Genomic DNA, 57,671 nt, shown 5'->3' with positions numbered 1-57,671 from the left:
TTTTTCTGGCTTCAATTTAGGATTAGGGATTAGATTCATACTAAATGATGGCAAAGAAGTATATAACTGTTGAGCTGTTGGCATTTTAAAACCTTCAGCATAACGAGCATAAACTGAGTATTGATCGGTAATATTAAATAAAGCACCTAATTGGGGAATAAAACGATGTGATGTAACCTCACGAGGTTCTTTTCCTTCGATGACCGCATAATGGCTATCTGCATTTGGTTTGATTTTATAAGTTGCATAGCGTACACCAGGTTTAATTTTTAAACGTTCACTAATTAAATGAAATTCATCTTGCAAATAAATATCAGCTCGTTGCGTTTTAGAATTAGCAAAATTGAACCCTCCACCAATGGTTTTTTTACCATTTTTTGTACTTGCATTACGATAGTAACTACGGGTAATATCGCCCTGAAAACCATAAACTAAATCATGACTACTGTTTAAAAAGTCAAAGTTTGAGTTTAATTGTAAATCCAATTGCCAGAATTTTTCTTTATAATCATTAGTTGTATAGGTATAAATCGGCTTTTTTCTTTTATCTTTTTGTTGGCGATGTGATTTTAAATAACGTTCTTGAGGAGAATAAGAGATCATGGTTTTAATTTGATCGACAAACCCAACTGACGGCATCCAACTATCATCGATGGCAAACCTTTTACGAGTTTGTATTTGTGTTCTTCGATAATCACCATTGAAAGTTCCATTAGATTGTAAACCGTAATCATATAATTGTTTTACAAACGAGTTAGAACGGAAATTTTCAAATGTTAATTTTGTTTCCCGATTATCATTATGATAAACCAATTTAGTGAGCATATTTTCTGCTTTCGCATCTAAAGGATTTAGTTTATTACATCGAATGGCATCTGCTCCTCGCGGACATCCCCAAATACCCCCATTCGCTTTAGCTTTGCTTAACCTTGCTTCTTGATAATCTCGACGACTAAAACTTAATAAACCTTCTAAATTAGGCATTAGTTCAACAGCTAACATACCGGTTTTGGTGTTTTGTTTATTCAAACTATCATAACCACCATTAACTCTAACTGCATAAGACTTACCTTTAAGTAAATCACTAGGATCTAATGTTTTAAATGCCACAACACCACCAACCGCATCTGCACCCCACAAAACTGATCCAGGTCCACGTATAACTTCCACGGCTTTGATATTTGATAAATCAATAAAATTTCTGTTTCCGTCTTGTATACTTTCAATAACCCTTGAGCCATCTACTTGCAACTGAACACGGTTACCTGACATACCACGTATTCTAATTCCACCAAGGTTACCAAAAGGATCGGTACCAGAAGTTTGTCTATTTACTGATATCCCTGGCATATATCTAACTAAATCTTCCATCGTTGACATTTGATGATCATCTATATTTTTCTTAGTCACCACATCAACCGTTTCAGGGATAGCCAATTTAGCTTTCTTTTGTCTACTCGCCGTAACCGTAATTGTTTCTATATCATCGCCATCAGCAAATACAGGGAAAGGTATTGAAGCCACTATCATCATTAGCAATATTTTATTTATTTTCATTTTTCACCACAAAATTAGATTAATGAACTGCCTTAACCAATGCCCCAATATTTGATAATTATCATTTTTTGATCATTAATCTAGCAAAAATAATAAACATGATCAATAGTAATGATAATTATTAACATTTGCTAATGATTATCATTTAATGTTATTACTGTAATTATAAAAATTGAATAGAATCAGGATAAGAAATCTTTATATGATGAAAATAAAATGTAAGAACAAAAGAATTCACAAAATTGGTTAGGCTAGATTTATTAATATTTATTATAAAAACTAGCCTATATTAATAATGATTTATCTGATTTTTTCTAACAAAACTAACACTTCCATATGAGATGTATGAGGGAACATATCAAATAATTGCACTTTGGTCATTTGGTAATTAGTCAATAATTTTAGATCTTGTGCTAATGATGACAAATTACAACTTGAATATAAAATATAATTAGGTTGTATATTTTCCAAGTATTCGACCAGTACTCTACCTGCCCCTCGTCTTGGTGGATTAAGTAAAACTAAATCAGGCGTCTGCTTTTGATGCGTTGCATATTTAGTGGCATCTAAGGATTCAAAATTAAGTTTGTCATAACCTAGCTGTTTAGCAGATTTTGATGCACATTCAATAGCATCAGGACTAATTTCAATTCCTGTTAATTGAATATTATCGTTATTAGCATGACGAACACAATGCAAACCAAATCCACCTACACCACAAAAGAGATCCCATATAGAGTTTACATCTAAATTCGCCAGCCAATCACTAGCCGTTTTATATAGTTTTTCAGCAATATAGCTATTTGTTTGAAAGAAGCTTTTTGATTTTATATAAAGTGGTATGTGATTTAACCTAAATTCTAGAAAAGGATTATCCGTTAAAATCAACTCTTCGTTACCCTCTAATATGGCGGCATGATTAGGTTGAATATTAATCGATACGACTTGTAGATTATTTATCTTATCGATTAAATTGTGCAAACTATTGCTTATCTTCTCGACAAATTTATGTGATTTTAATACAAACCGTAGCATAAAGTGGCTTTTATCATCGATAACACTTTCGGTAATAATGACAAATTTTAACTCCCCTTTCTGCTTATTAATATTATAAGGAACCAGTCCCTGTTTACGAATATAGGTACGAACCATTTTTAGGATACTTTGCATATTAATGCTATAAAGCGGACAATCACACAGATCAATGATCTGGTTATCATTTTGTATACCTAATATGGGTTTTTCAACCGTGCCTAGCACCGCCATTTTAGCTTTATTGCGAAAACCTTGCTCAGGGCTAGCAAATGGATCTTTAACTTCTTTAGGATTAAACTTTGCTAAAGTTTCAATTAATTGGTTTTGCTTTTCATTTAGTTGAGATTTATATGGTTGATTTATTTTATGACAAGACAAACATTTATTTTCTTGATAATAACTACATTGCATTTTATGAAAACCTTTTTTTATAATGCATTATTATATAATTAAATGGTCTTAAGCTGTATTAGTTTTCTTTTTTTATGTCCAAAAACCCCTTTCCTCAAAATTTTTTAACAAAAATCTAAAATTTAATCATTATACTTGATTTATCAATAGCTATGATTTGACGAAATAGCGGTATATGATAGGATATTGCCATACAAATTATAGGAACCCATTAATGTCTATTAAGTTAAAAACCCCCGCTGAAATCGAAAAAATGCGTATTGCTGGTAAATTAGCAGCAGAAGTTTTAGAAATGATTGAACCTTATGTAAAACCTGGTATTAGCACTGGTGAACTGGATCAGATCTGTTATGAACACATTGTTAATGTGCAAAAAGCTATTCCTGCCAACATTGGTTATCATGGTTTTCAGCATACCAGCTGCATTTCAATTAATGATGTAGTATGTCATGGTATTCCAAGTTTTGATAAAAAGTTAAAAGATGGTGATATTCTTAATATTGATGTGACCGTAATTAAAGATGGTTTTCATGGTGATACCTCAAAAATGTACATTGCAGGAAAACCAACTGTTGCCGGAGAAAAACTATGTCAAGTCACACAAGAGAGTTTATACGAAGCCATTAAAATCATTAAACCGGGGATCAGATTAAAAGAAATCGGTAAAGCAATTCAAAAATATGTTGATAAATTTGGCTTTTCTTCTGTTCGTGAATATTGCGGTCATGGTATAGGTGAAGTATATCATGATGAGCCACAAGTTTTACATTATGATGCTGATGATGGCGGTGTGATCCTGAAACCAGGTATGACCTTTACTATTGAACCGATGGTAAATACTGGGGATTGGCGTACTCGTACCATGAAAGATGGTTGGACAGTTAAAACCAAAGATCATGGATTGTCAGCCCAATATGAACACACGATCTTAGTTACAGATAATGGTGTGGAAGTTCTAACCCTTCGTAGTAATGAAAACTTTCCTCGCGTTATCGAACACTAAATAAAAAAGATTCAACAATGCTCTATTGTTGAATCTCTTCATTTTATATAGCTTAACCTAACTATCTAGAATTCAATTTTCCGCGATTTTTTTATTCATTAACTTTACTGCGAAATATATTTCTAGGTTGTGATATTCGTCCTTAATATCCAGTTGATCATAAAAAAGCGTCCAAAATTCTGCAAGCTTTGGTTTTAGCTATTTTAATATAATAGCGTATAAAGCTTACGGCGATAGCTACTAGCAAGTGCGTTATTGGTTCCTAAAGCTGCTAATAGATCTAGTAAAGTTTTCTTCACCTGCCCTTCACCAGCATTCAGATCTTTTGTTAAAGGTTTAAACAACAGTTCTAATGCTTCTTCGTGCCGACCAACTTGCATTAGTTGCGATGAAAGTTGAATCATTAACTCAACATTATCTGGCTGTTTAGCTAATTCAGCTTGTAATTGCTGTAATTCAGGTGAATTTGCTGCTTGTTCGAGTAACTCAATTTCGGCTTGTAAACCGTGGTAAGCTGAATCCTGATCTTGTAATGGAATAGTTGCCAAAACATCCTTAGCTTCTGCTAGTTGTTTTTGTTCAATTTGGCTTTTCGCTAACATTAACGCAATATCTGATCTTGGTTTACCTAAATGATCTTTAAGTACAGTCCAAGCTTGTTTTAATAAAGGTAATGCTTGCGCATATTGGCCTTCATTAAAAAATTGTTGCGCTTCAATAAGTTTCAATTCATCTTCATTAGGTAAAATTTTATCTAAAAAGGTTTTGATGGTTTCTTCATTTTGTGGGCCTTGAAAACCATCAACAGGTTGACCATTTTGAAACATATAAACGGTTGGAATTGCTCTAAGCCCAAACTGTGCTGCTAACATTTGTTGTTCATCACAATTTACGCTAGCAAGAATAAATTGTCCTTGATGTTGTGTTGCTAATTTGGTTAACGTATCTGTCATTTCTTGATAGTTAGGACTTCTTGGTGACCAAAAATAGAATAACACAGGACTACTAGTTGATTTTTCAATAATTTCTTGAATATTCTTTTCATTAACATCAAAAATAAATTGATTTGACATAATCTATCCTATAAATAAGTTTAACTGATTATTTATTTTGTAAAATTTTATCCATTAATCTATCTGGAAGCAAACGTTTAGCTATTGCCGCCAATTTAGTTACTTTTGTTACCCTGTAACGTATTTTCGGTTTGTTATGCTCTAATGCGTGATACAGATATGGTAACACCGCTTCAGGGGCTAATGTAAAGCGTTTAGCAATAGGTGGATTTTTTACTATTTTTTCTTTTTCGGTCTGATTTACATTATTTGAAAAATAGGTTTTTAATGGACCTGGTTCAATTAAACAAACTTTAATATTGGTGTTAGCTAACTCTAAACGCAGTACATCAGACCATGCTTCTAAAGCATATTTGCTGGCAGAATATGCGCCTCTACCCGGTGTTGCGACTATGCCAACAATTGAGCTAGTTTGAATTATTCTACCTTCATTTTGTTCAATCATTGCCGGTAATAATAATTGGGTTAATTGATGAACACCAAAAAAGTTAGTAGAAAACTGTGATTCTAATTGTGATCGACTGATGGTGTTTAAACGGCCATAGACGCCAAATCCAGCATTGTTAAATAACGCATATAATTTACCCTCACACAAGGTTAATACTTGTTGCGCAGCTTGATTAATTGAATCGGCATCGTCTAAGTCTAATAAAACGGTTTCAAAACCTTGCTCAATTAATTTTTGTTGGTCTGCTATTTTGCGGCATGATGTAATGACACGATAACCTCGTTTTTTCAGAGCGATAGCTGAAATCAATCCTATACCGCTTGAACACCCCGTTATAAAAATCGTACGCAAATTTTATCTCCGTTATATTCATTTATTGTCAAGTTAACTTACAGCAATTATGATAGCACATTTAAAATAAATATACGGCTAATAAGCCAAGAGGACCATATGAAAATTGCTATTATCGCTGCTATGGAAGAAGAAGTAGCCATATTAAAGAGTAAAATTACCGATTATCAATTAGAGCGTCATTTAGGATGCGATTTTCATATTGGTAAAATAGCCAATTGTGAAATTGTATTATTACAATCAGGCATAGGTAAAGTTGCTGCAGCATCAGGAACAACATTATTATTAAATAATTATCAAGTTGATGCAGTCATTAATACCGGTTCAGCGGGTGGGCTGTCAACGGAACTGAATATCGGTGATATTATTGTATCAAAAGATGTATTTTATCATGATGTTGATTTAACCGCCTTTGGATATAAACCTGGTCAAATGTCAGGTTGCCCTGTTTCATTTGCTGCTGATGTTAATTATCAATCATTAGCTAAACAATGTATAAAGAAACATGGGGTCAATGCTGTTGATGGCTCAATTGGCAGTGGTGATGCCTTTATCAATGGTAAAAGCAATTTAGAACGGATCAAGCAAACTTTTCCTGATGCAATCGCCGTTGAAATGGAAGCTGCCGCTATTGGCCATGTTTGTTGGTTATTTAAAGTACCTTTTGTGGTGGTGAGAGCAATTTCTGATAATGGAGATAATGAATCGGCAGTTGATTTTCAATCATTTTTAAAACTTGCTGCAGCCCAATCATCAAAAATTGTTGAATCGATGCTAAGTGAACTAGCTTAATATAGAGATTGGTGTCAGTGTAATTTGACACCATTTAACTAAAATTTTGTCATTCTTCCATTATGATTTAATCAATTAGGCAGGTCATATTGTTCAAATAATGGTTTACGCCATCCTGACAGAATTTCTGGAATTTCACCTTTCCTATCATTTTGCCATTTTACATACTGATTGATTAATCGTCTTGAATGTATTAATTCGCTATTAAGTCCTGTTTGTGATGCTATTTTTTCAGCGATTTGTTTCAATGAATCAGCAATATTTTTATAATTTGGATAACTATTAATACGTTGAATTGCCGGAATAATAGGTATAGGTTGAAGCAATATATCCAAAATTGTTTGACCATATGCACGAATATCTTTACCTTTCATACCCAATTTATCAAGTTCTGCTAAGGAAGTTGGTTGATAACGCGCAATTTTCCATAATATCTCTTCGTGCACCACAAAATTCAACGCTATATCGTGAGTTTTGGCAAATTGATAGCGCCAGCAAGCAAGTTTAGCTAATTGCCCTAAACCATCCCCTTTCAATTGCCAGCTATTTTTAATATTTAAGTAAGCCTTTTGAGGATCAAATGTTTCACTTTTACGTGCAATTGCGTTTTGACATTCTTGATAAGCAGCCGCTAAATAATCAATCGATGTAAGCTGAGATTTTAAATTATCCATTAATGGAAACAGATATAAAACATCATTAATAGCATAATCACACTGTTTTTCAGTCAAAGGACGTTTTAACCAATCAGTCCGTGTTTCACTTTTATCTAACTCAACGCCAAGATATTTATTGACTAAACTTGCATAACCACTACTGATGGGATTATCCAAAAAAGAAGCTAAAATTTGGCTATCGATTACTGGAGAAGGAACACAATTAAATGCATGAAGAAACACTTCAATATCTTCGCTACAGGAGTGAAAATATTTTTCAATATTAGGATTGGTTAAAATTGCTAAGAATTCCTGCCAATCGTTAATATTAAGCGGATCAATTAGCGCAGCATGTTGGCCATCAAAAACCTGTAACAGCCCTAAATGAGGATAAAATGTCCTAGTTCGTACAAATTCAGTATCCAATGCTATAGCACTACTATTCTTGATCTTTTGACAATAATTGGATAATTCATCATTACTAATAATAAATTGATAATTCAAAATACGCTTCCTATTTAAGATAATCTATTGAATGGTAGTTTTGTTGACAAAAGATACATCGATTACAACAATTTCAGAGCGAGTCATTAATCGAATTGGTGGCCCACCAAATCCGTAACCGCTATTGACTATACTGGTGAAATGATGATCAGCATCGTGATAAATACCATTGGCATTTTTGTACATCATCGCCACCAATATATTGATAGGGAAGATTTGACCGCCATGAGTATGTCCAGATAACATTAAATCTACTTGTTGTTCAGCAACATTTTTAATATCTAGTGGTTGGTGATCTAACAAAATTATTGGTCTTTCCGTATCAGAAAACATGATTAAATCGGATAGTGAGGCACGCTTAACATCGTACTTATATGATGAAAAGTCATCACGCCCTATCAACGTGATGCCAACCTCATCAAGATAAACAATATCATCTTTCAATACTTTTAAATTCGCTCGTTTAAATGCATTAATAATATCTTCTTCGCGATTATTATTATCATGGGTACCTAAATATTCATGATTACCAAAAATAATATAATTACCGTATTTAGACTTTAATTGTTGGAACTGTTTAATAAATCCATTTTCGAGGAAAGGTTTTAATCGTTTATCTAATGTATCGCCAGTTATCACGATAAAATCAGCCTTTAAGCTATTTACCTTGTCAATCATGTTTTGAATCATACTTGCAGAGGTATGCTCATTAATATGAATGTCAGAAAGTTGCACAATTCTTAGATGATCAACATTGGCTGATTTATTAATTACAACCTGATAATCAACTATTTTAGGATTTATCGCCATTTCATGACCAAAACAAAACAAAGCCACAACCGCAATAATAAAACTGATTTTATGCCAAAGATTAGGCTTAATTTGCTTTTTGCTAACCCGATAAACAATTTCAAAAATGAGTGTTATAAAAACGCTACAGATCATCAAACCGGCAATCGTTAACAGGAACAAATGTAATCCCGAGGTTAAAATATCATTTAATACTCTAGCAAGGATTAATGATGCACCGGCCAAACCAATAGTTAGCCAATAAATAATTCGACCATAACCGCTTAAGTGAAGGTTAAACCAAAACTGCCAGCGTTTTCCTAATAAAAATGTGACCGAAATACTGATAATAATCGTTGCGAAAATGGCTGTAAAATCAACAAAAGTCATAATTACTCGAACAATCGAACGCAAAAAATGGTATGATAACAGAATTAGATTCTATAGTACCAATAACTTTTATGGATACCAAAAAAGACCAGCTATTTGCAACCCCGATCGATAAATTAGGTGATTGGACTTTTGACGAAAAGGTTGCCGAAGTTTTCCCAGATATGGTACAGCGTTCGGTACCCGGTTATTCGAATATAATATCAATGATTGGTATGCTAGCTGACCGATTTGTACAACCTAATTCCATGATTTATGATTTAGGCTGCTCGTTAGGTGCTGCCACGCTCGCTATTCGTCGTAATATCAAACACGAAAATTGTCACATTATTGCTATTGATAATTCATTACCTATGGTAGAACGATGTAAAAAGCATATTGATGCCTATAAATCAAATACACCTGTCGATGTAATATGTGAAGATATTTGTAATATAAATATGCAAAATGCATCAATGGTAGTTCTTAATTTTACCTTGCAATTTTTAACCCCAGAAAATCGACAACGGGTTTTAAGTAATATTTATCAAGCTTTGCGACCAAATGGCATATTAGTTTTATCGGAAAAGTTTAGTTTTAGTGATGAGACTGTCGACGAATTATTATTTAATATGCATCATGATTTCAAAAGAGCCAATGGCTATAGTGAACTGGAAATAAGCCAAAAACGTAATATGCTAGAAAATGTTATGCTTACAGACACAGTTGCGACCCATAAACAACGTCTGATGACAGCAGGATTTGAGCATGTTGATACTTGGTTTCAATGTTTTAATTTTGGCTCGATTATTGCTATCAAATAACCTCAAGATTTAATTCAATTATAAAGGAAAACAGAATGATTGATTTTGGTGATTTTTACCAAATTATCGCAAAAAGTAAGCTTAAAAATTGGCTTGAAGTATTACCGGCGCAATTGGCTAATTGGCAAAAACAAAATTTAGATAATCGTTTTAGTCAATGGATAAATAGTATTAAACACTTACCAGCAATTAGCCCTTTTCAAGTTGATCTATTACATAGTGTAACCGCAAAAACAGAGCAACCATTATCTTCTGGCGAACAGCAACGTATCACACAATTATTAAAAACTATGATGCCATGGCGTAAAGGCCCTTTTCATCTTTATGGTGTTGATATTGATACTGAATGGCGTTCCGACTGGAAATGGCAAAGATTGATTAATCATATCGATAATTTAGAAGGTAAAACAGTTCTCGATGTTGGCTGCAATAGCGGTTATCATTTATGGCGTATGATTGGTGCAGGAGCTAAACTTGCTGTTGGTATTGACCCTATGGCGCTTTATCTATGCCAATTTGAAGCAATAAGAAAACTATTGGGCAATGACCAGCGAGCTCACTTACTTCCATTAGGCATTGAAGAATTACCAAAATTAAACGCATTTGATACGGTTTTTTCAATGGGAGTGTTATATCATCGTCGCTCACCGCTTGATCATCTTTATCAATTGAAAGATCAATTAGTTGATGGTGGTGAATTAGTACTCGAAACATTGGTTATTGAGGGCACCGAACATCAAGCATTAATGCCTGGTGAACGTTATGCTCAAATGCGAAATGTCTATTTTATTCCATCAGTACCAACCATGATAAATTGGTTACATAAATGTGGTTTTAAAGATATAAAAATGGTTGATATATCCAAAACCAGTTTGGATGAACAACGCAAAACAGAATGGATGGAATCCGATTCATTAGCGGAATTTTTAGATCCTAACGATTTATCCAAAACAGTAGAAGGTTATCCTGCGCCAATGCGAGCAGTATTTGTTGCAAGAAAATAATTTTTTAATCTCGTTTGGATTAAAAGTAACGGTTATTTTTCTCGCCTTTTAAAATAAAAAACACAATAAAAAAAACGGGCTTTTGCCCGTTTAATCTATCAATATCTTTTATATAAATAAGTTCGATTAATATTAATCATTTTTTATGATCATCTGGACAGGATAATGATCGGAATATTTATCCGTAAAATCATCTTTTATAACTTGAACATCAATGACATTATTTTTAAGTGGTGGTGAAACATAGATATAATCATAGCGTAATGGAACTGATGCTTGATCATAAAATACTTTAGTTGGTGCAGTTGCCACAAATTCTTTATATTTAATTTTTAATGCATCAATAAAACCAGCATCCAGAAGATTTTGTTGTACAGTATAACTTAGTTTACCATCAACCAGATTTTCTAAAATTGGTCTTTTCTTTTGCTTTTCTTTAATATCCTCTAAAAGGGTACTTTTATCATAGTCAGATTTATCTGCTGGCGAAAATGAGTTCAAATCCCCGGCAATTATCCATTTCCCTTTAGGATCACGACTATATTTGATTGAATCGATAATTAAATTAATCTCATCAATTCGTTTAGCTGTCCAAAATGGATTCATATGTGTAACGACAAAATGATAATTTCCGATATCTGCATAGAGTGCCCCATGCCACAAATTATCAACTACTTTATTAACATTAACTATTGGATATTTAGAGGTAATAGCTACAGGGAAAAAAGCAGCATCTTCTGGTGATTCTTTTAAAAGTACCGCATATTTATGTCCATAACTGGCTGCAAATTTTTCAAGTTTTTCACGAGTAAAAAAATTCATTTCTTGCCAAGCAATAATATCGGCATCTTGTGCTTTTGCCCAATCAATATATTTCTGTTTACCTTCACTCTCATCTAACTTCATACCATTATAAACATTATAACTAATGATTTTTAGTTGTTTGGCATCATCAAGTGAGGCTAAAGCGCTAGAAGTACTAAGGATAATCCCACTAATCAATGCGACAATTTTCAACTTAGTTTTATTCATAAGATATTCCTTTCATTTATTAACTCATCATAAATATTATATTGATCTTAACTTAATCAAATTGTTTTATATGAATTATGTGATTTATATCAATATTATTACTTACAATTTGTGCTATCCGAATTTATTTAAGAATGCACTGTGATTTGCAATAATGGAAAATTGCATTTTTAAGTTTTAAAAAACCCGCTCCTCAACTTTTAATATGGTTGGTTTATAAAATAAAAGGCATAATTAAAATATTATGCCTTTTATAATTTTATCTATTTTGAATCAGAAAATAACTATATTTTATTTAATAATATCAAAGGTATATATCGCGTATCATTGATAAAGTCAACTAATTGTTTATATGCTGGAAAATAGGTGTTTTCTGGATCGATTTTTTTAGGACAAAGTTCAAGGGATCGTATTAATGCTTCTTTTCCTTCTTCTCCACTTAAATCTTCATACGTGCTAGCAAAATCATTGTCTGTTAAAGTGAAAAATTTTTGCCAATTTTCTAATGTTTTTGTTAAATATTTTTTACCTTCATCACATTTAATTTCTTCCAAATTAATTTTAGGAAAAGCATATTTAGTAATTTCAGCTAGTTTTATTGTTTTGTTAGGGAAACTTATTTCAACTTTTGACTCTTCACCTTCTAAGGAGTTGAAATAATCATTTTGTAATAAATTGATATATTCTTTTTCACGGTAAATTTTAGTTTTACGAGTTTGAAAAGCCTGATTTTCATTAATATTTTCAGTAATTTCTTCAGGTATTTCTTGGTCAATAGAATAGTCCCATCTATTAAGTTCGCCTTCAATGAAAACGTCATTAACAACAATTACAGGCAGCTCCAGTTCTCCTTCCTCACCATTTAAAATGATAGAGATCTTATTTATAGTTTCTTTATATATTTTGTCAAAAGCTTCGTCACTAGTATTGTTAGTAGCATAGATAAATGTATGAAGCATATAGTTGCTTTGGGTTGGATTAATAAATCCATCACCAGAATATTTAGATGGTTTAACAATAAAATCTAACGACTCATTATTATAAGTTAAATTATGCTTACCATATTCAAAAGTGTACGTAGTTTTAGAGTTAGCCGGGATTGCCAGTTCTTTACCATCAATGGCGATTACAATTTCATTTGAGGTAGGATTATCAATCACGCGTTCAACTTTAGCTGGTCCACTAAAACAGCTACAAAGCGTTATGCTGCAAGTTAATATAAGGGAATACTTTAAACTTTTCATAACATCCATTTATATAATTCATATTAAAAGATTATAAATTTTATCATAAAGAAATGGTTATTGTTAGTATAAAAAGTAAAAGGCATAAACCTAATTATAGGATTTTATGCCTTTTATTGTAATAATTAAATCTTTTAACAAAGAACAATTTTCAAATTTTATTTGACAATAAAAAAGTATATATCACGTCCTTTAGTTAAAGCTTGATCTAAAGGGCTAATAGCTTTCGAATAAGTTTGTTCAGGATCTTTATCAGTAGGACAAAGTTTTTTAGAATCAAGTAAGGCATGCATACCATCATATCCCCCTAATTCTTCATACTTACTTGCAAAATCACTTCCTGTTAAAGTAAAAAGTTGTTGCCATTTATCTAATGTATCCTGCAAATATTTTTTACCTTCATTACATGTAATACTTTCTAAATCAAGTTTCGGGAATACATACTGATTAATTTCAGACAATTTTTTAGGTTTATTAGGAAAACTAACTTCATCTTCCTCTTCTAACCAATCTTCTTTTAAAAACTTCAAATATTCACTTTCACGATACATTTTAATTTTACGAGCCTGATAAGATTGATTTTTATTAAGTTTTTCAGAAATTTCGTCTGGGATTTTTTCATCAATAGAGTAATCCCATCTATTATCTTGATCTTCAATAAAGAAATCATTAACCACTTTTACAGGAAGTTCAATCTGTAATTGCTCACCATCTATGATAACATCAACTTTATTAAGCGTTTTCTCATATAATTTGTCAAAGGTTTCATCACTAGTATTGTCAGTTGCATAGATAAAAGTATGTAACATATAGTTGCTTTGGGTTGGATTAATAATGCCTGTACCATCAAATTTTACAGGTTTTACCACAATGTCAAACGACTCATTATTATAAGCTAAATTATGTTTACCATATTCAAAAGTATATTTTATATTTGAGTTAGCTGGAATGACAATATCTTTACCGTCAATTACTAACTTAATTTCATTGGCAGTAGGATTATCAATTAAACGAACTTGTGAGGTTGGACCATTAAAACAGCTACAAAGTGTTATGCTGCAAGCTAATATAAGAGAGTATTTTATTTTTTTCATCACATTTAACTACTTTTTTTAAAAATATTTATATCAAAGTGTATAAATATTAACACAACGAATTTTAGAGTAAATCATCAAAATATAAAAACTCTTTATTAAGAAATACTAAAATCAAATAGAGTCATTGATTTTATAACAACTGGTATCATAAATTTATTTTAATTATTTATAAATAATCAATATGATGTATAACAATATAAACTATTCTAATTTATTACTAGAATAGTTTATAAATAATTATTTGCTTATTGTTGGGGCCAAATAAAACGACCTTTCGCATCAGGATCTTCACTAATGAATTTTTTAAGTGCATCTGATTGGTAAAGTTGTTTAACCTCTTGAGCCCATTTACTGTGCAAATTTTCTTTTTTTACTACAACCATTAATTCTAAATTAGGTGTTAACTTTTCTTGTACTAAAACATTATCAGCTGGAATTTTACTTAACCATGCAACACCACCTGGCATTATCGCGTAATCAACTTCACCAAGAGTTCTAGGAATTAATTCCGATAATATCGATTTAAATTTTAAATTATATCTATTTTCTGCTATGTCATTTAAATCTAATGTTCCCGATTTACTATCAGATTTTAAAGTAATCCAATTTAAGCTTTGTAAGAATAATAATGATCTTGCCTTATTTGATGGATCATTGGGAATGACAATTGTTTGGTCATTAGCTATTTCATCAATAGAATGATGCAATTGAGAAAAAAGCGCAGCTGAAATAGAAGGAATATGGACTAAAGAAACAAGATCACTTTTAGTTTCTTTATTATATACATCAAGATAAGCTTGATGCTGTGCTGCACTAAGATCAATACTTCCTTCAACTAAAGCGGTATTTGAATCTCTAAGAGAGCTGAAATTTACCAATTTAACTTTATAACCTTTTTGTTCTAAAGCGGGCTTAACAACTTTTTCCATCATTATATTGTGCATACTTGGTGGCAAACCAACTACGATCTCTTTTTTATCTTGTTGACTTTTTTGGGCTGATTCTGATTTATTGTCACAACCAATTAAAGTCAAACCCAACAGCATAATTATGCAAATATATTTTTTCATTATCACTCCCTATTTCAATCAGTAAATTAATCTAATTGAACAACTGATTCTATTATTTAGAGATAACATTATAGATAGTGATTAACTATTAGGATAATACGAAAAAATTATATCTATATTCATATTAGATATATGCAATTATTCTTTAGTTTTAGCTAAGTTTTAGATAGCATTTTCAACCGACTGCTCAGCCAAATTTTCTTTTAACCATCTTACAAAAGCTTTAACTTTTGGATTTCTTCCCTTGGAAGCAGAAACAACATAGTAACGTTGTTTGCATGTTAACGTCATATTTGGAAAGGGAGTAACTAACTCCTTTGATTCAACATATTTATTGATAATATGTTTTCTTCCCATGGCAATACCTGAATGATTAATCGCCGCGAGGATTGCTAAATCAGATCGATCAAATAACATTGTAGGTAAATCTTCAAAATCTAGATCAATATTAAAGTGCTTCACCCAAGATTGCCATTCGTCGAAGTTGGTATCATATCCCCAAGCTTGATTATCATGTATTATTAAGCAATTTTTTAGGTTTTCAATATTTTCAGTAAGTTGATGATATTCCGCATATTGAGGGCTACACACAGGTACAATCGTTTCATTCATTAAATGATAAACATCCAAGTCGTTATACTCTAAATCATCAAAATAAATGGCTAAATCAATACGATGACGATCAAAATTGATTATTTCATTACCTGTTAATATATTCAAGATAATATAAGGATGTTTCTTGTTAAATTCTGATATTCTTGGAACAAGCCAGCCTTGCGCAAAGGAAGGACGAGAATAAATGGTCAACTGCCCGATTAATTCCTGACTCTTTATTTCAAAGATTTCTCTATTTAATATCGACAAGGACTTTTTTAAAATATTAAATAAATTTTCACCATCAGGGGTCAACTCAATACGGCGGTGAAACCGGTTAAATAACTTAAAATTTAATTCTTCTTCAAGCTTATTAATTTGATGGCTAACGGCACTTGGAGTAATACATAACTCTTCCGCTGCGCGCATAAAGGAATTATATCGTGCAACTGCTTCAAAAGTGTGGAATTTAGCTAATTGATATCCTGATATCAATCGGTTAGTGGTAATAAAACGATCATCATCAAACATTGTACATCCTTCCTTACCTATTTTCTTAACATTTAACTAAAAATGTTAAATCAAATACAATTAATTAAATTAATGATTGTTACTTTCTTACAGCCTGACACTTATTCAACCGAATCTTATTCATGTGAACATGATTTATAATCATTTGTCAGTTATCTCTCCATAAAATCTAATACACGGTGATTTTTACTTTAATTAGAATAGGAAAACATTATGGATTCACAAATTTGGGTTTTAGGTGTTTTAATAACGAGTATTTTATTAATTGTAATAAGTATTATCAAATTTAAACTTCACCCGTTTTTAGCCTTATTATTATCCAGTTTTTACGTAGGTGCATTAATGGGAATGAAGCCATTGGCAATGATTTCCTCAATCGAAGATGGTATTGGTGGTACACTTGGCTTTTTAGCGGCAGTAATTGGTTTAGGTACTATTCTAGGAAAAATGATGGAAATATCAGGTGCAGCTGAACGCATCGGTATTACCTTACAAAAATGCCGCTTTTTATCACCAGATGTTATTATGGTATTAATTGGTATGATTTGTGGTATAACGTTATTTGTTGAGGTCGGCGTTGTACTTTTAATACCATTAGCATTTTCAATTGCTAAAAAAACCAAAACTTCATTATTAATGTTAGCGATTCCATTATGTACTGCATTAATGGCCGTTCATTGTATTGTCCCTCCTCATCCAGCTGCATTATATGTCACTAATGCTTTAGGTGCCGATATTGGTAGCGTTATTTTATATGGATTAATTATTGGAATAATCGCATCATTATCTGGAGGTCCTATTTTTTTAAGAATGATCAAAAATAAAATTCCATTTAAAGCTGTACCGGAACAATTTTCAGATCTAAAAGTAAGAACTGAAGAAGAACTGCCTTCATTAGGTGCAACATTATTTACAGTATTATTACCCATTTTTCTCATGCTGATAAAAACAACTGCTGAGTTGAACATGGATAAAAATACTTCAATTTATACTGTTTTAGAATTTATCGGCAATCCTATTACCGCTATGTTTATAGCAGCATTTGTTGCCTATTATATGCTAGGTCTAAGACGTGATATGAAAATGTCTGACCTACTCAATAAAACTGAAGATTGCTTTTCATCAATTGCCAATATTTTATTAATTATCGGTGCTGGCGGTGCATTTAATGGTATTTTAAAAGCGAGTGGCTTGAGCGATAGTTTAGCAAGTATTTTATCCCATTTAGATATGCATCCAATTTTATTGGCGTGGTTAGTAGCAATAATTTTGCATGCTGCAGTAGGTTCAGCGACAGTTGCAATGATGGGCGCCACAGCAATCGTATCACCGATGCTAGCTCTTTATCCTAATATCAGTCCTGAAATCATTACATTGGCTATAGGTTCGGGTGCTATTGGTTGTACAATAGTTACCGATTCATTATTTTGGCTTGTTAAGCAATATTGTGGAGCGACAATGAGTGAAATTTTAAAATACTATACCACTGCAACATTCATTGCTTCAGTAGTTGCATTAATGGGTACTTTTTTATTATCTAATTTTATTTAGATATCTTTCAAGGAGCGAATATGAATCAAATAGAGATAAAAACACTTATTGCCGATAAACCGTTAGTAGAAAATTTAATTAAACTTCAACCAAGCTGTTGGTTTAATCCTAATACCACTACTTTAGCAATCGGTCTTCCTTTCGTTGGGCTAGATCAAACGGATATAAAAAAAGCGAGTGAACGATTAAAACGTTTCGCACCATATTTATCATTAGCTTTCCCTGAAACAGCTATAACCAAGGGTTTTATTGAATCACAGTTAGTTGAAATTACTAATATGAAAAATGCCCTTGAAGCCAGATATAATGTTGATATCGCAGGTAAGCTTTATTTGAAAAAAGATAGTCATTTACCAATTTCTGGCTCAATTAAAGCTCGAGGTGGTATTTATGAAGTCTTAACTCACGCTGAAAAACTAGCCATTGAAAATGGACTATTATCAGAACAAGATGATTACAGCAAATTATATTCTGATAAATTTAAACAGTTTTTTAGTCAGTATAGTATTGCTGTAGGTTCAACAGGTAACCTTGGTTTATCAATTGGCATAATGAGTGCTAAACTCGGATTTAAAGTTAGCGTACATATGTCTGCTGATGCTCGAGAATGGAAAAAACAGAAATTACGTGATCATGGTGTTAATGTTGTTGAGTATGAGCAAGATTATGGTGTTGCGGTTGAACAAGGCCGTAAAGCGGCAGAGTCTGATCCAAAATGTTTCTTTATCGATGATGAAAATTCTACTACCCTATTTTTAGGATATTCAGTCGCCGGTGAACGCTTAAAGCAACAATTCAATGAACAAGGAATTAAAGTTGATAAAGATCATCCACTTTTTGTCTATTTACCATGTGGTGTAGGTGGTGGACCTGGCGGTGTTGCTTTTGGTTTAAAAATGGCATTCGGTGATAATGTACACTGTATTTTTGCTGAACCAACACATTCACCGTGTATGTTACTAGGAGTTTATACTGGTCTACACGACAAAATTTCGGTACAAGACATCGGAATTGATAATATTACCGCCGCAGATGGATTGGCTGTTGGTCGTGCTTCTGGATTTGTTGGACGAGCCATGGAACGTCTGTTAGATGGGTATTATACCTTGTCGGATCAGGAAATGTATGATTTGTTAGTACTACTGGATAAAACTGAAAACATTCAACTTGAACCGTCTGCCCTTGCCGGTATGCAAGGTCCGGTAGTTGTAACTAACAACTCGGAATATTTAGAACGTATGCAATTCACTCCTAAACAATTACAAAATGCAACTCATTTAGTATGGGCAACTGGCGGTGGAATGGTACCGAAAGAAGAGATGCAAAAATATTTACATTCAGGAAAAATTTAGTGACTGTTACTGACAAATATCTCAATGATATTTGTCAGTAAATTTAATTTTATACATTGTGACTAATTAAAGTGCGCCGACAATACGATGAGGCAAGTAAAGTTCTTCAAGATAAGCAATATCTTCTTTAGTTAATGAAAGCTTTAATGCGCCTACCGCATCATCCAAATACAGAGTTTTGGTTGCCCCAATGATCGGCGAAGCTACACCTTTGGCAAATTGCCATGCCAGAGCAACTTGCGTCATGGTTACTGCATATTTTTGCGCAATTTCATTAACCCTTTTCACTATATTCATGTCGATTTGTTGCGTACTATCGTATTTAGCAACTGCAGTTTTATCAGTCTTACTACGTAGAGTATTGGTCTGCCATTCTAATCGGGAAAGTCTACCTGCCGCTAAAGGGCTATAAGGAGTTAATGAAACATTGAATTGCTTACAGACAGGAATCAATTCTCTTTCATCTTCACGATATAATAAATTATAGTGATTCTGCATCGAAACAAACGGCGTCCAACCATTTTGTTTAGCGACTAATTGCATATTATAAAATTGATAACCATACATCGCAGAAGCACCTAATGCTCGTACTTTACCACTCTGAACTAAATGGTGTAACGCAGCCATGGTTTCCTCAATCGGTGTACTGTAATCGAAACGATGGATAATATATAAATCAACATAATCGGTACCTAATCGTCTCAGGGATCCTTCAATTTCTCGTTCAATTGCTGTTTTAGATAAATGCCCTTCATTAAAATAGACTTTAGTAGCCAGTATTACTTTGTCTCGAGCTATATTTCTTTTAATCGCTCTTCCTACATATTCTTCACTAGTACCACTAGAGTATGTATTTGCTGTATCAATAAAGTTAATTCCTAGATCTAAGGCATGTTTAATGATTGTTTCACTTTGTTCTGGATTAAGTGTCCAATCATGCATTTTACTGGCAGGATCGCCAAAACTCATACACCCTAAACAAAATCGTGAGACTTCAATATCAGAATTACCTAATTTTATATAATCCATACTCTCTCTCCTAACTAGCTAATAATAGATTGATTAACTTAATAAATTGTTAAAAATTCAATCTTAGTTATGAGTATTTTATCGTTAACTTTTATTGAGATAAACGTGTTGTTCATTTATAGTATCATGAATTAAATTCATTAATTGTCTATTTATATCCTATGTATAACTATAATGAACTAAGTTATTTTATTATTATAGCTAAAGCAAAAAGCTTTGTTGGTGCAGCCAAATCTTTAGGTGTTTCGTCATCTGCACTAAGTCATAGCATGCGAAACTTAGAAACACGTTTGAGTTTACGGCTATTTAATCGCACGACTAGAAGCCTTTCATTAACAGAGGCAGGAGAACAACTTTATAAACAAATATCCCCTTTATATCGACAAATCAATGAAGAAGTTGCCGCTCTTGGTGATTACCTTGATACTCCATCGGGTACCATTAGAATTAATGCATCGAATATTGCTATTGAAAATTTTATATACCCTAAATTAAGCCAATTTTCACTACGCTATCCACAAATTAAAATTGAAATTCAATGTGACAATAACTTAGTTGATATTGTTAAACAAGGTTTCGATATGGGCTGCCGAATCGGCAATGATTTGGCAAAAGAGATGATAGCAGTAAAAATATCAGACCCTTTGCGTATGACTTTAGTGGCTAGTCCGAATTATTTGCATCAGAGAACAAAACCAAAACAGATTAATGATTTAGATCAACATTTATTAATTGGCAAAAAAGTTTCAAACCAATATGGAATGGAATCGATATGGGAGTTTTCCGATAAAGGAAATATTATACAATATCACCCTGTTTCTCACTTCACAATCAATAATCATTTAAGAAAACAAGCGACTCTTGATGGTTTAGGTATTAGTTGGATTGGTTATCCAGATGTAAAAAATGAATTAGCATCAGGACAACTTATAGAATTATTACCTGAATATTCAATTATATATGAACCTTTTTATATTTATTACCCAAGTCGCAAGGGGCATTCAAATGTATTTAAACTAGTATTACAGGCACTAAAAAACTAATTTAATATCAACTACTAATTGTTAAACGAAGATGACACAAAATATTAATATTAAAATATGAAAACAATTTTACGTTTAATATTCGAAAAATAGTAGATTATGATAAATCTTAGATAAGGTTAAAAATAAAATTTTTCTAATGTTAAATAACGTATCGATCTTTATTGATATTGGATAATGTCAGTTTGAATAATTAGTTATTTAATAAAAAATAACTAATTATCTTACTGGCGCTATTTTATTGAACGGTTTCGATATGGTAGCGCTTTAATAACATATTACTGAATTTGTTGTGTGGATCTAATCGAGCTTTAAGTTTAAAAAATTGCTCAGCTTGTGGATATGCTCTTTGAAATTGTTCTGTTGTTGCATGTAGTTGATAAGGTAGATAGTAGCTGCCGTGATTTTCCAGAACTGCATCTATTAATTCTCTAGTCCAATTACCAACATGTTGTTTACTCCGTTCATCAGTATCTTGCTGATAATAGATCACGAAAGCAAATACTTCCGATTTTGCCCAAGCCAGTAATGAACCACTATCTTGATTGGCATGACGAATAGAAATATTAATAACATTAACTTTATTTTTTTTCAAAATAGTGACTAATTTTGGATAAAAGTGATCAAATTGTTCAACCGGTATAAAATATTCTTGCAAAACAAAGCTTTTATTTTTAGTCGCTATCGGTTGTAAATACGAGACATCATAACTAGCCTCATAATTACGCCACATTACTGGTTTTTTTATATAATAAAAATCATCAAATAATTTTCGTAAATTTTTACCAATAGACGATGAAGATACAATTTTGATTGGTTTTTCCAAATTTTGGTTCTTTTTATCATCAGATCTCAATCGTTCTAAAATCGTTAATGGTTCTTCAGTCTGTTTATAAGTGACCGATCTCACTCTTTTATAATCTGGTGGATAAATTACAGCGTTATGGAAGATTGATTTGCTATCAGAACGTATATTCTGTTTGAAATATTCATAATAGTTTGCTATTGGCATAGCTTTACTAAAACGTTTGACTTTAACATTATCTGCAAGTTGTAAAGTCACTTCGGTGATTATACCTAAGCCACCATAACCACCAATAGCACCATAGAATATATCTTGATTTTGCTCAGGACTAGCTATTACTACTTTGCCATCAGCTAACACAATTTTGAATTGTTTTACCGAAAGAATTATAGGTCCTTCACCTATATAACGGCCATGAACATTAACACTTAATGATCCACCAATACTAAAATTAGCATAACTTTGCATTATTTTTACAGATAAATCATAAGGGTCTATAAGCTCTTGAACTTGATGCCATGTGGCACCGGTCTCGATAGTTAGCAACTTTTGTTCAGGTTTAAAATCAATGACATGATTTAATTTGCGAGTATCAATTTGCACCGCCCCCTGGATTGCTGTTTGTCCTCCCATACTATATTTACCACCAGCGATACTAATTGGTCCGGTAGCCTTTTTAACTATATCAACAACTTGTTGAGTAGATTCTGGTTGCACAACTGCAGCAACTTGAACTGGTGTCATTCCAGTTACATCATTGACTTCTACTGCCATGACTGTCAATGGCAATAAAAAACCAAGTACAGATAATAATAAATTTATTTTTTTCATTTTATAGAAAAATAAGCACTATGAGATGAGATAAAATATGATAGCCTATTTGAGTTGAAAAGTATGTATCTTAGATTGGCTAATATTGTTCAATAAATTGTCATCCGCTAAGAATAATTAATTTAATAAATTTGAATATTATTAATATATAATTTACCCCCTTAAGTATTTTAAAAATATCTTAAGAGGGTAAAAATCAATTAATTATTTTGATGACTTATATTGACGTTTAACTTCTTCTGTAGCTTTACGAAGATCTTCTTGGAATTTAGGAAGAGTTTGTAAGCGAGAATATTCAACAGCACCAACAATTCGTCCTGCATCAACATCACTTTGCCAGTGAGCACCACAGATCATTCGGCTTTGACCAAATTCATAACCACGTTTTATAATGGCTTCTGCATGAGATGGTGCCATTTGAGCAAGTACTAATGCCACAGTCCATCCATAAGAAGTATGCCCAGAAGGATATGATCCATTCTTACGCAACCGATCTTCTTCATTAACTGGTTGACATGTGTGATTACCAAAGAATACAAATGGGCGTTCTCTCATATACGCTTCTTTTGCTGTTTTGGTAGCATTATCTGCTGAATCAACAAGAAGATCACCTAACATTTTATAAAGAGTCGGTGTTGTTTCTTGTGAAATAGTAATCCCCATTGGTTCAGAAAATATTTTTGCCATATTAGTTGTATGTAAATCTGCATCCATGGTTGCTTGCTTCCAGCGAGCTGTATCTTTAAATTTATAACCTTCTTGATATGCAGCTTTGTCCGCTTCAAATACTGCTGAATCATTTTTAGGAGGTCCTGGAAGATAATCATTACTACTTACTGCCTCAGCTGCTGTATGATAAGTAGGTCCAACTTCATGACCTAAAAAATCTTCTGTAGAACCTGGTTGAAAGGCCATTGTTGTTGAAGACATAAATAATGAGCATACTGCAATAGCGATTCCAGCTATTTTTAATGAATTTCTTTTATTATTCATATTATTTCCTTAATTGTAATTTTAATATTCCTAAATAGTTATTTTTTATTTTTCTGTCTTAAAACAGTGCGTTACTTATTTAATATTATTCCCAATTTTCCTCCTTGAATTTCATTTATCAGTTAGGTGAATCGATTCACCACATTTAGAAAAAAACTCCCTTTTTTTTAAATAATACATATTAAAATTAGTGCCAACAAATTTAATATTAATTAATTGTGATAAATATCACATATTATTTTCATGATATAAAATTTAAGCACTTTAATTTATGCAATTAACTCAATATATGTAATCAAGTAAATATTGTTCCAAATACGTGTTTCCAATTTATATTTAAAATACTCATATCTATTTATACTTCGAGCTAGTTATCTGACAATTTTCACAAAGTCTTATAATTGAATATTGAATCATTCTAATTTGTAAAAAATATTGAGGAGTCTATACCGTCTTATTGATATTAGAATATGAATGAAGTGGTTATATTCTGTGGGAATTATGTGTAAAAAAGCTAACTTTTCTCCTATAGAATTCATCAAAACAACAAATTTATCGGATGTTTCGAATGTACTGAAAGGTACAATAAATTCTTTCCATTCTAAGGTAATTAATAAATTCCCTTTTCTTTGCTACGTGTTTTTATCTTATTAATACAGCCAATGTTATCAAACAAAGAGTCCCATTTTTATTAAACTCAAAATGTAATGAATAATGTGTCATATGATATAATATCCAACGATTCACATATCCCAAAAAAGGACTTTGTTCATTTCCACCTACTTTTAATGGTTTCCCTAATAACTCAATGACCATTTTTTCAGTATATTGAAAATCGATCCCATTCAATAATTTTCCATAATATATAGAATAATTATCCTTTTCCTTACAAAAGAATTGAATATGATGAAGATATTTTTTTCGAAAACCGATAAGCATACCTGTTTGAAAGAACTCATAATATTTAGTTCGATCAGGATCATCATATTCAATAAAATCTTCTGATATTTCAGGATTTTCACCAATTTCATCTTTTAGCGTATAAAACTCTAAAGAATTTTCAGATTTACCTAATACATCAACTAATTGCTGCCATTTAATCATGATCACTAGATCCCGTTTTCTTTGTTGCGTGCTTTTATTTTATTTCTGGCATCTTCTACTAATTTTAAATCATACCCTTTTTCTATCATATTTTTCGTAATGCGTCAGTATCTCTTTTAACCGCTTCATAAAGATTTTCTGCATCTTTCATGATTTGTTCTGCAGTGTTTTACCTCCATATGCTGATCTCGCTTGATGAACATCTCTAGCAACTTCAACAGCTGTTAACGCTGCATCTAGTTTTTTCATTTCAGTTGGAGTTAAAGGTCGTCGAAGCTTGGCTTCTTCAGCTTTTTTTATGCCGCTTTTGCTTCTTTTAAGTGCTTACCAGCTACATCACCTACACTAGGTATTAATCCAACTAATGCAATGGCATAATCAATAATATCTTCAGCTTCAGCAATTAGAGATAAGATAAAAGTAACTAAGTTGTGGTTTTAGGAATTTTGCCAGTCCACCAAATTGGTTTCTCATCCGGTTGTAAATTATCGAAAACAGATAAAGGGATCATACTATAGCTTACACAATAAGGGATGGTAGAAATTGTTACCATTACAGGTTCATATTCATAATTAGAATTGGATTTGAACCATTCATAATTTACTATGGCAGATTCAATACACTCATAAAATGCTTCAAAATATCTAACAAAAATTTCGAATAAAGTTGATTTGCTTCTGTCTAAATTACTTTTAACTTGACCTGATAATATTTTACTCCAATCAAATGCTTCTCTATCCAACTGTTTAAACTCTTTTTCTACCAATTTCATTAATGCTACGGCGGTATCTAACTCTTCTAATTTTAAATAGCGACGATATAAGCGGTCAGTAATTAGTGACCAATTTTGGTCGGGATATTTAGGTGGAACATAATATAAAATACAGTCAAAAAATAGCCGCATATCACTGTCTGTACCTAATTCAACTATAGTGGAGCCACCTGTAAAACCGATTTTTATTGACATAATTTTTTTACCTTATCATTTAAAAAAATTCAATATTCTATTAAATATATTGTACTTATGCTGAACCGTTCCAATTTAGTTTATCTTTATGTTCGTTAGGTACGAGTTTACATAACTATTTTCTTTTCGATACATCCCTAGTATCAACAAGAAAAGTATTTGTTGTTGCCGATACATTACAAGATAATAATTGATTTGTATAAGAAGTTTCACCTGTTTTGTTATAAATTTCTATTTATTACTCTTGCTTCATTGTTATGGTCATAAACGGTAAGTTTCCTACTGGTCGGTGAAAAAACTGTCATTACTAGTAACAGTTCTAATTGATGATTATATTTTTTAGGTAATGGTTATTTTGATTTAGTTTATTGAGGTTTATTTGTAAAAATAATTGAGGAGTCTATACCGTCTTATTGATATTAGAATATAAATGAAGTGGTAATAATTTGGGTGAATTATGCGTAAAAGAGTTAACTATGACAAAGGATGTTACTCTTCACTGATTATCTTTAAAACCCTCTAGTTGGCTAAATTCTGATCCAATACAGACCATTCACCATTACCACTTAAAAAGACGAGTTAATTGTTCAATTTGTGAACTAGATCACTGAGTGGATAAATAGTTAGTTCAGTTCTGCGACTAGTCTCGCAGAACTTGATGACAGATGCATAAACTAAAGATCATCTGTACATACGACATCAATTGCACCACAAGCTCTAAATAACCATTTCAATGCACCTGATGAAAAAGGATCATCTAAAGCTGTAACCTCGATTAAAAAATGTGTATTTTCAATTTCACCATCAAATTTATGAGCATTCCACCAAAACCATTCTCTGGTCTCTGGTTCAAGCCATACAAGCCAGTTTCCTAAACTCCATTTTTTATTTTTCTCTAGACTTACTTGTTTTTCCCAAGGTAGACTTCTTCTATAATTAATTTCTTTTTCACTTTCACTTTTTGAAAGTTCTGGAGCACAATTATTAACAAACTTATTAGGTAATATTTTTGACCATTCTTCAAAAGAAGGCCAAACTAACTCTGAATTATAGTTTACTATCACTAACACTCGTTTAGCTAAGTTTAACACTTCATCAGCATTATTATTACAACGAATAATAAACCTAGCTAAACCAACCCCTGTAGCTTTAACAGTATGATCTGGAGGATTTTCAAACCTTTCCCTTTCTAATAATAACTGTTTACTAAATTCACTATTTATTACCATCTTTACCACTTCCTTGAATAATAGAATTTTTTATTTCATAAAATTGATAGAGTTTTATCATTTAGTTTGGTTAGAATGTTTACATCAGGTCCATTCTTATACTTCATCATTGTTAACCAATTTTGCTTAAGCAGAGTCTGCGTTAGAGCGCCCATAATAGGATCAAAGACAATTACCAATTTTCTTTCGCATCTAAAATTGTTTCTTTAAAAAAAATACCGAAATCTTTTGCGAGTTATGTACTCATAATATACCTATTTTTTAAATTCATTCGCTCTATTTTTCTAGTATTTAGGATGCCATTTATTAAACTGATATAGATCTATCCCTGTTGGAATAAAACTATCATTAACATGGATTAAAATAGAAACTGCGATCTCATTATATACCTTCTTAAATTCATATTAAGTCATTTTATAACTAGTGCCTTTTCAAGGATAATGAATTAAAACATTACTAACTTTATCTGTTCCTTTAACAACTCTCCTAGTGACCAACCTTATTACCTTGATTCCATATCATTGCACTTCATAATCCTGTTTGATTTACTATTTCGAAAGTACCCTTACCCTAATAGCCACTTTTCCAATCAATCCCCCCTTTTTACTGAGATCATTGGCTAACCGGTTAGCATCTTTAATTATAATGATCTTTATCTGCTAACTATTGATAGATTTATTAAATGAATATTGATATGAGAAATTAAATATGATTGATGAATTTAAGGTTGGTTAAAAATTTTCAAAAGAAAAATCACTAACCATTTTACCGTCATTCAAAATTTTTTTGATATTTGACTTACAAAAGAATGAGAATTAACTAATTGATTTTGTTGGTGCCAGTGGTCGGACTCGAACCGACACGCTTTTAAGGGCGGCGGATTTTGAATCCTGTAATCGTCTTTTAAAAAACAATAACTTAATTAAAAATCAATTAGTTAAAAATGTAATAAGCAACAATAAACACTAATATAAATCAACTCAACCGCCATTTAACCGCCATTTATTTTATATTAGATAACGGATTTAATGTGGTTGCTTCTTCTAGATGATCGGGGGCTAAGTGAGCGTAACGCATTGTGACTTTAATATCAGTATGCTCAAGTATTTTTTGTAGTACCAAGATATTGCCCCCGTTCATCATAAAATGACTAGCAAAAGTGTGGCGCAGTACATGCGTTAATTGACCGTCGGCAATTCAATGCCGCACTTCTCAATCATTTTACGAAAGTATTTATCGCTAATAGTACATTTAAATAGCTTGCCCTTGGTTTTGGGTAATTCGTTTAATAGCTCTTGTGTTATCGGTACTGAACGATTATGCCGCCCTTTTGTTTTGATAAATGTAATACGGCCGTCTTTTATTTGTGACGCAGTCAGATCGCATATTTCAGACCAACGCGCCCCAGTTGATAGCCCAATTTTAACTTTTAACAGCAATTCTTTATCGGTGCTTAATGCAGATTCGGCAAGTACAGCATCGATTTGATCGGCTGTGAAGTATGACATTTCTTGCTCGGTTGTTTTAAATTGTTTAATGTTGTCTAAAGGGTTTGGCTTGCTCCATTCGCCTAGTCTTTTTAATTCATTGAATACGGAACGGAAATAAACTAACTCCAAATTTAAGGTACGTTTTGATATAACCTGCTTGGATTTAACCCGAAAAATTTCACCATTTAGACGCTTTTGCCGATAGCTAGTAAAATCCTTAGCTGTAAAATTATCAGCCAAAGGATCGCCCAAGCTTTCACAGATAAAATCCAGTATTCGCTTTTCTCGTTCGCCATCCGCTAACGTTTTACCGTGTGATAGGTACCACGTATTAACTAAATCTGATAACCTACGGCGGTCTTGTTTTTCAGAGATCCACGGCTTGGTGGCCGCTTGTTCATCGATATAATTCTCGTATGCCAGCGCTTCGCCTTTGGTTGCAAAAGTTTTGCGAATACGGCGGCCGCCTTCTAGATATTTTTCAAATAGCCATTTGCCATTAGATTGCTTACGTACCGTCATGCGTTTTATTCTTCTTTAGATCTATCTATGGTAGATTTGTAAAAATCTAACTTATCTGTACTATCTAAAGTTTTTAATTGTTTTGAATAATCGTATAATCGATCTTCCAGTTTTATTAAACGTCTTCTAAGGTTGATTTCTTCTTCTCTAGATCGAGATTCTGATAACAGCATTTCCACAAAATTAATTTCATCTTTTAAAGAATTTATTTGTTTCATTAAATTATATTTAAGAGATCTGAATGAGCGCGGTCTAAAATTTAATGAATCAGGGTTAACTGATGTTTTTTCAAAACGATTATTATTAATTTCAAAGATATCTTGGTCTGTAAAGAATATTCTTGAATTATTAGCGGTATTTTTAATGTCCCTAACTGAACCATCATCTAATTTCAAGTTGAAGTGTTTATTACTTTGTTTAACAAAACTTTCTGCATCAGCAATAAGAAAGTGACTAATATGTTTAGCTTCAGTGAGTAATTCATCGAATAATTCATATCTTGCCATTGATATTGTTTTTTCCCCACTGTAATGTTTCTGAACCCAGTCATCCTTATTATCATCTGTTACAAACACTATATTTTGTATTTTAAGCGGATTGTTTCCATTATTTACATACCGTTTTATTTCTTCCCAAATAATAAGATCACCATATTTGTAAGGAATCGCACATCCATTATGATAGTAAACATTATCTTCATCTTGATCTTTACTTACATCTTTATAACCAGGCGGTCGCTTATGGCTATAGCGTTCTTTACCTATTTCTTTAATATTTTCTATAAATTTTTCATCGTAAGCGGTACCAATATTTTTAAGTATATTCTTCAATGAATCATATACTTTATCATGATTGTTAATACCAACACCGTTATCTGTTACCTGCTTTATTCTTTCAATATAGCTTTCTTTATTCTCAGAAAAAGTATTATTAATATCTTTCTTAATTTTATCCCACTCATCTTTTAAGTCTGGGTATTTACGACTAAAATCTTTAAATATTTGTGGAATACTTTTTTCATCTTTTTTTTCCAACAGGTCGTTGGGAAATTCTAAACGAATATCCTTACACCATTTAATTATTTCGTTAATGGTGTTCTCTTTATCATTAATGACTTTTAATCTATTTCTATGATATTCAAGCATTACATGATATGGAATCCAAATTCTATCTTTCAATTTTTCAAGTATTCTAAAAAAGTCTTCTTGAGTGTTCTTTCGATAACTATATAAATTCAATAAAATGTTTGTATCAAGAATAAATAATGTTGCACTGTTTCGCCATACAGCATCAATTTGCCTTTCAGTTATTGGTGTATAAGCTTTAAAATTTTTATTCATTGTTTTTCCTAATTTTCAAATAAATTGTGCCTTAACCAACTTAAAAATACTACCTTTCAATAGCTGATACTCATCATCAGTTATAGTACCACTGCCTTTTAGTTCTGCAATACATTCTAATTTTTCCAAATCATTGTTTGAAAGATCAATTAAAAGCTTAGCTCTTTGTGGTGAACGTTTATGAATTCTCAGCCCACCATCTAATTATTTTTAAAACAGCTATTTGTTATTATTTTTATAGTGTTGTCATTTTAACGGATTTTTAATTTCGCAGTTTTTAGCCTCTTCTAAGAATAATTTTAATGCATTTTCTAAACTTGAGTAGGTTCTTGTATCCATTCTTTCACTACCAACACCATATGGCCTGTGCTTTGATGATGATTGATAGATTAAGACGGTTGGCTTTGCTTTTGGTTTCCCGTTTTTAAAAGAATCGTGGAGTGAAAGATAAGTGATTTTGTTAAAATAATCGTCAACGCTATCACCAAAGAAAACTTGCCATCCAAAACCTTCTAATGTGTCTTTATAAGTAGTATAAATTTGATCAATAGTTAAATATGGAATAATTTCTATTTTTTGTTCTTGTTGAAGTTCAAAGAAATCAAACTTTATTACTTCATTATTTTGGTCAAGAATTTCTATTTTTTTTAAGCTAAATGATTTCACACGATTGTATTTTGTGTCTACAGCTTTAAGTATTTCTCCTTCCATGTATCTAGGAATAATTACTCTTTCTTCTCCCGGTTTTGATCCACCGTGATAAATGATTCTTAGTTCTTTACCTTCTCCAATCGTTTGTAGCAAAAACTCCAAGATTGTCATACTCATCACCTACTTTTTAAACAATTGTTTACATTATTATCCTTATTTTAATTAAAATAATAGTGTTAGAATAATTAGATTTCATCTGAAGAAAATAAATCATGTATTGTTTTTCTTCGGTCTATAATAATTTTGTGATATCGTTTTTGATTTATTGGTTGACTACTAACTATAGATAATAACTCCCATTCATTAGTTTTAAAATATTCATTTATTTTTTGAATATCATGAGAATTATCACTAAAATTTAAAGCTCAATTATATCTTTGTGGATATTAGCTATTTCGTTAATTTGTAATTTATCAATATTTATCATTTTATTATCACTTTATAATTAATATTATAGGATAACTGAACAAGATTGGAATTCCGCCTACAAAGAAAACGGGCTCTTTTGAGGCCTTGCTCAGCCCACCATAGAATAGACGTGACTAAGCTTTACGCATAAAAATACCGCTAAAGCTGTTTATACGCCGTTGAACTAACAAGAGATCAGTCTTGACATTAGATTTAGCTAACGTGAATTCAATTTAATGAAAGAGTATTTTTATGTCAAGGGTTATCTAATATCAATAAGCCGGCGAAGTATAAACCATACTTAAAAAATATTCACCGCTACTTGGCAATTATGGAATATTTCATTATTAAGAAATTTATCAGTAAGCTTTTGATTTTGTTGGTGCCAGTGGTCGGACTCGAACCGACACGCTTTTAAGGGCGGCGGATTTTGAATCCGCTGCGTCTACCAATTTCGCCACACTGGCATTAGAAGTGTAAAAAAGTAAACGTTGGCAATTATACTAAGCTTTGCAATATCTGCAACAGATATTATTCTAAATGCAGTTGGTTGCCTAAAAATTCTACTACCATCTGCGTTTCCAGGCTGGTAATTTTTTTAAAATTGTATAAGCGGTCTCTTTGGCAACAGAATAATCAATATTATGATTATTGGCATACTTAAGTGTTACCTCGTGCCATTTTTCGTCAAATGATTTCATTGTTCCATCATTATGAGCACAATGTTTACAGTAGTTTTTTGACATATCATGCAGAGGATAATCAGCAATAGCCGTCATGGGCATACCACATGCAATACACATTTTCATATTTTCTATCCCCATTAATTAGCTAAGGTAATTAATACAAAACCAGAATAATATGCTTAAAAATGCTACTCCGAGTTGAGCTGAATTACAAGTTATGAAAAAAATAGATGTTTAAATATCAAAATTTAAAATCGATTTGTGAAGAGGTACTTTGGTTATTTTGTTGTCGTTGCTGTTGTAAAAATTGATAATAACGTCTTATGGCCCGTTGTTTACATAACCGCAAAACTTCTTGTTTTTGATGATTAGAATAATTTAGCCAATTAAATCTTTCGTCTCGAGAACGATAGCATTTTATACAATACCCTTGCCTATCCATTTGACATACTCTTTGGCAAGGATTTGGTATGTCAAAAAATTCAATTTGGTCCAATAACTACATCATCCTTTGTAGATTCAATCAAATATTAATTATCTTCTAAGCCTAATCCTTTACTTAAGACTTTAAAACAATCATCACAATCATGCGTTGCTGCATCAAGCAGTGTTTGAGTTGGTGCGTGGATTAATTTATTGGTTAATTTATGCGAAAATTCAAAAATAACATCGTCAATATTGGCGCCTTGTTTGATCGCATTTAATGCTTTTAATTCTAATTGACGTTTGATAGTTTGAGCGTTATTACGGTACTGTTTAACATACTCTACCGCATGGCGTGTTTTTAACCAATCAATATATTGCTCTGCTTGTTCTTGAATTATGTACTTGGCTTCATTGGCGGCGATTACACGTTGCTCAAGATTATTTTGTACCGTTTGTTGTAGATCATCGACAGTAAATAGATGCACATCTTCCAATTGGCTAATTTCTGACTCAACATCTCGAGGTACAGCTAAATCAATAAATAACATCTTTTTATTATTTCGCTCATGCATAGTGCGCTCTACCATCCCCTTACCAATGATGGGTAATGGGCTAGCAGTTGAGCTAATAACAATATCAACATCTTTCAGCCGATTAGCTATATCCGGTAATGAAATGATTTCAGCCTCAATAGATGAAGCTAATTTTAATGCTTTGTCTCGAGTTCGATTGGCAACAATGACATGTTTAAAACCATGAGGTTTGAGATAACGTGAAATTAGTTCAATTGTTTCACCAGCTCCAACTAACATCACACTTAATGCAGACGTATCAGTAAAAACATCACGCGCCACTAGGCAGGCAGCATAAGCAACCGATGCAGTATTGGCGCCAATATTCGTTTCAGTACGAACAATTTTAGCTACATGAAAAATGGATTGAAAAAGTTTTTCCAATTCCGTTGATAAACAATTGTTTTGTTGTGAAAAACTATATGCTTGTTTAACTTGACCTAAAATTTGCGGTTCACCAATAATTAATGAATCAATGCCACAAGCTACCGACATAAGATGTTCAACTGCTTGCCGACCATCATAACAGTAAAGAGATGATTTAAATAAAGCCAAATCAATACTATGATATTGTGCTAACCAATTTTCAACCGATTGCCTTACCCGCAGAAAATCACTTTCATGATCATAACTTAAGTAAATTTCGGTTCGATTACAGGTTGATAGGATGGCACAACCAGCAATTAAAGGGTGCTGATATAAACTATATAATGCTTTATCAATAACCTCAGTAGAAAAAGCCAGTTTTTCTCTTAAAGAAACCGGAGCTGTTTTGTGATTGACACCTAATACAGTAATAGACATTGCATTGATTCTTTTATAATAGTTTGTAAAGTTTTTATTAAGAACTCATTATACCTAAAAAAAATAATAAAGGTTAATTTCAGTTACCTTTTCTTATTCAACCAATTATCAGCTATAATACGCCTTACTTTTGACCATACACAACTAAAGAGTTAATTTATGTCTAAAATTAAATATTTGTTCGTATTCATTCTGCCGTTTATACTTAGTGCGTGCCAAACAACTAAATATCAAACAAATGTATCTGTAGAACAGCAATGGCAAAACCATAAACAAGTTCTTGCACAAATTAATTCATTTCAAGTTAATGGTAGTATTGCTCATATAGGAACGAAAACTAAAAGTTATGGTCGTTTTCTTATTACACAGCAATCTGAAAATTATTATGACGTAAAATTAACTACGCCAGTTGGCACAAATATTTTAACCTTAAAAGCCGAACCTAATTACGCCGAATTAATTGATAACAATGGCGCTCGCTACCAGGATATTAATGTGGAGCTATTAATGAAGAAAATATCCAATGTTAATATCCCACTTAATTCTTTACATAATTGGTTGAAAGGTTTTTCTGATGATAGCCAAGCTGATAAAATTGATAGCTCAGGCAGATTATCTTCCACCTCATTTATGCAAAATAATAATAAATGGTCACTAAAGATTAGCAGCTACTCTACTTATACCTATAAAAATCAAAAAATTGATTTACCTGCTATTATTGAACTTTCTCATGATGATGAGCTAATTCGTTTGAAAATTAGCAATTGGATATTACGATAACGGATAATAATGATGAATCAATGGCTATCACCAGCTAAATTAAATCTATTTCTATATATAATTGGACGACGTCCAGACAATTATCATGATTTACAAACTTTGTTTCAATTTATTGATATTTGCGACAAATTGACCATTACGAATCGTGATGATGGGCAAATTAATCTTTTAACCCAATTTGATAATATTCCAGCTGATAAAAATCTAGTTATTATTGCCGCTAAACGTTTAAAATCTTATGTGAATAATAATCAGCTTGGTGCAGATATTGCCATAGATAAAATGATTCCCATGGGTGGAGGACTCGGTGGCGCTTCGTCAAATGCAGCGACAGTGCTGGTTGCGTTAAATCAATTATGGGATTTACATCTGTCGCAAACTACTTTGATGGAAATAGGTAGCACAATTGGTGCCGATGTACCTATTTTTATTTATGGGCATTCTGCTTTTGCAGAAGGTATTGGTGATCAGTTGCAACAAGTTGATATTCCCCAATATTGGTATTTAGTCAGCTCCCCTAATATAGAAATTCCAACGGTTACAGTGTTTAATGATCCAAATTTGCCACGAAATACACCTAAGCGCAGCATTGAACAACTGATGTCAATTTCTATTGATGATTTTAGTAATGATTGTGAAGCGGTAGTACGTCAGCGTTTCCCAGAAATTGATAACCTTATACAGCATTTATCGCGATATGCTCCAACCAGATTAACTGGCACCGGTGCTTGTGTTTTTACACGTTGTGAGTCAAAGCAACATGCGTTGTCAATACAGAACGAACTTAAATCCTGCTCCGTAAAAAGCTTTATTGCTAAATCATTAAACTCATCACCACTGTACACTAATTAAATAATTTTCTTAAAGCAATAATCATTGACCATATAAGTGATTTAAATTTATATGGTCTGTGATTAGCTATAAAAACATAAACTCATTTTACTGCATCATTAGGTATTACAAAAAGTCGATGATCATAATATTCCACACAATAAAGACCTTCAAAACACTTATAACCTTGTTCTGCTAAGTTTGATTTTAACCATTTTTCATCTTTACCAGAACTAAGGAATGACTATTTAATAATAAAAACCGTTAGTGATAACAAGTGATGTATCAATATTAGATTGATAATAATCATTTTAGCAATTTATTTTTATTAAACAGCTAAAAAATTTGCTAAGAAAGTGAATAAAATAGTTGTCAATTTTTCGGTTGCACAACGTATAGCATTTTTAATAAGCTTAGGTCATAAATTTTCGAAATTACTAGACAAGACAGAATTAAATGCTAATAACTAACCCTAATCAAAAAGAGACTTATTACCAAGCTTTACTTAAAAGAGATCATAGCTATATTGGGATCTTTTATGTCGGAGTCAAAACCACTTCGGTATTTTGTATTGCAACTTGCCGAGCAAGAAAACCAAAATTTGCCAATGTCGAATTTTTTGATTCATTCAAATCAGCGCTTAATGCCGGTTATCGACCTTGCAAAATATGCAAACCAACCGAAAACGCTAATCAAGCACCGGATGAAATAATTAAAGCCCTAGCATTGATTAATAATAATCCCAAACAAAAGATTACTGATTATCAGCTAAGACAAAACAAACTAAGTCCTGAAACTATTCGCCGTTGGTTTAAAAAACATTACGGAATTACTTTCCATGCTTATCAACGAATGTATCGAATCAACAATGCTTTTCAAGAATTAAAATCAGGAAAAAATGTTATTAACACTGCGTTTGATACTGGTTACAATTCTTTAAGCGGATTTGGGTATACCTATAAAAAAATCATGAAAAAATCACCTTCATCAGACGATAAGCAAGACGTGATCTTAATCGACAGATTAACAACCCCTTTAGGTCCAATGTTTATCTGTGCAACAAACCAAGGAATTTGTCTATTAGAGTTTGTAGATCGAAGAATGCTCGAAACCGAATTTGAACAACTACAGCGCCTTCTTAAGATGAAAATTATTTTTGGCGAAAATAAACATATCAAACAAGCTAAGGTTGAAATTGCCGAATATTTTGCAGGAACAAGAACAAGCTTTACCATTGCCTTACATACACCAGGTACCCTATTTCAACAAACCGTTTGGGATTGCTTAAAACACATTCCCTATGGAGAATTAACTACTTATAAACAGCAAGCACAAAGAATTAATAATCCACAAGCAATTCGAGCTGTCGCCAATGCCAATGGTTATAATAGAGTGGCGATTATTGTCCCTTGTCATCGAGTAATAGGATCGAATGGAGAGCTAATTGGTTACGGCGGTGGGTTGGAACGAAAAAAATGGTTAATTGAACATGAAAATAAAAATCGTAAAAACTGATAATTATTCAAAAAATAATTATGAGTCAATCAATATGCTCAGTTAGATGATATTGTAAAAACTATAGAAGAAAATTGCTTTATACAACGTCATCTCTTTTTCAGAAATTACTTAAAATCCTGAAAAACTCCGTTCAATAGAGTGTATGGCAAATTTAATGTCTATAACCAATTCCATGTACGGTTTTTATTAAAGTTGGTATGCTTGGGTTAATTTCTATTTGTTTTCTTAATTTTGAAATATGTTGATCAAGAGTTCGACTATTAGGTAAATAATTATATCCCCACACGTAATCAAAAAGCATATCTCGAGTAACAACTTGATTTTTATTTTGGTATAAACATTCTAAAATTTTAACTTCTCGTAAAGTTAATTCAATAATCTGATCATTTCTTTTGGCGTACAATTCAGTAGGATAAACATTTAAATCACCAAATTGAAAATAATCCTCTTGGGAAGTATTAGAGTTTTTTAATTTTAAATAACGTTTAGCAATAGCCTTAATTCTCGCTCTAAGTTCATGAATACCAAAAGGCTTATTCATATAATCATCAGCACCAAGTTCTAAACCAACTACCCGATCAATCTCTTCATCTTTAGCGGATAAGAATAAAATTGGTACATCTTCATTTAATTTACGGATTGTACGGCAGACTGAATAGCCATCAAGTTCGGGCATCATAATGTCTAAAATAATAAAATCGGGTTGATGTTGTTTAAATAGTTGAAGTGCAACTTTACCATTAGCCGCTTTGATAATCGTATAGCCCTCTTTTTCTAACAGATCTGCCATACCATTAAGAATATGCTTGTCATCTTCTGCAATTAAGATTTTCATTTTACTACTCCATTAATATAAGTGAAAATACCATCCCTGGATTTTGATTGATAACTTTAATTTCACCTTGGATCTGATTAGCCAACTGCTTGGCAATCGTCAAACCTATTCCTGTACCCGAAACTCCTTCGGTTATCGATGAATTGACTCGATAAAATGGCTCAAAAATCTGTTTCAACAGATGATTAGCAATACCGTCACCATAATCACGAACCGTAATTTTCACCTGTTTTTCTTTTCTGGTTAAAGATAAATCAATCTGTTTACCATTAAAAGCATATTTCTCGGCATTACTCAAAAAATTATTGAGAATTTGCATTACACAATCTTCATCAGTATTGACAATACAATCATCTTCAAGAGTAATGATGTTCAGTTGTAATGATTTAGCATCTAAAATAGGTTTAAAGGTTAGATATATCTGTCTAATTAGTATGGTTAAATTTACTGGTTTTATATTTAGACGACTTGGCTTATTAAAAGTTAAAACATTTTGCACCAATCGAGTTAGTCGTTTACTTTCAGCACTGATTATATGTAGATAATCAGGAATTGGCGCTGGTTCATCTTCTAAATACTCGGATAACATCTCAGAATATAGCGTGATATTGGTCAAAGGAGTTTTAAATTCATGTGAAACTTGTCCAACAAAACTCACCTGCTGTTTTGCTAAACGCAAAGTTCGACTATATTCTCGATAGGCATAGCAAATAAGTCCAAGCAGAACGATAAGGAATAAACCAATAACACCTGCACCTAGCAGATATAAATTAACTAAGTTTGGCGAGGGATAATAATAAGTTAAATGCCAATTTTGTAAGGGATAATCAAGGACAATCGAAATTTCATTATCAAAAATTTCCCCATTGCTATAAATCTGTTTATCACCGTCGGATAATCTAAAATTATCCTCAAAAGCTTGTTTATCTAATAAACTGATAACATCAAATGAAAATTTGATATTGGAAAGTTCAAAACCAATAATATTATCCGACTTAATTGACCAATAAATTAAGTGGTTATACATTTGATACCAACCAGAACTTGGTTCAAATTGTTCAGAATGATCTTGTTGCTTAAACAAAACCGAATTGTCCATTGCAATTGATTCAACCAACTTATGCCACTGAGAATCATCAAAATCACTTAAAAATAAAATCTTATTTTTATTGATTATAAAAATATTTTTAATATCAGTTTCCGTTCCTAATAAATCTTCAGCTTTAGCATTGTTGTTATCAATTTGTGATGCCAAATTACTTAGATAAGATAAGCGCTGATTTAACAACGATTCAATCGATAATTTGATATTATTTATACGGCTTTTCACGAGTAAGGTTTGATTATTTTCACGCAACAAAACTTCATGCTCGACACTTCGCCAACCTAAATAGCTGATGAATGCCATTAATACCAATAAAGATAAAATCGTTGTTAATTTTTTCATAACTATTTTTTAATTACATTACTTTTGGATTGAAATTGTTGCTCAGTCATTATTTTACGGGAAACATTGCTATCCTGATTTTTAACTGCATCAACCATAATATTATTTTTCTCAATTTGACTATTTATTCTTGCTTTTGATGAAGGTGATATCATCATGTTTGAAAATGATGCTAGTCTACTACTATTTTGCATAAGCATTTCTTCTGCTTCCGCATGCATTCCTTTATCGTAAAGCGACAAAGCTTCTTCATTCGCAATTGTCACTTTTTGAATTTCTGACTCAGCTAAAACATCTTGAATTATAGAATCTTGAACTAATTTTTTATTGTCAGTATAAGCAATGCTAACCAATTGAGTTTCATGTTCCGCTTTATTGACCAATAAATTATCATATTTTAAATCAATTTCAGCTAATGTCTTACTTTGACCTACTTTTCCTTCCTCCGGAAGCACCTCTAGCAATACATATTTTTCTTGATTTGAAAACAGTTGATTCATTTTAACCGTGACTTGATTCCCTTTAATCACCCCATCGCGACCAAGTAGACGCACCGGTTTAACACCCTCTTTCAATTGAATAGTAATGACAACGTCTTGAGCAACTGTGGACATTACATCAGTAAACTCGTGAACAAACACATTTTCAAGCTCTGATGAGTTATTGACAAATACATGATTACCATCACTATAACTGGCGATCGATGACATTAATAATTCATTATAACCTGAGCCAATCCCCATGGTGGTGATCGCAATATTCTTTTTCGCTGCAATAATTGCCAACTCAGATAGCTCATTGACAGAACTTGGTCCAACATTAGCTTGACCATCAGAGAGCAAAATAATACGATTAACTTTATCTTTGGTAAGCTGATTTTCAACTTGCTTAATTCCTTTACTCAAACCGGCAAATAAGGCCGTTCCACCACCAGCAATAACTTTCTTATTAATAAGTTGAATGATTTTTTGTTTATCTTTTACTTTGCTTGCTGGAACAATCACTTCTGCTTCGTTATCATAGGCAACAATAGATAATGTATCCTCTTCATTCAACAAATTGACCGCAAAAATAGCTGCTTCTCTCGCTTTTTCAATGCAATCGCCACCCATTGAACCTGATCTATCAATAACAATAGCTAAATTGAGCGGTACCCGTTTGTTGGTATCAACTTTTTGACCAGTTAACGAGATTTTTAAGTAATTTGCTTCTGGATTACCTTCTAGAATAATTGGTGAAGACAATTCTGAACGAACTTGAATTTGTTTAATTGGTTGCGCATGGCTAAATAAGCTACACACTGAAAAGCTTAGCATGGCAAATATTTTAATAAATTTCATAGTGTTTTCCTTCTTGTATAAAGTTTATTCAATTATTCACTAATTGCAAACTAAACTGTCTAATTAATGTATTTAATTGTAAAAATTTGTAAAAACACAAAATTAAAATAAGATAAATAATTACTAAAAAATATCCCTATTCGTACTTAAACTAATCAATCTCTAGATTTTACGGTGCATTAACCGTTTGTTTATTGCCAGCCAAAAGCGCATCGGTATATAATAAAAAATTATTCGTTCTTAAAGAGAATAGTTAGAGAACATTTAATATGACTCAATCAAAACTTGAACTTATCAGAAATAGTATTATTACTATCCCAAATTATCCTAAACAAGGGATATTATTTCGGGATATTACCAGTTTACTTGAAGACCCAATCGCCTTCAGAACATCAGTCGATCTTTTAATTGAGCATTATAAAGATAAAAAAATCGATAAAGTTGTTGGCACCGAAGCGCGTGGTTTTATTTTTGCCGCCCCTCTTGCTTTAGCCTTAGGTGTTGGTTTTGTACCTGTTAGAAAACCGAATAAGTTACCGCGTAACGTATTTAGAGAAGAGTATCAACTTGAATATGGTACCGATACATTAGAAATGCATTGTGATGCCATAAAACCTAATGAGCGAGTATTGATTATTGACGATTTACTAGCAACAGGAGGCACCGTTGCTGCAACCGCTAAATTAATTCAAAAAGCGGGTGGGATCGCTGAAGATGCTGCATTTGTCATTAATTTACCTGATTTACATGGTAAAGCTAAATTAACCGAAATGGGCATTAATTGTTATACCTTAGTCGATTTCGCCGGTGAATAATCTTTATATTATAGGGCGATGATTCGTCCTATTTCTTATCACATATTTGCTATTCTTATTTTAATTATTAATAATTCACCATTGTTTTACACCTATATCAATTCCTCACAATTTTGCTTATAAAGAAAATAGCATAAAAATGCATATCACAAATATAAAAGCTAATCAAAAAAGCTTGCTTTAGCTTTTTTAATGAATTATTATTCATAATTATTGCATAATTATTACAAGGAATTTATAGGATGAAAAAATTTAGTCATATCATTGCAAGAACACCAGCAAAGTCACTAATCAATGGCCTAACGTCGGCTAATTTAGGCAAACCTGACTACCAAAAAGCGCTAGATCAACATAACAGCTATATACGTGCATTACAACAATGTGATGTCGATATCACCATTCTACCAGCTAACGAACAATTCCCAGATTCAGTTTTTGTTGAAGATGTTGCCCTTTGTACTCCTCATTGCGTAATTATTACTAGACCTGGTGCGGATTCTCGTCGAGCTGAAACTGAGTTAATCACTGAAGCGGTGGGTCGTTTTTATCCAAATAAAATTGAATATATTCAGGCACCAGGCACCGTAGAGGCAGGTGATATCATGATGGTTGAGAATCACTTTTACATTGGTCTATCCGCTCGTACCAATCAAGAAGGTGCAAACCAAATGATTGCAATATTGGAAAAATATGGTTTAACTGGTTCTGTCGTCACTTTAGAAAAAGTATTACATCTTAAAACAGGACTTGCCTATCTAGAACACAACAACTTATTAGCAGCAGGTGAGTTTATTACTAAGCCAGAATTTCAACATCTCAACATCATTGAAATACCTGAACAAGAAAGTTATGCCGCTAACTGTATATGGGTCAATGAACGAGTAATAATGCCGGCTGGTTATCCAATTACCAAAGCCAAAATTGAGGCGCTCGGTTATCAAGTCATTGAAGTTGATACTTCAGAATACCGCAAAATCGATGGCGGAGTAAGTTGTATGTCATTACGATTTTAATTTAAAAAACCACAAAAATTAAACCAACTAAATAAGAAAACAATATGAATACACCAGTAAGAAAAAAGCTTGGCATACTTCCTCTCACATTACTGGTGGTGGGAAGTATTGTCGGTAGTGGTATTTTTAGCCTACCACAAAATATGGCCGAAGGCGCCGGTGCCGGTGCGATACTTATCGCATGGGCCGTAACATTATTCGGCATGTTTATGCTGACACGAATATTCCAATATCTTTCTATTCGATTTTACAAAATTAATGAAGGTTTATATGGTTATGTTCGTGAAGGATTTGGGGATTATATCGGTTTTAATGCCGCGTGGGGTTATTGGATATCAGCTTGGATGTCTTGTACCAGCTATTTAGTTATCTTATTTAGTGCGTTAGGCTCTTTTGATTGTTTTGCATTTTTTGGTAATGGTACGACAATTCCTGCCGTTATTACCGGACTTATCCTTTTATGGATTATGCACTTTTTTGTCATTAACGGAATTTACCAAGCATTTTTACTTAATTGCCTAGTAACGCTAGCTAAAATTGTACCTATCGGTTTATTTATCGTTTGTGTTGTTTTAGCCTTTAAAATTTCAACTTTTAACACTGATTTTTGGGGGACACCACAATTAGGCTCAATCATTGATCAAGTAAAATATACTATGCTTTATACAGTATGGGTTTATTTGGGGATTGAAAGTGCTACTGTCTATGCTGCACGAGCGAAGAATATGATCAGTATAAGTCGAGCCACCTTTTTTGGTTTTGCCATTACGAGTCTTTTATTAGTCTGTGTTTCCGTTCTTTCATTGGGCATTGTGCCACAACATGAACTCGCACAAATGAAAAATCCGTCAATGGCACTAGTAATTGAACATGTCGTTGGTAGTTGGGGGGCCACATTTATTAATATTGGTTTGATAGTTTCTGTAAGTGGAGGATTATTGTCTTGGTTAATGTTAGCTGCAGAAATGCTATTTTTAGCCGGTCAAGGTAAACAACATACTGTCCCTAGCTGTTTTGGTAAACTTAATAAAAACAGTACACCAGCCAATGCTTTGTGGTTAACGACCAGCTTAATTAGCTTGTTGATTATACTTGCTCATTTTTATGAATCTGGTTATAACACGCTGATTCAATTATCAACATCTATGGTGCTTATCCCATATCTACTTTCAGCACTGTTTATGTTTAAATTAGCAATATATCAACCTAGAAAATACCTAATTTTCATCGGCGCATTTGGTTCGCTATATGGACTTTGGTTAATCTATGCTGGCGGCATATCATATTTGCTACTATCAATGATCTTATATAGTTTTGGGCTGCTGTTTTATCTTTATGCTAGAAAGCAAAGACAATTGTCAGCATTTAGCTATTTACATGATAAAATCTATGCCATAGCTATAGTGGTACTAGCCATTATTGCCATTATTTACTTTTATATCATTCCTAATTAATCAACGAACTAGGCGTTATTTTCGAAATAGATAAAAATCGGCCAACAATTGTCTAAATTGTTGAGAATAACGCCCTTCTTCATCTCGCATACACAGTGATTGGCATTCAATATTAGCATGCTGATTAAATGAAAATGCCATCAATACTAATGAATAGTCTTTATTGGCTGTATATTTAACTTGCAGTTCATGACATAAATATAATTGATTTGACGTAGTCAATTGCTTAAATTGCTCGGCAAGATGATAAGGTAAAACCAAACAAAACAACCCTTGCGGATTTAATAATCGTTTTACTACATCAATAAGTTGTTGATAGTTGAGACTTTCAGTATAACGGGCTAACTGCCTCTCTGAACTTCTACACTCTACAGCTGACTGAAAATAAGGAGGATTAGTGACAATTAAATCATAATACCCTCGTTCAGTGGTTTTAAATTGATTTACATCGATATTTAATGGCTTAATATTTTTAAAATCTGCATTAAAGCTATTCTCTCGACATTGCAATACCGCTTGCATATCGATATCAATCGCATCAATTTGACATGTTTGATGTTCTAAACGTTGAGCCAACATTAAAGCAATTACACCACATCCGGTACCAATATCTAAGACATGTTGTACATCGGATTTAATTGGTACCCATGCGCCTAATAAACAACTATCCGTTGTCACCTTCATTGGACTTTTGTCGTGAGCAACAAAAAAACGTTTAAAGGTAAAACCACCTTGTTTTAATACTAATTGATTATTTGCCATGCTTAAATTTTCTAAATAAAGGTTTATTCGATGCAATTGCATCAGCCCAACGAGTTGGTTCAGGTAATCGATAACCTCGTAAACACTGTTTTACCCAATGTAATGCACTAGTTTGACTAATTTTGTGTCCAGCTGAAATAAATAACGGATTACAATTATTTTTACTCTGCAAAACCCAACCAATTTGTTCATGTTTATCAAGCAAAGGGGTTACGTTACCCGCTTGTTTTGTTTGCTCTTGATATTGCCCACATAATTTGCTTTTTGCGACACCTATAGTTGGCATATCTAACAATAAGCCAAGATGGCTAGCGATACCTAATCGTCTTGGATGAGCAACTCCCTGCCCATCAACTAATAACAAATCAGGCTTTTGCTTTAACTGTTGCCATGCATTGAGCAAAGCAGGATACTCACGAAAAGACAAATAACCCGGAATATAGGGAAAGCTCGTATCCAATCGAGCAATATGATACTCAACTACATCAAAATCGGGAAAAGTCAATGTCACTATCGCTGCACGCGTTACCGAGCCATCTTGCTCAAACCCAACATCAGTACCACCAATTAGTTTTATTGTTGGATTAAAATTATCCACCAAGCTTACCTGCTCGGCTAATTGTTGTTGTGAAAGTTTTAATTGTGCTAAATTGATAGACATTTCAATTTTGCTCAGTATTATTAGTTACAATAAAACGATTTTACCAGAATTAGTATGCCTTATACATTAACAAATCCTAGCCAATTAACCGAAGAGATAAAAAAAAGCCGCTTTATTGTCAATGCAGCTCCAATTACTAATGCTCAGCAAGCAACCGAGTTTATCGACAACATCAGTGATCCAAATGCAACACATAACTGTTGGGCATGGAAAATAGGCCAACAATATCGTTTCAACGATGATGGTGAACCAACCAGCACAGCCGGCCGCCCTATTCTATCGGCCATTGAAGGTCAAGATTGTGATCAGGTGGTAGTGGTAGTTACCCGTTATTTTGGTGGTATCAAATTAGGTACAGGTGGACTCATTCGGGCTTACGGTGGTTCGGCTAGTCACTGCTTACAACAAGCAGAATTGATCGAACTTATTGCTAGAACATCATTACAATTTCACTGCTATTACAATGAATGGCCAATTATTGAAAACCGCTTAAAAGAACTAGATGCAGTCATTGAACAACAAGATTTTGATGCTGAAGGTGTAACTGTCATTATTGCTATAACACAAGATAATGTAGTCATACTTAAAAAAAATATTAGCGATATTACTCGCGGTAGAGTGATTATCAAGACTTAAAACACCTGTGTAAATATCCATCCAAATACAGCAAAAAAATTGGTAGAAATTGTAGACTGCGTATTTTAATTATAAAACAAACGGTTATAATTAGAGTGTTCCCTATACACATAGGGATAAACCGCGGCGATAAAAGCCAATAAAGAAGGTAAGATAGTGTTCCCTATACACATAGGGATAAACCGATGCCGTGCTAGTAATAGACGGCTACGAAATTGTGTTCCCTATACACATAGGGATAAACCGTAAAGGGGTTGGCAATTTCAGGAGCATGTTTAGTGTTCCCTATACACATAGGGATAAACCGTCTTTTATAAATACAAAGATTATATAAATACCGTGTTCCCTATACACATAGGGATAAACCGGGGCATTATCATGGACGGGATTATTTGATGATGTGTTCCCTATACACATAGGGATAAACCGAAAATGGTGCGTGCGAATTTAATAATTTTTTCGTGTTCCCTATACACATAGGGATAAACCGTTCTGATGTTTTTCTTAACTGCTGTTTAACTGGTGTTCCCTATACACATAGGGATAAACCGCTAATGGTTAAATCAGCTTTAACTTGGCGCTCGTGTTCCCTATACACATAGGGATAAACCGGGGATCGAATTATATTGCACGCTATGGATGGATGTGTTCCCTATACACATAGGGATAAACCGGAAATAATATTATGGCATATTATAGCATAGAGGTGTTCCCTATACACATAGGGATAAACCGATATTTTGTCAGTTTCGTTTTTAACATTGTGCGTGTTCCCTATACACATAGGGCTATTGAGTTCCCTGTGTGTACAGGAATTAACTTCAAATTCAAACAAACCACCTTCGGGTGGTTTTTTATTGCCCAAACCTTTTAAATAACATACCATTACCCTAAAAAGGAGATGGCATGAAAAGAATTACTTTATTTGGGATAGCTTGTTTTGCTTTGTATGGTTGCGGTAACGATAGTGATGGGCAAAAGGTCACTGAAGAGATGTTACTTGGTGAGTGGAACTGCAAAGTTAGCTCGCAAGAAGCAGAATCAAGGAATGGTAAGTTACAAGATTTTGGTGATCCAGAGTTCGAGGAAAATAAATACATTTTTACCAAAAAAGATGGAAAGCTTTTTGTAAGTTTATCTTTATATAAAGAAGATTTAATACCTTTTAATCTAGAGGATATTTACAAAAGACCTGAGTATACGGAATATGATAGACAAAGAACTCAAAAGATTAAATACCTATCAAAAGATAGTTTTAGTCTAAACGGTACATATACAATCATCGATAAAAACAACAAACCAACTAGCAAATTTAAAGAAGAATATGTTTGTGATCGTATTAAAGAATAAGACGTTTGTTTTCTAGTGAAATTTAACTATTTTTGACCAGCAAAGCTAAATATTACTGGTCAAAAAATTGCTAAAATAGAGTTAAATCTTCGGTTCAATTATTTAAATACAACTAAATCTTTATAAGATTCATTAACAGCACTGATTAACGACCTCACTTGCGTATCACCATCAATAAAAATGTAAACATTATCTAATCGAGGATAATATTGCTTGAAAAATTTTCCACTTTTGGTACCTGCTGGACAAAAATGAAAAACAAGTACATCCTCGCTACAGCATATAGCCATAAAATCATCCCAATAAAAAATTCCTTCCATATCGATCGATTTTATATAAATACCTTCTTCGAAATAAGCACAATAACATTCAACAGGCCATTCAACATTTTTATAGAGTATCTTAGTCAAACGTATTTCTAAATATACATTGAAATAATAATTTACAAGATAGATTAAAATCCCTATATCAATCAATGGAATTAGAACCGAATACTCACCAATTTTGCGGGCCAAAGAAGGAGATGATAAACTTATGATGTACGTTACTATAATAGCTAGGATAAAGGCTATAATCATACCAACGAAAACAATTATTGTCTTTTTAGGGAAATACATACGACGAATTATTTGGGGAATTTTTGCGAAAAGCTCTGCTCGTGATTCAAACCTAATTGTACGCTCAAACAAAAAATGCGATTGTTTAGGATCGAAAGCATAATAAGGTTTTTTTATTCGTTGTTTCATTGATATTCCTAACATTATTCATCTAATGATAAACATAATTATTATAGAACATAATGATTGGATGTAAATTACCTCTTTTATTTCGACTTATCGCATATAAATATTCCCCGATTATTTTATGCTGTCCTATGCCCTCAAAATATTTATTGTTAGTTAATGATGTATAAAAATTATTAAGAGTCTTAATGTAATTCTATTTATCTTTCAACTCATATACAGTACCGTCACCCCAAGTACCAATATAATAGCGACCATTATGATAAGCTAACGCTACTGCTCCAGATAAATTACCAACTAAGGTTGAGACCTTTTTAGTGTTTACATCAATTTGTCGTACCATTCCGGCACCATTATCAATAACGGCAGCAATATTTGGTGCAACTGTGACAATACCAACTCCGGGACGGTTAAAATCCGAACCTAACTCAGTTTTAGTACCATTAGGGCTGATCATGGTTAAACGACCACTGTATTGTGAAACAACTAAACTATTATCAGCTAATTGAGTAACACCAACTGGTGTTGTTAATCCACGCGCAATAATACTTTTTTGCTTGGTTTTAAGATCAAGAGAAACTATTTCACCTGTTGAACGATTAGTAATAAGTAATTGACCTTGATTAGAAAAAGCGATACCGGTAGGAGTATGATAACCATCAGATATTTTTTCTGATTTACCATTACTATCAATTTTTACAATGTAATCATCTCCATATGATGAAACATAAACATTATCTTCTGCATCAATAACGATACCTGCTGGTGAAGATATACCTGAATAAAAAGTCTCTGTTTCTCCATTTGATTTGACTCTCGTAACTGAATTCCCTGACCAATTAGTTACATACATTAATCCCTTACTATCAAACGCAATACCTGTTGGTGCACTAAAGGACGAAGAAATCTTGGTTAAATCAGCCATACAGAATGCTCCATATAAACAACAAAAAATAAATAGTGAAAAATGCAATAATCTTTTCATCATGATGAGTCTCCTTATTAATAAATACCTACAATTTTATTTCCTATGATTACTTTTGATAAGTTGAATGCCAACTAACGCTAAAATTAGATTAACTATTGCCAACACAACACAAATAACTATCACTCCATTCCAAGCCATATTTTGATAAACGATGCCTAATAAATAAGTACCAATACTGCCTCCGGCCAAACAAGAAAGTAAATATAAAGATGAAATTGCACCGCGCGAGTTAATTGGCACAATTTTGTTAAGCATAGCAATAACTAATGGCTGAAGACCAAATACAAATAAAAACAAACTAAAAATACCTAAGCCAATAATAAATAAACTTGAGCTATAGCCAATAGTCACAACCGTTACACATACAGCTAACAAATAAATGATTAAAAGATAGCGTTCATTTATAACCCGTAATAATTTACTGGTAATTATGGTACCAATAACCGCGCTGAGACCGGCAAAATTAAGCCAGCCCAAAACTGTTGCAGATAAGGAGAAAGGTGCACTTTTTAGATAAAATGTTAGTAATGAAGATAATCCTAGGTAAACAAAAAAGAGTAGAAAACCGACAGATAAAAATATAATCACAGTTTTATCAAACAGTAATTTAATTGCCGCTAAATAAGTACCAAGCACACTAGTGGTTGAAGATTCATGGCTCGATTGCTTTATAGCAAAAGGAACAAAAATACATGCTATGGTTATCAAACCAGCATATATTGCGAAGGCAACTTGCCAAGACCAAAAATCTGTCAACATTGCAATCACACTTCGGCTAAAAATAATGCCAACAATCGAAGCTGAGATCATAATTCCCATTGCTTGGGATAATTTATGATTCGGTGTGTTTTTAGCCGTATAAGCGAATAATGCAGCAGGAACAGCTGCGGCAAAAAAGCCGATTAATGACATGATAACTAAATACAAATTAAAATTATCAATAATCACCGATAAAAGTAGGCAACAAACCGCCCCAATACTTCCGATTAGAACAAGTAATTTTGTTGAGACTTTATCTGATAGCGGACCATAAATAAAAAATGCAATAGCATAAAAAAAGCAAGATAAACTAAATACATTTCTGGCAGCTAAAATATCAATATGATAAGTTTGAGAGATCTCTTGAAAGATAAGTTGGCTGATATAAACCGATCCAACTAACAGTACGATTAATAATGCTGACAGCACTATCCTAGATTTTATTTGTACAGGTTCTTCTTTAGATATTGAATCCATAAACAAAATACTAATTAAGAATTGATTAAAGTTAAGAAAGGTTAGCTAACAAAATAAGAATAGAGAAATACATATTTTGTTATACGAAATTCGTATTGCAGAAAAATCACATAAACAAATGCAAAAAATAAAGTTCTCATTCATAATAATAGTCTGAATTGAAATAGATAAATTACACAACCATTTGCAAGCCAGTAAAATAGTTTATTAAGGATAATAAAATTTATGGATATCTATAGCAAAAGATTACCAACAATTAAGCAATTACAATATTTTATTGCTGTTTGTGAAGAACTCAGTTTTACTGGTGCAGCTGAAAAACTAGGTATTAGTCAACCACCTCTTTCAACACAAATTAAAAATTTGGAAGATACTTTACAAAATACACTTTTTTTAAGAAATTCACACAATGTTGTATTAACCAAAGAAGGTGAAATATTAAAATCAAAAGTAACCCAATTATTAAATGATCTTTGCACTATCACTAAATCAACTAAAACAAATACTCTTGAAAAAGTCACGATAGGGACAACAAAAACTCTATCATTTGACTATATTCCTTATTTCAAATTATTTTTGTCAGAGTTTAGAGATGAAACTAAAATATATAAACATAACTACACATCAAAAGAACTACTGCTTGAATTACAAAAAGGCAATATCGATTTTGCAATTGTCTCTGATTATCCAACTAGAGATTTTAGTGAAAACTCATTACTCATTTATCAAGAACCAGTAACATTAGTATTACCTGCAAGTCATCCATGTAGTCAACAAAACAAAGTAAATCTTAATGATGTAACTAATTTGCCGCTGTTTTGGTTTAAACAGCAGGTTAATCCTTTTTTTTACGATCAATGTGAACAAGTGTTCAATAAACTTGAGCATCCACTATCTCGTCGAGCCGAACTTGCTGATAATTTATCTATGCTACTAGAGGTTGCATTAGGTAAGGCGATGATGCTTCTACCACAATCTATGGCACAAGCTAAAGTTGATGGAGTTACCTATAAAAAATTGATCTCAAATCAAGACAAAAAATTAAAAATAAATATTTATCTGATTTGGCGCAAAGATTTAAAAATCACCGCAGTTAATCAGGCGATAATAAATTATTTTAAGCGAGGTTAATGTATAGAATGGCTTCATTAGGATTGCAAAAAACCCCTTTCCTCAAAATTTTCATTTTTTAATAAATTGGTATTTACCGTAATTTGCGTTGCAAACTTTCAATAAAGTTTTCGATAACAATATTGTTATTATATCCACGTTGCCAATTTCTTAAAAACATGACTTGTTTGGGATTTAAATAGATATGCTTTCCTTCAATTTCTACGCTTCGCTCATTTGAAAATAAATGTGCTGAAGTTAAATGTGAATCTGATTGTTGAGCAGTGATATTTCTATGTAAACATTTTTAAGCAATATATTAAGCAATAATAAAAATGTTGCGAAACAGCTTTTTTGAGTGAGTTATTGTTCCGATTTTATAATTACTTACGATTCAAGCAACTTTAACAAATATTGCTTGCTAATAGCAAAGCCATTACAATGAAGCACAATTAACCATAACTCTTTTATTCCTATGATTACTTATGTTAATGCCACTTTAGATGATTTACCTTTTATTGTTGATGTTTATAATTCAACCATTGCTAGCCGTCAAATTACCGCCGACTTACAACCTGTTTCAGTCGAAAGTCGCTATGCTTGGTTTGAGCAACATAATCCGCAAAAACGTCCGCTTTGGTTAATCAAATATCAAAATCAACCTTGTGGCTGGGTCAGTTTGTCATCTTTTTATGGTCGTCCAGCTTATGATAAAACAGTTGAAATCAGTCTATATCTTCATCAAGATTTCCGAGGTAAGAAAATTGGCCAAACCACGGTGGCACAGATTGAAGCTTTTGCCAAACAAGCGGGTATTGATGCTATATTGAGCTATGTTTTTGGCCATAATATTCCAAGCATTAAGCTATTCGAAAAAATGCATTATCAACAATGGGCATTACTGCCTAAAATTGCTGAACTTGATGGTGTTAAACGTGACTTGATTATTTTAGGTAAGCGATTTGATTAAACTTATCATCTAATTTAATGTCAGTTTTTCAAAAGGAAACCATAATATATGTCTATCCTAAAATATGTTCAGCCGATCTATAATCAAGCAAAAATTACCAGTATTTTGATATTGCTTAATATTGCCTGTTTTTTTATTTCTCGACTACTTGATGAGCGGGGATTCTCAACATTCAGTCAGAATAGATTCCTGATTGATTGGGGTGCTGATATTGCTCAATTAACTTTTTCTGGGCAATATTGGCGCTTATTTACTAATATTTTCATGCATGTTAGCTTAACCCATCTTGCCATGAATATGCTAGCATTGTGGAGTATTGGCACTATTCTAGAACGCTTGATACCACCATTAGCATTTATTGGCATTTATCTATTATCAGGATTATTTGGTAGTTTAGCCAGTGATGTTGCCACTATTAATTATAATGTCATTAGTTGTGGCGCATCAGGTGCAATTTTAGGGATTATTACCGCATTACTTGCTTATTGCTTAATTAATCGTACTGACTTACAAGAGATGCCAATCAAATCAATCGTAGTCAGTTTATTACTGACCTTTGGTTTAGGGTTGCTACCTTCTATTGATAATATGGCGCATATTGGTGGAGCAATCACAGGGCTTATTTTAGGCGGATTAATTAGTGTTTGTTTAGAAAAATTCCGCAATCGAAAACAGATCTGCACAATATTAATTATCACGATATTAATAGTTTCATCTTTACTTTTATATTGGGGCTATCAGCATTATCAATTGATAAGTGGCTATCAATATTATTAAAAATAAGGCGCAAATCAGATATTGCGCCTTGTTTATATTCTGTTTAATTGTAAATTAATAACTACTTAACACTCTGGCCGGATCGATTTTACAAGCTCTTTGCGCTGGATAATAGCTGGCAATCAAACTTAGCAACATAGCCGTAATAAATACCAAAATGACATCCAAAAGATGAATTTCTGATGGTAAAAAATCAACAAAATAGATATTGCTGTTTAAAAATTTGTGCCCCATTATTGATTCAACCGCTGCCATAATATTGGAAAGTTGCCATGCCAAAATAGATCCAAGCAATACACCAATCACACTACCAATTAATCCAGAAAGCACACCATACCAAATAAAAATGCGTTTTATTAGACGATTAGTCGCCCCGAGTGTTTTTAGAATAGCAATATCACGTTGTTTATCTTTTACCGCAATAACCAGCGTCGACACAATATTAAAACAAGCCACACCAATAACCACAATCATCGCTAAATACATAATTTGTCTAATCATTTGAATATCACGATACATGAAGCCAAAAGTATGTTCCCAACTGTTAAAACTAAGATCTTCTTCCAGATTCAATATTGCATGACCAATAATAGCACTAGCTTGATAGACATTATCAACATTAACCATTAATCCCGTGACACTGTCACCAATGGCGAGTAACTTTTGTGAATCAGCTAATGGTAATAACGCAACATTGTTACTTAACGTACCACTTAGATCTAAAATACCGTGTACTTGCAAACGAACACGACGAGGAGGCTTAAGTTGCTCAGGATTGTTTGATACAGGAATAAGTAAAGTAACCCACTGTCCTTCATTAACCGCTAACGATTTAGCCAATCCGGCACCTAAAATGATTTGTTGGCTATCAGCTTTAAAATCTTGCCATTTATTATTAAGTACATAGCTAGGTAAAGAACTAATTTTCTGTTCTTGTTCAGGATCAAGTCCTTGTACTTCAACAGCACCAAGCTTACTTCCATTTTCAATCAATCCGGTAAAACTAACATAAGGCGTCACCGATAAGATATTTTTATTCTCTTGTAACTCGGTTTGTACCTGTTGCCAATTATCTAAATTGCCATATTGTGAATAAATTTGGCCATGTGGTACTACCGATAACACCCGATCGTTGAGTTCTCGTTCAAAACCATTCATGGCACTTAAACCAATAATCAATGCGGCAATACCGATAGCAATGCTCAAAGTTGAAATAATTGATATCAACGAAACCATGCCACTTTTACGGCGACCTTTACGAAATTTAATGGCTGTAATTAATGATAAATTCATGTTTAATTATCCATTCACCCTTAATTAACAGAATTACTGGCAGATAACTGGCCATCACTCATAATCAATTGTTGATCAAGTTTGTTCGCTAAAACTAAATCATGAGTTACGACTAAAAACGCCGTGCCGTGTTCACGGTTAAGTTTGATTAACAGATCAAAAATGGCATCAGCGGTTGATTTATCTAAGTTACCAGTAGGTTCATCGGCCATCACTAAAGCCGGATTATTTATCAATGCCCTGCCTATTGCCACTCGTTGACGTTCACCTCCAGATAATTCTGCAGGACGGTGATTAGCCCGTTTAACTAAATTTACCGACTCTAGCATTGCCATAGCGCGTTTTTTAGCCTCACTTGGTGAGGTACCAGCAATTAATAACGGCATCGCCACATTTTCCAATGCAGTAAAGTCTGGAAGTAGATGGTGAAACTGATACACAAAACCAATTTCTTGATTACGTAAATGTGCTTTTTCTTGTTCTGATAACCGATTAAGCTGTTGTGATTTAAATATAATTTCACCTGAAGTTGGTTTGTCTAATCCACCTAATAGATGCAATAAAGTACTTTTTCCTGATCCTGAGCTACCAATAATAGCGAGTAATGATTGCGGATAAATATCAAATGAAACATTTTTTAGTACTTCAGTAACCATTTTGCCTTCTTTATAGGTTTTATAAAGATTTTTAGCTGAAAGAAGTGGCTGTAAATTATTCATAACGTAAAGCCTCCGCTGGTTGAATATTGGCTGCACGGTAGGCAGGATAAAGTGTTGAAATTAGTGATAACATAAGTAATCCGAAAATAATAAATACTATCTGTGAAGGCTCAACTAAACTAGGTAATTCAATACCAGCAAAGGATAATCCAAGCACTGACATCAATTCATTAAGATATGAAGCCACTAACAGTCCTATAGCACTACCAAGTAAAGTACCAATGACACCAGAACTAGCACCTTGAATAATAAAAATCAGCATAATTTTAAAACGTGACAAGCCTTGCGTTTTTAAAATCGCGACTTCTCCTTGTTTTTCCATAACCAACAAACTTAATGAAGTAATAATGTTAAAAGCTGCCACAATTACAATCAAACTGATCAATAAGCCCATTACATTTTTTTCCATCTTGATTGCTTGAAACAATTCACCACGTTTAGCTCGCCAGTCAGTAAAAACTAAATCATCGGGTAACGAACGGTTAGTTACAGATGCGATTTCCAGTGGATGTGTTAAAAATAATCGCCAGCCACTAATATTATTCGCTGGATAGCGTAATAAATTTTTGGCATCAGATTGATTGATATAGATTAATGCTTGGTTAATATCATGATTGACCGAAAATAAACCACTTATAGTAAACAAACGTTGTGATGGAATGCGTCCAACTGGCGTAATCTGGCTAGCATCAGTAACCATTAAGCGAATTTTGTCACCAACCAATACACCAAGTTGATTAGCCAATGTCTGTCCCAGTATCACATTATAGCTACCCGCTTGTAATGAATCGATTGAACCTGTATAAACATAATTTTCTATTGGATCATGATCCTCTGCGGTGATACCCATTAAGGTACTAACCGTAATACTTTGTTGACTTTGTAGTACCACATCACCGGTAATTATTGGCGTAATTCGTTCAACGCCTGGGATATTTTCAAATTGTTTAGAATGAATGACTGTTGTATCGATTCTTCCGGTTTTTGAAGTAATTTGCGCTTGAGGAAAAAACTTCAAGATACTATTTTGCATCTGATCTTCCAATCCATTCATTACCGACAAAACCACAATCAAACCGATAGAACCGAGCATGATGCCAATCATAGATAGCCAAGAAACAAAGCGACCAAACCCATCGGTTTTTTGCCCGTATACATAGCGTAAACCTATATAAAATACTAATGGACGAAATATTTTTGACATAATAGTTATAAAGTACCTAAAGTTTTCAATTAAGTTTAACCAGTTAAATTTTAACTGCTTATCATACAGGATTAAACAGTTATAGAAAACAACCATATAATTACGTTATAATCTTAGGCTAACTTTGTCGCAATTATCTATTATTCTAACATGTCAAAAACATACAATATTTCTAACATCATTCCTAAAAAATCAGGTGAAGTAAAACAAGTCGGTCAACTTGTTGGTTCTTCCCTATCCCAATTTTGTGCACAGGCTATTGCTGCGCACGATGGTTTAGTGGTGATTGTTACCGATGACATGCAACAAACAACTCGTCTTCATGAAGAGTTGAAACAATTTTCAACTTTCCCATCGATTTTTTTCCCCGATTGGGAAACACTACCTTATGATAGTTTTTCACCACATCAAGATATTGTTTCCGAGCGGCTATCATGTCTTTATCAGCTAGGTCATTTAACTAAGGGTGCCTTAATCCTACCAATTAATACTCTTATGCAAAAAGTGTGTCCACAAAACTACTTAGGTGGGCATGTATTTATGATGAAGAAAGGCTTAGCTATAAGCCGTGAAAATCTGCGGTTACAACTTGAAAATGCCGGTTATCGTTCAGTAAGTCAAGTCATGGAACATGGCGAATATGCAACTCGAGGTGCACTATTTGATATCTTTCCAATGGGCAGTGAAAAACCATATCGCATCGATTTTTTTGATGACGAAATAGATAGTATTCGCACTTTTGATGTTGAAAGCCAGCGAACACTCGATGAAATTAATGAAATTCAACTTCTTCCAGCCCATGAGTTTCCTTTTGATAAAACATCCATCGAATTATTTCGTAGTCAATGGCGAGAACAATTTGAGGTAAGACTTGATCCTGAAAGTATCTATCAACAAGTCAGTAAAAATATTTTACCTACAGGTATCGAATATTGGCAGGCA

The 57,671-nt window shown here is 32.7% G+C and carries 52 protein-coding genes, 1 tRNA gene, 1 pseudogene and 1 CRISPR repeat array (2 of these 55 cut by a window edge); of the genes and pseudogenes, 19 read left to right on the top strand and 35 right to left on the bottom strand.

The genetic code is table 11. The features are described from left to right. Both H3T56_RS03390 and rlmC read right to left on the bottom strand, forming a co-directional pair. A protein-coding gene (locus tag H3T56_RS03390; RefSeq protein ID WP_198192033.1) for a TonB-dependent hemoglobin/transferrin/lactoferrin family receptor crosses the window boundary here: on the bottom strand, nt 1-1,557 show its 5' portion. 639 nt of this gene lie to the left of the window's left edge; only the first 1,557 of its 2,196 coding nucleotides appear in the window; it begins with the start codon at nt 1,555-1,557; its stop codon lies beyond the left edge, outside the window. Between the two features lie 300 nt (nt 1,558-1,857). Further along, complete coding sequence (gene rlmC, locus H3T56_RS03385) at nt 1,858-3,003, bottom strand: 23S rRNA (uracil(747)-C(5))-methyltransferase RlmC (RefSeq protein ID WP_198192032.1); 1,146 nt, start codon at nt 3,001-3,003, stop codon at nt 1,858-1,860. Nucleotides 3,004-3,217: 214 nt separating this feature from the next. On the opposite strand from rlmC, the gene map reads away from it, so the two are divergent. Beyond that, nucleotides 3,218-4,006, top strand: a complete 789-nt coding sequence (gene map, locus H3T56_RS03380; protein ID WP_065578734.1) for a type I methionyl aminopeptidase — start codon at nt 3,218-3,220, stop codon at nt 4,004-4,006. Between the two features lie 203 nt (nt 4,007-4,209). On the opposite strand, the gene H3T56_RS03375 is transcribed toward map, so the two are convergent. Beyond that, nucleotides 4,210-5,079: a co-chaperone YbbN gene (locus H3T56_RS03375; protein WP_198192031.1), complete on the bottom strand. Its 870-nt coding sequence runs from the start codon at nt 5,077-5,079 to the stop codon at nt 4,210-4,212. A gap of 28 nt (nt 5,080-5,107) precedes the next feature. After that, complete coding sequence (locus H3T56_RS03370) at nt 5,108-5,878, bottom strand: SDR family oxidoreductase (RefSeq protein ID WP_198192030.1); 771 nt, start codon at nt 5,876-5,878, stop codon at nt 5,108-5,110. A gap of 99 nt (nt 5,879-5,977) precedes the next feature. On the opposite strand from H3T56_RS03370, the gene H3T56_RS03365 reads away from it, so the two are divergent. Continuing rightward, complete coding sequence (locus H3T56_RS03365) at nt 5,978-6,670, top strand: 5'-methylthioadenosine/adenosylhomocysteine nucleosidase (protein WP_065578731.1); 693 nt, start codon at nt 5,978-5,980, stop codon at nt 6,668-6,670. 71 nt (nt 6,671-6,741) lie between these two features. Here H3T56_RS03365 and rnd read toward each other — a convergent pair whose 3' ends face one another. Together rnd and H3T56_RS03355 are read right to left on the bottom strand one after the other, a co-directional pair. Further along, nucleotides 6,742-7,830 (bottom strand): ribonuclease D, encoded by a 1,089-nt coding sequence (gene rnd, locus H3T56_RS03360; RefSeq protein WP_198192029.1) that lies wholly within the window; start codon nt 7,828-7,830, stop codon nt 6,742-6,744. A gap of 24 nt (nt 7,831-7,854) precedes the next feature. Next, nucleotides 7,855-9,009 (bottom strand): metallophosphoesterase, encoded by a 1,155-nt coding sequence (locus tag H3T56_RS03355; protein WP_198192028.1) that lies wholly within the window; start codon nt 9,007-9,009, stop codon nt 7,855-7,857. A gap of 32 nt (nt 9,010-9,041) precedes the next feature. Between H3T56_RS03355 and cmoA the strand changes: the two genes are divergently transcribed. Together cmoA and cmoB are read left to right on the top strand one after the other, a co-directional pair. Continuing rightward, nucleotides 9,042-9,812: a carboxy-S-adenosyl-L-methionine synthase CmoA gene (gene cmoA / locus H3T56_RS03350; protein ID WP_065578728.1), complete on the top strand. Its 771-nt coding sequence runs from the start codon at nt 9,042-9,044 to the stop codon at nt 9,810-9,812. Nucleotides 9,813-9,847: 35 nt separating this feature from the next. After that, nucleotides 9,848-10,816, top strand: coding sequence for a tRNA 5-methoxyuridine(34)/uridine 5-oxyacetic acid(34) synthase CmoB (gene cmoB / locus H3T56_RS03345; protein ID WP_086361246.1), 969 nt, complete (start codon nt 9,848-9,850; stop codon nt 10,814-10,816). A gap of 132 nt (nt 10,817-10,948) precedes the next feature. Here the strand turns inward: cmoB and H3T56_RS03340 are convergent, their stop codons facing one another. From H3T56_RS03340 to dsdC, 5 genes are all read right to left on the bottom strand, one after another. After that, entirely contained in the window at nt 10,949-11,848 is a 900-nt protein-coding gene (locus H3T56_RS03340; RefSeq protein WP_198192027.1) for an endonuclease/exonuclease/phosphatase family protein, read from the bottom strand. Nucleotides 11,849-12,132: 284 nt separating this feature from the next. Beyond that, nucleotides 12,133-13,092 carry a hypothetical protein gene (locus H3T56_RS03335; protein WP_131798778.1) on the bottom strand — a complete coding sequence of 320 codons (960 nt, stop codon included), beginning with the start codon at nt 13,090-13,092 and terminating at the stop codon, nt 12,133-12,135. Between the two features lie 158 nt (nt 13,093-13,250). Further along, a complete protein-coding gene (locus H3T56_RS03330) occupies nt 13,251-14,189 on the bottom strand; it encodes a hypothetical protein (RefSeq protein ID WP_198192026.1) in 939 nt (312 codons plus the stop codon). Between the two features lie 245 nt (nt 14,190-14,434). Continuing rightward, a complete protein-coding gene (locus tag H3T56_RS03325) occupies nt 14,435-15,259 on the bottom strand; it encodes a MetQ/NlpA family ABC transporter substrate-binding protein (protein ID WP_198192025.1) in 825 nt (274 codons plus the stop codon). A gap of 162 nt (nt 15,260-15,421) precedes the next feature. Further along, nucleotides 15,422-16,384 (bottom strand): DNA-binding transcriptional regulator DsdC, encoded by a 963-nt coding sequence (dsdC, locus tag H3T56_RS03320; protein ID WP_198192024.1) that lies wholly within the window; start codon nt 16,382-16,384, stop codon nt 15,422-15,424. A gap of 213 nt (nt 16,385-16,597) precedes the next feature. Here dsdC and dsdX point away from each other — a divergent pair, with 213 nt between their 5' ends. Both dsdX and dsdA read left to right on the top strand, forming a co-directional pair. Then, nucleotides 16,598-17,935, top strand: a complete 1,338-nt coding sequence (gene dsdX / locus H3T56_RS03315; RefSeq protein ID WP_065651102.1) for a D-serine transporter DsdX — start codon at nt 16,598-16,600, stop codon at nt 17,933-17,935. A 20-nt stretch (nt 17,936-17,955) separates the two neighbouring features. Continuing rightward, nucleotides 17,956-19,287, top strand: a complete 1,332-nt coding sequence (gene dsdA, locus H3T56_RS03310) for a D-serine ammonia-lyase (RefSeq protein WP_198192023.1) — start codon at nt 17,956-17,958, stop codon at nt 19,285-19,287. A 66-nt stretch (nt 19,288-19,353) separates the two neighbouring features. Here dsdA and H3T56_RS03305 read toward each other — a convergent pair whose 3' ends face one another. After that, entirely contained in the window at nt 19,354-20,316 is a 963-nt protein-coding gene (locus tag H3T56_RS03305) for an aldo/keto reductase (RefSeq protein ID WP_198192022.1), read from the bottom strand. A gap of 161 nt (nt 20,317-20,477) precedes the next feature. Between H3T56_RS03305 and H3T56_RS03300 the strand changes: the two genes are divergently transcribed. Continuing rightward, nucleotides 20,478-21,359 (top strand): LysR family transcriptional regulator, encoded by an 882-nt coding sequence (locus H3T56_RS03300; RefSeq protein WP_198192021.1) that lies wholly within the window; start codon nt 20,478-20,480, stop codon nt 21,357-21,359. 238 nt (nt 21,360-21,597) lie between these two features. On the opposite strand, the gene H3T56_RS03295 is transcribed toward H3T56_RS03300, so the two are convergent. From H3T56_RS03295 to hemA, 12 genes and pseudogenes are all read right to left on the bottom strand, one after another. Then, the gene (locus H3T56_RS03295; protein ID WP_198192020.1) at nt 21,598-22,995 is read right to left on the bottom strand and encodes an FAD-binding oxidoreductase; all 1,398 of its coding nucleotides are present in this window, start codon (nt 22,993-22,995) and stop codon (nt 21,598-21,600) included. A 204-nt stretch (nt 22,996-23,199) separates the two neighbouring features. Continuing rightward, entirely contained in the window at nt 23,200-23,988 is a 789-nt protein-coding gene (locus tag H3T56_RS03290; RefSeq protein WP_034903278.1) for a phosphatase PAP2 family protein, read from the bottom strand. A gap of 642 nt (nt 23,989-24,630) precedes the next feature. Then, nucleotides 24,631-25,092 carry a hypothetical protein gene (locus tag H3T56_RS03285; protein WP_198192019.1) on the bottom strand — a complete coding sequence of 154 codons (462 nt, stop codon included), beginning with the start codon at nt 25,090-25,092 and terminating at the stop codon, nt 24,631-24,633. A 424-nt stretch (nt 25,093-25,516) separates the two neighbouring features. Continuing rightward, nucleotides 25,517-26,059, bottom strand: a complete 543-nt coding sequence (locus tag H3T56_RS03280) for a hypothetical protein (RefSeq protein ID WP_086320671.1) — start codon at nt 26,057-26,059, stop codon at nt 25,517-25,519. Between the two features lie 674 nt (nt 26,060-26,733). Continuing rightward, nucleotides 26,734-27,288 carry a hypothetical protein gene (locus tag H3T56_RS03275; RefSeq protein ID WP_198192018.1) on the bottom strand — a complete coding sequence of 185 codons (555 nt, stop codon included), beginning with the start codon at nt 27,286-27,288 and terminating at the stop codon, nt 26,734-26,736. 1,002 nt (nt 27,289-28,290) lie between these two features. After that, nucleotides 28,291-29,300 (bottom strand): annotated as a pseudogene (locus H3T56_RS11680) (tyrosine-type recombinase/integrase). Nucleotides 29,301-29,305: 5 nt separating this feature from the next. After that, entirely contained in the window at nt 29,306-30,640 is a 1,335-nt protein-coding gene (locus H3T56_RS03265) for a PIN domain-containing protein (protein WP_086320673.1), read from the bottom strand. Nucleotides 30,641-30,886: 246 nt separating this feature from the next. After that, complete coding sequence (locus H3T56_RS03260; protein WP_086320674.1) at nt 30,887-31,462, bottom strand: hypothetical protein; 576 nt, start codon at nt 31,460-31,462, stop codon at nt 30,887-30,889. 677 nt (nt 31,463-32,139) lie between these two features. Continuing rightward, nucleotides 32,140-32,226: transfer RNA gene (locus tag H3T56_RS03255), tRNA-Leu, on the bottom strand. A gap of 99 nt (nt 32,227-32,325) precedes the next feature. Then, nucleotides 32,326-32,568, bottom strand: a complete 243-nt coding sequence (locus tag H3T56_RS03250) for a zinc ribbon domain-containing protein (protein WP_034902590.1) — start codon at nt 32,566-32,568, stop codon at nt 32,326-32,328. Between the two features lie 118 nt (nt 32,569-32,686). Next, entirely contained in the window at nt 32,687-32,887 is a 201-nt protein-coding gene (locus H3T56_RS11725; protein ID WP_086360929.1) for a DUF1289 domain-containing protein, read from the bottom strand. Nucleotides 32,888-32,975: 88 nt separating this feature from the next. Beyond that, a complete protein-coding gene (hemA, locus tag H3T56_RS03240; protein WP_086362432.1) occupies nt 32,976-34,247 on the bottom strand; it encodes a glutamyl-tRNA reductase in 1,272 nt (423 codons plus the stop codon). A 159-nt stretch (nt 34,248-34,406) separates the two neighbouring features. Here hemA and lolB point away from each other — a divergent pair, with 159 nt between their 5' ends. The 3 genes from lolB to H3T56_RS03225 all read left to right on the top strand — a co-directional run bounded on the left by lolB (nt 34,407) and on the right by H3T56_RS03225 (nt 37,373). Next, nucleotides 34,407-35,027, top strand: a complete 621-nt coding sequence (gene lolB / locus H3T56_RS03235) for a lipoprotein insertase outer membrane protein LolB (RefSeq protein ID WP_086360931.1) — start codon at nt 34,407-34,409, stop codon at nt 35,025-35,027. A 9-nt stretch (nt 35,028-35,036) separates the two neighbouring features. Continuing rightward, nucleotides 35,037-35,879 (top strand): 4-(cytidine 5'-diphospho)-2-C-methyl-D-erythritol kinase, encoded by an 843-nt coding sequence (gene ispE / locus H3T56_RS03230; RefSeq protein ID WP_198192017.1) that lies wholly within the window; start codon nt 35,037-35,039, stop codon nt 35,877-35,879. A 435-nt stretch (nt 35,880-36,314) separates the two neighbouring features. Continuing rightward, nucleotides 36,315-37,373: a bifunctional transcriptional activator/DNA repair enzyme AdaA gene (locus tag H3T56_RS03225; protein WP_198192013.1), complete on the top strand. Its 1,059-nt coding sequence runs from the start codon at nt 36,315-36,317 to the stop codon at nt 37,371-37,373. 154 nt (nt 37,374-37,527) lie between these two features. Here H3T56_RS03225 and H3T56_RS03220 read toward each other — a convergent pair whose 3' ends face one another. Genes H3T56_RS03220 through H3T56_RS03210 form a run of 3 tightly spaced genes read right to left on the bottom strand, consistent with a single transcriptional unit; the run spans nt 37,528 to nt 40,998 of the window. Beyond that, nucleotides 37,528-38,211 carry a response regulator transcription factor gene (locus H3T56_RS03220; RefSeq protein ID WP_198192012.1) on the bottom strand — a complete coding sequence of 228 codons (684 nt, stop codon included), beginning with the start codon at nt 38,209-38,211 and terminating at the stop codon, nt 37,528-37,530. Nucleotides 38,212-38,215: 4 nt separating this feature from the next. Further along, a complete protein-coding gene (locus H3T56_RS03215; RefSeq protein ID WP_198192010.1) occupies nt 38,216-39,658 on the bottom strand; it encodes a cell wall metabolism sensor histidine kinase WalK in 1,443 nt (480 codons plus the stop codon). 2 nt (nt 39,659-39,660) lie between these two features. Continuing rightward, the gene (locus H3T56_RS03210) at nt 39,661-40,998 is read right to left on the bottom strand and encodes a VWA domain-containing protein (RefSeq protein WP_086360697.1); all 1,338 of its coding nucleotides are present in this window, start codon (nt 40,996-40,998) and stop codon (nt 39,661-39,663) included. 269 nt (nt 40,999-41,267) lie between these two features. On the opposite strand from H3T56_RS03210, the gene apt reads away from it, so the two are divergent. The 3 genes from apt (at nt 41,268) to H3T56_RS03195 (ending at nt 44,280) form a co-directional block, all read left to right on the top strand. Continuing rightward, complete coding sequence (gene apt, locus H3T56_RS03205; RefSeq protein ID WP_034902619.1) at nt 41,268-41,813, top strand: adenine phosphoribosyltransferase; 546 nt, start codon at nt 41,268-41,270, stop codon at nt 41,811-41,813. 242 nt (nt 41,814-42,055) lie between these two features. Next, on the top strand, nt 42,056-42,826 hold the full coding sequence (ddaH, locus tag H3T56_RS03200) for a dimethylargininase (protein ID WP_034902623.1): 771 nt from the start codon (nt 42,056-42,058) through the stop codon (nt 42,824-42,826). A gap of 44 nt (nt 42,827-42,870) precedes the next feature. Then, nucleotides 42,871-44,280 (top strand): basic amino acid/polyamine antiporter, encoded by a 1,410-nt coding sequence (locus tag H3T56_RS03195; RefSeq protein WP_198192009.1) that lies wholly within the window; start codon nt 42,871-42,873, stop codon nt 44,278-44,280. Nucleotides 44,281-44,295: 15 nt separating this feature from the next. Here the strand turns inward: H3T56_RS03195 and H3T56_RS03190 are convergent, their stop codons facing one another. Continuing rightward, nucleotides 44,296-45,042: a tRNA1(Val) (adenine(37)-N6)-methyltransferase gene (locus tag H3T56_RS03190; RefSeq protein ID WP_034902628.1), complete on the bottom strand. Its 747-nt coding sequence runs from the start codon at nt 45,040-45,042 to the stop codon at nt 44,296-44,298. Then, complete coding sequence (gene nfi / locus H3T56_RS03185; RefSeq protein ID WP_165601671.1) at nt 45,032-45,697, bottom strand: deoxyribonuclease V; 666 nt, start codon at nt 45,695-45,697, stop codon at nt 45,032-45,034. Before nfi ends, H3T56_RS03190 begins: the two co-directional genes overlap by 11 nt. 60 nt (nt 45,698-45,757) lie before the next feature. Here nfi and H3T56_RS03180 point away from each other — a divergent pair, with 60 nt between their 5' ends. Both H3T56_RS03180 and H3T56_RS03175 read left to right on the top strand, forming a co-directional pair. Next, the gene (locus H3T56_RS03180) at nt 45,758-46,339 is read left to right on the top strand and encodes a YigZ family protein (RefSeq protein WP_086361886.1); all 582 of its coding nucleotides are present in this window, start codon (nt 45,758-45,760) and stop codon (nt 46,337-46,339) included. A 95-nt stretch (nt 46,340-46,434) separates the two neighbouring features. After that, a CRISPR array of direct repeats spans nt 46,435-47,135; the repeat unit is 29 nt; unit sequence GTGTTCCCTATACACATAGGGATAAACCG. A 110-nt stretch (nt 47,136-47,245) separates the two neighbouring features. Next, complete coding sequence (locus H3T56_RS03175) at nt 47,246-47,689, top strand: hypothetical protein (protein WP_198192007.1); 444 nt, start codon at nt 47,246-47,248, stop codon at nt 47,687-47,689. A 98-nt stretch (nt 47,690-47,787) separates the two neighbouring features. Here the strand turns inward: H3T56_RS03175 and H3T56_RS03170 are convergent, their stop codons facing one another. The 3 genes from H3T56_RS03170 to H3T56_RS03160 form a co-directional block, all read right to left on the bottom strand. After that, entirely contained in the window at nt 47,788-48,435 is a 648-nt protein-coding gene (locus tag H3T56_RS03170; protein ID WP_086320686.1) for a hypothetical protein, read from the bottom strand. Nucleotides 48,436-48,628: 193 nt separating this feature from the next. Beyond that, on the bottom strand, nt 48,629-49,420 hold the full coding sequence (locus H3T56_RS03165; protein ID WP_198192005.1) for a hypothetical protein: 792 nt from the start codon (nt 49,418-49,420) through the stop codon (nt 48,629-48,631). Nucleotides 49,421-49,453: 33 nt separating this feature from the next. Next, nucleotides 49,454-50,656 (bottom strand): MFS transporter, encoded by a 1,203-nt coding sequence (locus H3T56_RS03160; protein ID WP_198192003.1) that lies wholly within the window; start codon nt 50,654-50,656, stop codon nt 49,454-49,456. A gap of 225 nt (nt 50,657-50,881) precedes the next feature. Here H3T56_RS03160 and H3T56_RS03155 point away from each other — a divergent pair, with 225 nt between their 5' ends. The 3 genes from H3T56_RS03155 (at nt 50,882) to H3T56_RS03145 (ending at nt 53,513) form a co-directional block, all read left to right on the top strand. Then, nucleotides 50,882-51,787, top strand: coding sequence for a LysR family transcriptional regulator (locus tag H3T56_RS03155; protein ID WP_086360706.1), 906 nt, complete (start codon nt 50,882-50,884; stop codon nt 51,785-51,787). Nucleotides 51,788-52,241: 454 nt separating this feature from the next. Beyond that, nucleotides 52,242-52,736, top strand: coding sequence for a GNAT family N-acetyltransferase (locus H3T56_RS03150; RefSeq protein ID WP_065651075.1), 495 nt, complete (start codon nt 52,242-52,244; stop codon nt 52,734-52,736). Nucleotides 52,737-52,784: 48 nt separating this feature from the next. Further along, nucleotides 52,785-53,513, top strand: coding sequence for a rhomboid family intramembrane serine protease (locus H3T56_RS03145; protein WP_198192001.1), 729 nt, complete (start codon nt 52,785-52,787; stop codon nt 53,511-53,513). 54 nt (nt 53,514-53,567) lie between these two features. On the opposite strand, the gene lolE is transcribed toward H3T56_RS03145, so the two are convergent. Genes lolE through lolC form a run of 3 tightly spaced genes read right to left on the bottom strand, consistent with a single transcriptional unit; the run spans nt 53,568 to nt 56,720 of the window. Next, nucleotides 53,568-54,806: a lipoprotein-releasing ABC transporter permease subunit LolE gene (gene lolE, locus H3T56_RS03140; protein WP_198191999.1), complete on the bottom strand. Its 1,239-nt coding sequence runs from the start codon at nt 54,804-54,806 to the stop codon at nt 53,568-53,570. A 20-nt stretch (nt 54,807-54,826) separates the two neighbouring features. Beyond that, nucleotides 54,827-55,525, bottom strand: a complete 699-nt coding sequence (gene lolD / locus H3T56_RS03135; RefSeq protein WP_065578691.1) for a lipoprotein-releasing ABC transporter ATP-binding protein LolD — start codon at nt 55,523-55,525, stop codon at nt 54,827-54,829. Beyond that, nucleotides 55,518-56,720 carry a lipoprotein-releasing ABC transporter permease subunit LolC gene (gene lolC / locus H3T56_RS03130; RefSeq protein WP_198192115.1) on the bottom strand — a complete coding sequence of 401 codons (1,203 nt, stop codon included), beginning with the start codon at nt 56,718-56,720 and terminating at the stop codon, nt 55,518-55,520. The genes lolD and lolC overlap by 8 nt, the downstream gene beginning before the upstream one ends. Before the next feature lie 159 nt (nt 56,721-56,879). On the opposite strand from lolC, the gene mfd reads away from it, so the two are divergent. Beyond that, nucleotides 56,880-57,671 carry the 5' end (the start) of a transcription-repair coupling factor gene (mfd, locus tag H3T56_RS03125; RefSeq protein WP_198191998.1) on the top strand. Its footprint extends 2,670 nt past the window's final position, so the window shows 792 of its 3,462 coding nt (coding positions 1-792); the start codon lies at nt 56,880-56,882; the stop codon falls past the right edge of the window.

The sequence above is a fragment of the Gilliamella sp. W8123 genome (assembly GCF_016101085.1).
GTDB classification, from domain to species: Bacteria; Pseudomonadota; Gammaproteobacteria; order Enterobacterales; family Orbaceae; genus Gilliamella; species Gilliamella apis.
The sequence above is the reverse complement of the archived record's forward strand: the minus strand, read 5'-3'. Positions and strand labels throughout refer to the sequence as shown.

Coding starts and splice junctions, on each gene's coding strand:
- rlmC (WP_198192032.1), bottom strand. CDS start 3,003: ATGCAATGTAGTTATTATCAAGAAAATAAATGTTTGTCTTGTCATAAA.
- map (WP_065578734.1), top strand. CDS start 3,218: ATGTCTATTAAGTTAAAAACCCCCGCTGAAATCGAAAAAATGCGTATT.
- H3T56_RS03375 (WP_198192031.1), bottom strand. CDS start 5,079: ATGTCAAATCAATTTATTTTTGATGTTAATGAAAAGAATATTCAAGAA.
- H3T56_RS03365 (WP_065578731.1), top strand. CDS start 5,978: ATGAAAATTGCTATTATCGCTGCTATGGAAGAAGAAGTAGCCATATTA.
- H3T56_RS03355 (WP_198192028.1), bottom strand. CDS start 9,009: ATGACTTTTGTTGATTTTACAGCCATTTTCGCAACGATTATTATCAGT.
- cmoA (WP_065578728.1), top strand. CDS start 9,042: ATGATAACAGAATTAGATTCTATAGTACCAATAACTTTTATGGATACC.
- cmoB (WP_086361246.1), top strand. CDS start 9,848: ATGATTGATTTTGGTGATTTTTACCAAATTATCGCAAAAAGTAAGCTT.
- H3T56_RS03340 (WP_198192027.1), bottom strand. CDS start 11,848: ATGAATAAAACTAAGTTGAAAATTGTCGCATTGATTAGTGGGATTATC.
- H3T56_RS03335 (WP_131798778.1), bottom strand. CDS start 13,092: ATGAAAAGTTTAAAGTATTCCCTTATATTAACTTGCAGCATAACGCTT.
- H3T56_RS03325 (WP_198192025.1), bottom strand. CDS start 15,259: ATGAAAAAATATATTTGCATAATTATGCTGTTGGGTTTGACTTTAATT.
- dsdC (WP_198192024.1), bottom strand. CDS start 16,384: ATGTTTGATGATGATCGTTTTATTACCACTAACCGATTGATATCAGGA.
- dsdX (WP_065651102.1), top strand. CDS start 16,598: ATGGATTCACAAATTTGGGTTTTAGGTGTTTTAATAACGAGTATTTTA.
- dsdA (WP_198192023.1), top strand. CDS start 17,956: ATGAATCAAATAGAGATAAAAACACTTATTGCCGATAAACCGTTAGTA.
- H3T56_RS03305 (WP_198192022.1), bottom strand. CDS start 20,316: ATGGATTATATAAAATTAGGTAATTCTGATATTGAAGTCTCACGATTT.
- H3T56_RS03300 (WP_198192021.1), top strand. CDS start 20,478: ATGTATAACTATAATGAACTAAGTTATTTTATTATTATAGCTAAAGCA.
- H3T56_RS03295 (WP_198192020.1), bottom strand. CDS start 22,995: ATGAAAAAAATAAATTTATTATTATCTGTACTTGGTTTTTTATTGCCA.
- H3T56_RS03290 (WP_034903278.1), bottom strand. CDS start 23,988: ATGAATAATAAAAGAAATTCATTAAAAATAGCTGGAATCGCTATTGCA.
- H3T56_RS03285 (WP_198192019.1), bottom strand. CDS start 25,092: ATGATTAAATGGCAGCAATTAGTTGATGTATTAGGTAAATCTGAAAAT.
- H3T56_RS03280 (WP_086320671.1), bottom strand. CDS start 26,059: ATGTCAATAAAAATCGGTTTTACAGGTGGCTCCACTATAGTTGAATTA.
- H3T56_RS03275 (WP_198192018.1), bottom strand. CDS start 27,288: ATGGTAATAAATAGTGAATTTAGTAAACAGTTATTATTAGAAAGGGAA.
- H3T56_RS03265 (WP_086320673.1), bottom strand. CDS start 30,640: ATGAATAAAAATTTTAAAGCTTATACACCAATAACTGAAAGGCAAATT.
- H3T56_RS03260 (WP_086320674.1), bottom strand. CDS start 31,462: ATGACAATCTTGGAGTTTTTGCTACAAACGATTGGAGAAGGTAAAGAA.
- H3T56_RS03250 (WP_034902590.1), bottom strand. CDS start 32,568: ATGAAAATGTGTATTGCATGTGGTATGCCCATGACGGCTATTGCTGAT.
- H3T56_RS11725 (WP_086360929.1), bottom strand. CDS start 32,887: ATGGATAGGCAAGGGTATTGTATAAAATGCTATCGTTCTCGAGACGAA.
- hemA (WP_086362432.1), bottom strand. CDS start 34,247: ATGTCTATTACTGTATTAGGTGTCAATCACAAAACAGCTCCGGTTTCT.
- lolB (WP_086360931.1), top strand. CDS start 34,407: ATGTCTAAAATTAAATATTTGTTCGTATTCATTCTGCCGTTTATACTT.
- ispE (WP_198192017.1), top strand. CDS start 35,037: ATGATGAATCAATGGCTATCACCAGCTAAATTAAATCTATTTCTATAT.
- H3T56_RS03225 (WP_198192013.1), top strand. CDS start 36,315: ATGCTAATAACTAACCCTAATCAAAAAGAGACTTATTACCAAGCTTTA.
- H3T56_RS03220 (WP_198192012.1), bottom strand. CDS start 38,211: ATGAAAATCTTAATTGCAGAAGATGACAAGCATATTCTTAATGGTATG.
- H3T56_RS03215 (WP_198192010.1), bottom strand. CDS start 39,658: ATGAAAAAATTAACAACGATTTTATCTTTATTGGTATTAATGGCATTC.
- H3T56_RS03210 (WP_086360697.1), bottom strand. CDS start 40,998: ATGAAATTTATTAAAATATTTGCCATGCTAAGCTTTTCAGTGTGTAGC.
- apt (WP_034902619.1), top strand. CDS start 41,268: ATGACTCAATCAAAACTTGAACTTATCAGAAATAGTATTATTACTATC.
- ddaH (WP_034902623.1), top strand. CDS start 42,056: ATGAAAAAATTTAGTCATATCATTGCAAGAACACCAGCAAAGTCACTA.
- H3T56_RS03195 (WP_198192009.1), top strand. CDS start 42,871: ATGAATACACCAGTAAGAAAAAAGCTTGGCATACTTCCTCTCACATTA.
- H3T56_RS03190 (WP_034902628.1), bottom strand. CDS start 45,042: ATGGCAAATAATCAATTAGTATTAAAACAAGGTGGTTTTACCTTTAAA.
- H3T56_RS03180 (WP_086361886.1), top strand. CDS start 45,758: ATGCCTTATACATTAACAAATCCTAGCCAATTAACCGAAGAGATAAAA.
- H3T56_RS03175 (WP_198192007.1), top strand. CDS start 47,246: ATGAAAAGAATTACTTTATTTGGGATAGCTTGTTTTGCTTTGTATGGT.
- H3T56_RS03170 (WP_086320686.1), bottom strand. CDS start 48,435: ATGAAACAACGAATAAAAAAACCTTATTATGCTTTCGATCCTAAACAA.
- H3T56_RS03165 (WP_198192005.1), bottom strand. CDS start 49,420: ATGATGAAAAGATTATTGCATTTTTCACTATTTATTTTTTGTTGTTTA.
- H3T56_RS03160 (WP_198192003.1), bottom strand. CDS start 50,656: ATGGATTCAATATCTAAAGAAGAACCTGTACAAATAAAATCTAGGATA.
- H3T56_RS03155 (WP_086360706.1), top strand. CDS start 50,882: ATGGATATCTATAGCAAAAGATTACCAACAATTAAGCAATTACAATAT.
- H3T56_RS03150 (WP_065651075.1), top strand. CDS start 52,242: ATGATTACTTATGTTAATGCCACTTTAGATGATTTACCTTTTATTGTT.
- H3T56_RS03145 (WP_198192001.1), top strand. CDS start 52,785: ATGTCTATCCTAAAATATGTTCAGCCGATCTATAATCAAGCAAAAATT.
- lolE (WP_198191999.1), bottom strand. CDS start 54,806: ATGAATTTATCATTAATTACAGCCATTAAATTTCGTAAAGGTCGCCGT.
- lolD (WP_065578691.1), bottom strand. CDS start 55,525: ATGAATAATTTACAGCCACTTCTTTCAGCTAAAAATCTTTATAAAACC.